44 protein-coding genes and 1 pseudogene are annotated in these 47248 nt (G+C 67.8%); 25 read left to right on the top strand and 20 right to left on the bottom strand.

What is annotated here, in order from left to right; all coding sequences use genetic code 11:
- The 10 genes from DIE03_RS36045 to DIE03_RS36000 all read right to left on the bottom strand — a co-directional run.
- On the bottom strand, positions 1–151 hold a 151-nt coding region (locus DIE03_RS36045), incomplete at its 3' end, for an ATP-binding cassette domain-containing protein (protein ID WP_148092912.1).
- A 40-nt stretch (positions 152–191) separates the two neighbouring features.
- Positions 192–848: an amino acid ABC transporter permease gene (locus DIE03_RS36040; RefSeq protein WP_124456856.1), complete on the bottom strand. Its 657-nt coding sequence runs from the start codon at positions 846–848 to the stop codon at positions 192–194.
- Positions 845–1609: an amino acid ABC transporter permease gene (locus DIE03_RS36035; protein WP_124456855.1), complete on the bottom strand. Its 765-nt coding sequence runs from the start codon at positions 1607–1609 to the stop codon at positions 845–847. Before DIE03_RS36035 ends, DIE03_RS36040 begins: the two co-directional genes overlap by 4 nt.
- Positions 1610–1652: 43 nt before the next feature.
- The gene (locus DIE03_RS36030) at positions 1653–2477 is read right to left on the bottom strand and encodes a transporter substrate-binding domain-containing protein (RefSeq protein ID WP_124456854.1); all 825 of its coding nucleotides are present in this window, start codon (positions 2475–2477) and stop codon (positions 1653–1655) included.
- Positions 2478–2518: 41 nt separating this feature from the next.
- The gene (locus tag DIE03_RS36025) at positions 2519–3583 is read right to left on the bottom strand and encodes an ABC transporter ATP-binding protein (RefSeq protein ID WP_124456853.1); all 1065 of its coding nucleotides are present in this window, start codon (positions 3581–3583) and stop codon (positions 2519–2521) included.
- Between the two features lie 38 nt (positions 3584–3621).
- Positions 3622–4464 (bottom strand): ABC transporter permease, encoded by an 843-nt coding sequence (locus DIE03_RS36020; RefSeq protein WP_124456852.1) that lies wholly within the window; start codon positions 4462–4464, stop codon positions 3622–3624.
- A complete protein-coding gene (locus DIE03_RS36015; RefSeq protein ID WP_124456851.1) occupies positions 4461–5375 on the bottom strand; it encodes an ABC transporter permease in 915 nt (304 codons plus the stop codon). Before DIE03_RS36015 ends, DIE03_RS36020 begins: the two co-directional genes overlap by 4 nt.
- A 4-nt stretch (positions 5376–5379) precedes the next feature.
- Positions 5380–6477: a PotD/PotF family extracellular solute-binding protein gene (locus DIE03_RS36010; RefSeq protein ID WP_124456850.1), complete on the bottom strand. Its 1098-nt coding sequence runs from the start codon at positions 6475–6477 to the stop codon at positions 5380–5382.
- 150 nt (positions 6478–6627) lie between these two features.
- The gene (locus tag DIE03_RS36005) at positions 6628–8100 is read right to left on the bottom strand and encodes an aldehyde dehydrogenase family protein (RefSeq protein WP_124456849.1); all 1473 of its coding nucleotides are present in this window, start codon (positions 8098–8100) and stop codon (positions 6628–6630) included.
- On the bottom strand, positions 8097–9791 hold the full coding sequence (locus DIE03_RS36000) for a 5-guanidino-2-oxopentanoate decarboxylase (protein WP_221623711.1): 1695 nt from the start codon (positions 9789–9791) through the stop codon (positions 8097–8099). The genes DIE03_RS36005 and DIE03_RS36000 overlap by 4 nt, the downstream gene beginning before the upstream one ends.
- A 470-nt stretch (positions 9792–10261) precedes the next feature.
- Between DIE03_RS36000 and DIE03_RS35995 the strand changes: the two genes are divergently transcribed.
- The 6 genes from DIE03_RS35995 to hutC all read left to right on the top strand — a co-directional run bounded on the left by DIE03_RS35995 (position 10262) and on the right by hutC (position 15822).
- On the top strand, positions 10262–11122 hold the full coding sequence (locus DIE03_RS35995; RefSeq protein WP_124456848.1) for a transporter substrate-binding domain-containing protein: 861 nt from the start codon (positions 10262–10264) through the stop codon (positions 11120–11122).
- A gap of 93 nt (positions 11123–11215) precedes the next feature.
- Entirely contained in the window at positions 11216–11938 is a 723-nt protein-coding gene (locus DIE03_RS35990) for an ABC transporter permease (RefSeq protein WP_124456847.1), read from the top strand.
- A 12-nt stretch (positions 11939–11950) separates the two neighbouring features.
- Entirely contained in the window at positions 11951–12697 is a 747-nt protein-coding gene (locus DIE03_RS35985; protein WP_124456846.1) for an ABC transporter permease, read from the top strand.
- Between the two features lie 27 nt (positions 12698–12724).
- Positions 12725–13516: an ABC transporter ATP-binding protein gene (locus tag DIE03_RS35980; protein WP_124456845.1), complete on the top strand. Its 792-nt coding sequence runs from the start codon at positions 12725–12727 to the stop codon at positions 13514–13516.
- A 7-nt stretch (positions 13517–13523) separates the two neighbouring features.
- Positions 13524–15017 (top strand): aromatic amino acid ammonia-lyase, encoded by a 1494-nt coding sequence (locus tag DIE03_RS35975; RefSeq protein ID WP_124456844.1) that lies wholly within the window; start codon positions 13524–13526, stop codon positions 15015–15017.
- A 49-nt stretch (positions 15018–15066) separates the two neighbouring features.
- Positions 15067–15822, top strand: a complete 756-nt coding sequence (hutC, locus tag DIE03_RS35970) for a histidine utilization repressor (protein WP_124456843.1) — start codon at positions 15067–15069, stop codon at positions 15820–15822.
- A gap of 83 nt (positions 15823–15905) precedes the next feature.
- Here hutC and ansP read toward each other — a convergent pair whose 3' ends face one another.
- A complete protein-coding gene (gene ansP / locus DIE03_RS35965; protein WP_124456842.1) occupies positions 15906–17396 on the bottom strand; it encodes an L-asparagine permease in 1491 nt (496 codons plus the stop codon).
- 491 nt (positions 17397–17887) lie between these two features.
- Here ansP and DIE03_RS35960 point away from each other — a divergent pair, with 491 nt between their 5' ends.
- From DIE03_RS35960 to DIE03_RS35945, 4 genes are all read left to right on the top strand, one after another.
- Positions 17888–18694: a transporter substrate-binding domain-containing protein gene (locus DIE03_RS35960; protein ID WP_124456841.1), complete on the top strand. Its 807-nt coding sequence runs from the start codon at positions 17888–17890 to the stop codon at positions 18692–18694.
- 89 nt (positions 18695–18783) lie between these two features.
- Entirely contained in the window at positions 18784–19470 is a 687-nt protein-coding gene (locus tag DIE03_RS35955; RefSeq protein WP_124456840.1) for an amino acid ABC transporter permease, read from the top strand.
- Positions 19467–20117 (top strand): amino acid ABC transporter permease, encoded by a 651-nt coding sequence (locus DIE03_RS35950; protein ID WP_124456839.1) that lies wholly within the window; start codon positions 19467–19469, stop codon positions 20115–20117. Before DIE03_RS35955 ends, DIE03_RS35950 begins: the two co-directional genes overlap by 4 nt.
- The gene (locus DIE03_RS35945) at positions 20104–20853 is read left to right on the top strand and encodes an amino acid ABC transporter ATP-binding protein (protein WP_124456838.1); all 750 of its coding nucleotides are present in this window, start codon (positions 20104–20106) and stop codon (positions 20851–20853) included. The genes DIE03_RS35950 and DIE03_RS35945 overlap by 14 nt, the downstream gene beginning before the upstream one ends.
- 69 nt (positions 20854–20922) lie before the next feature.
- Here the strand turns inward: DIE03_RS35945 and DIE03_RS35940 are convergent, their stop codons facing one another.
- The 5 genes from DIE03_RS35940 to DIE03_RS35920 form a co-directional block, all read right to left on the bottom strand.
- Positions 20923–22395 carry an NAD-dependent succinate-semialdehyde dehydrogenase gene (locus tag DIE03_RS35940; RefSeq protein WP_124456837.1) on the bottom strand — a complete coding sequence of 491 codons (1473 nt, stop codon included), beginning with the start codon at positions 22393–22395 and terminating at the stop codon, positions 20923–20925.
- A 104-nt stretch (positions 22396–22499) separates the two neighbouring features.
- A complete protein-coding gene (locus DIE03_RS35935; RefSeq protein WP_006749694.1) occupies positions 22500–22991 on the bottom strand; it encodes an Lrp/AsnC family transcriptional regulator in 492 nt (163 codons plus the stop codon).
- A gap of 85 nt (positions 22992–23076) precedes the next feature.
- Positions 23077–24477: an aspartate aminotransferase family protein gene (locus DIE03_RS35930; RefSeq protein WP_124456836.1), complete on the bottom strand. Its 1401-nt coding sequence runs from the start codon at positions 24475–24477 to the stop codon at positions 23077–23079.
- 160 nt (positions 24478–24637) lie between these two features.
- Positions 24638–25564, bottom strand: a complete 927-nt coding sequence (locus DIE03_RS35925; RefSeq protein ID WP_124456835.1) for a glyoxylate/hydroxypyruvate reductase A — start codon at positions 25562–25564, stop codon at positions 24638–24640.
- A gap of 12 nt (positions 25565–25576) precedes the next feature.
- Positions 25577–26437, bottom strand: a complete 861-nt coding sequence (locus DIE03_RS35920; protein ID WP_124456834.1) for a GNAT family N-acetyltransferase — start codon at positions 26435–26437, stop codon at positions 25577–25579.
- 421 nt (positions 26438–26858) lie between these two features.
- On the opposite strand from DIE03_RS35920, the gene DIE03_RS35910 reads away from it, so the two are divergent.
- The 13 genes from DIE03_RS35910 to DIE03_RS35850 all read left to right on the top strand — a co-directional run bounded on the left by DIE03_RS35910 (position 26859) and on the right by DIE03_RS35850 (position 42691).
- Complete coding sequence (locus DIE03_RS35910) at positions 26859–27527, top strand: haloacid dehalogenase type II (protein WP_124456833.1); 669 nt, start codon at positions 26859–26861, stop codon at positions 27525–27527.
- 454 nt (positions 27528–27981) lie between these two features.
- The gene (locus DIE03_RS35905) at positions 27982–29565 is read left to right on the top strand and encodes an ABC transporter substrate-binding protein (RefSeq protein ID WP_124456832.1); all 1584 of its coding nucleotides are present in this window, start codon (positions 27982–27984) and stop codon (positions 29563–29565) included.
- 79 nt (positions 29566–29644) lie between these two features.
- The gene (locus tag DIE03_RS35900; RefSeq protein ID WP_124456831.1) at positions 29645–30598 is read left to right on the top strand and encodes an ABC transporter permease; all 954 of its coding nucleotides are present in this window, start codon (positions 29645–29647) and stop codon (positions 30596–30598) included.
- A 30-nt stretch (positions 30599–30628) separates the two neighbouring features.
- The gene (locus DIE03_RS35895) at positions 30629–31585 is read left to right on the top strand and encodes an ABC transporter permease (RefSeq protein WP_124456830.1); all 957 of its coding nucleotides are present in this window, start codon (positions 30629–30631) and stop codon (positions 31583–31585) included.
- Positions 31585–33462 carry an ABC transporter ATP-binding protein gene (locus DIE03_RS35890; RefSeq protein ID WP_124456829.1) on the top strand — a complete coding sequence of 626 codons (1878 nt, stop codon included), beginning with the start codon at positions 31585–31587 and terminating at the stop codon, positions 33460–33462. The genes DIE03_RS35895 and DIE03_RS35890 overlap by 1 nt, the downstream gene beginning before the upstream one ends.
- A gap of 139 nt (positions 33463–33601) precedes the next feature.
- Positions 33602–34936, top strand: coding sequence for an FAD-binding oxidoreductase (locus tag DIE03_RS35885; protein WP_124456828.1), 1335 nt, complete (start codon positions 33602–33604; stop codon positions 34934–34936).
- A gap of 25 nt (positions 34937–34961) precedes the next feature.
- Positions 34962–35393, top strand: a complete 432-nt coding sequence (locus DIE03_RS35880) for a helix-turn-helix domain-containing protein (protein ID WP_124456827.1) — start codon at positions 34962–34964, stop codon at positions 35391–35393.
- A gap of 119 nt (positions 35394–35512) precedes the next feature.
- Positions 35513–36247: a cupin domain-containing protein gene (locus DIE03_RS35875; protein ID WP_124456826.1), complete on the top strand. Its 735-nt coding sequence runs from the start codon at positions 35513–35515 to the stop codon at positions 36245–36247.
- 2 nt (positions 36248–36249) lie between these two features.
- On the top strand, positions 36250–37575 hold the full coding sequence (locus DIE03_RS35870) for an FAD-binding oxidoreductase (protein WP_124456825.1): 1326 nt from the start codon (positions 36250–36252) through the stop codon (positions 37573–37575).
- Positions 37576–37712: 137 nt separating this feature from the next.
- Complete coding sequence (locus DIE03_RS35865) at positions 37713–38990, top strand: FAD-binding oxidoreductase (RefSeq protein ID WP_124456824.1); 1278 nt, start codon at positions 37713–37715, stop codon at positions 38988–38990.
- A complete protein-coding gene (locus DIE03_RS35860) occupies positions 38987–40444 on the top strand; it encodes an aldehyde dehydrogenase family protein (RefSeq protein ID WP_124456823.1) in 1458 nt (485 codons plus the stop codon). The genes DIE03_RS35865 and DIE03_RS35860 overlap by 4 nt, the downstream gene beginning before the upstream one ends.
- A gap of 69 nt (positions 40445–40513) precedes the next feature.
- A complete protein-coding gene (locus DIE03_RS35855; protein WP_124456822.1) occupies positions 40514–41701 on the top strand; it encodes a M20 aminoacylase family protein in 1188 nt (395 codons plus the stop codon).
- An 87-nt stretch (positions 41702–41788) separates the two neighbouring features.
- The gene (locus tag DIE03_RS35850; protein WP_124456821.1) at positions 41789–42691 is read left to right on the top strand and encodes a GNAT family N-acetyltransferase; all 903 of its coding nucleotides are present in this window, start codon (positions 41789–41791) and stop codon (positions 42689–42691) included.
- 27 nt (positions 42692–42718) lie between these two features.
- Here DIE03_RS35850 and DIE03_RS35845 read toward each other — a convergent pair whose 3' ends face one another.
- Positions 42719–43117, bottom strand: coding sequence for a cupin domain-containing protein (locus DIE03_RS35845; RefSeq protein ID WP_124456820.1), 399 nt, complete (start codon positions 43115–43117; stop codon positions 42719–42721).
- A 274-nt stretch (positions 43118–43391) separates the two neighbouring features.
- Positions 43392–44255, bottom strand: coding sequence for an SDR family oxidoreductase (locus tag DIE03_RS35840; protein WP_124456819.1), 864 nt, complete (start codon positions 44253–44255; stop codon positions 43392–43394).
- 110 nt (positions 44256–44365) lie between these two features.
- Here DIE03_RS35840 and DIE03_RS35835 point away from each other — a divergent pair, with 110 nt between their 5' ends.
- Positions 44366–45265 (top strand): LysR family transcriptional regulator, encoded by a 900-nt coding sequence (locus DIE03_RS35835; protein ID WP_124456818.1) that lies wholly within the window; start codon positions 44366–44368, stop codon positions 45263–45265.
- A gap of 249 nt (positions 45266–45514) precedes the next feature.
- On the opposite strand, the gene DIE03_RS35825 is transcribed toward DIE03_RS35835, so the two are convergent.
- Positions 45515–46030 carry a hypothetical protein gene (locus tag DIE03_RS35825; protein ID WP_124456817.1) on the bottom strand — a complete coding sequence of 172 codons (516 nt, stop codon included), beginning with the start codon at positions 46028–46030 and terminating at the stop codon, positions 45515–45517.
- A 62-nt stretch (positions 46031–46092) separates the two neighbouring features.
- Entirely contained in the window at positions 46093–46695 is a 603-nt protein-coding gene (locus tag DIE03_RS35820; RefSeq protein ID WP_124456816.1) for a TetR/AcrR family transcriptional regulator, read from the bottom strand.
- A gap of 476 nt (positions 46696–47171) precedes the next feature.
- Here DIE03_RS35820 and DIE03_RS35815 point away from each other — a divergent pair.
- Positions 47172–47248, top strand: a pseudogene (locus tag DIE03_RS35815) (sel1 repeat family protein); the annotation flags it as partial.

Raw genomic sequence — 47248 nt, 5'->3', positions numbered from 1 at the left:
CGAGGCCGTTGACGGTCTTGATCAGCGTCGACTTGCCCGAGCCCGACGGGCCGCACACGACGACCACTTCGCCTTTCCTGACCTCGGTCGTACAGTCGGTGAGGACCTGAAACTGGCCGTACCACTTCGAAACGTTGCTGATGGAAATCATGGAAGTACCTGGATCGTGGTGAGGCGCGCGCAGCGCCGGTTCAACGCGCCTTCGCGACGCGATAGCGGCGTTCGAGCACGCGGGCGTACTGCGTCAGCGGGAAGCACATCGCGAAGTAGAGCAGCGCGACCATCGCATAGATCGGAAACGGCTTGAATACCGCGTTGGTGATGATGTTGCCGGTCTTGGTCAGTTCGGTCAGCCCGATGATCGACGTGAGCGCGGTGCTCTTCACCGCCTGCACGAGGAAACCGACGGTCGGCGGCAGCGCGATCTTCCAGGCCTGCGGCCATACCACGTAGCGCAGCTGCTGAATCCACGTCATGCCGAGGCTTGCCGCCGCACTCCACTGGCCGCGCGGTACCGCGTCGACGCAGCCGCGCCAGATGTCGGCCAGATAGGCGCTGGCGTTCAGCGTCAGCACGACCGATGCGGCGACCCAGGGCGTCACGTCGATGCCGACAAGCGGCAACCCGAAAAAGCCGAGGAACAGTTGCATCAGCAACGGGGTGCCCTGGAACAGCTCGACGTACAGGACCACGAAGCGGCGCAGCGCCGGCACCGGCGAAATGCGCATCGCGAGCAGCGCGAAGCCGGCGATGCCGCCGCCGACGAACGTGATCAGCGACAGCAGCACGGTCCAGCGCGCGGCGAGCAGCAGGTTCCATGCAATATCCTGGAAGGTGAATTCGATCATCGTGCACGCTCAGTGGGAAGGCGGGTTTCAGGCGCGCGGGCGCGCCACGTGAAGCGGGCAACGCGCGCGCGCCGAGGCGCGGCCGCCGCGCCGTGCGGCGTGCGGCCCGAGAACAGCCGCCGGCCGACGCGATTGAGCAGCATGCGCAGCGCGATCGACAGCAGCAGGTAGATCGCGGTCACGACGATGTAGATCTCGAACGCACGGAAATTGCGCGACTGGATGAAGTTCGCCGCGTAGGTCAGGTCGGGCACCGAGATCTGCGAGACGACGGCCGAGCCGAGCATCACGATCAGCACCTGCCCGAGCAGCGCGGGGTACACGTTCGCGAGCGCCTGCGGCAGCACGACGTGACCGAACACCTGCCGGCCGTGCAGCCCGAGCGCCCGCGCGGCCTGCACTTGCCCGTGCGGCACCGATTCGATGCCGGCACGCAGGATCTCGACCGCATACGCGCCCAGGTTGACCGTCATGGCCAGTACGGCCGCCTGCGCTTCGTCGATGTGCACGCCGATCGCCGGTAGTCCGAAGAAGATGAAGAACAACTGGACCAGGAACGGCGTATTGCGGATCAGTTCGACGTAGGCCGCGACGAGCGCGCGCGCCCAGCGCGGGCCGGCCAGCGCGATCCAGGCGCCGGCGGTGCCGATCAGGCCGCCGAGCGCGGTGGCGGCCGCGGTGAGGCCGAGCGTCACGCCGATGCCGCGCGCAAGCATGCCGGCGTAGAGGCCGAAATCGCTGAAGTCGAACACGTAGGTCATCGCAATGCCTTTCGTCGTGAATACGGGGCTGGGGCGGCGTGCATCACAGGTCGGCCGGCAATGCCGCGTGCAGCCACTTCTGCGACAACGTGTTCAGTGTGCCGCTCTTCTTCGCGCCGGCGATCGCGTCGTTGACCTTCTGCATCAGGCGCGCTTCGTTCTTGTTCAGGCCGACGTGATCGGGCGAGCTGAACAGCGAGAATTTCTGTTCCGGATCGATCGACGGATGACGTGCGATGATCGTCGCGCCGACGTCGTTGCCGACCACCAGCAGTTGCGCCTGTCCCGACAGGAACGCGGCGATCGCGCCGTTCGGGTCGTCGAAGCGCTTGATCGTCGCGCTCGGCGGCGCGACCTTGCTGACGCTCAGGTCCTCGAGCGTGCCGCGCGCGACCGCGACCGATTTGCCGGCGAGATCGGCGGTGCCCTTCACGGCCAGCGACTTCGGGCCGAATACCGCAAGGTAGTACGGTGCATACGCGTTCGAGAAGTCGATCACCTTCGCGCGCTCCGGCGTCTGTCCGACCGACAGCAGCATGTCGGTCTTGTGGTCGGCGAGATACGCCATCCGGTTGTCGCCGGTGACCTGCACGAGTTCGACTTTCGCATTCAACGCGCGGCCGATCAGGTTGGCCATGTCGATGTCGTAGCCTTGCGGCTTCATGTCGGGGCCGATCGAGCCGAACGGCGGATAGTCCTCGAACACGCCGATGCGCACGACCCCCGATTTCGCGATCGTGTCGAGCGCGTCGGCGTGCGCGAGCGGCGCGAAGGCGGCGAGGCCGGCGGCGCCGGCGCAGGCGCAGAGAAGGGCAGAGCGGGCGAGCAGGCGCTGCGCGTGGCGAATGGCGTGGGTCGTTGCGTTCATGGCGAGATCCTCGTTGTTGCGCTGGAGAAAGGGAAAGGCGGTCAGGCGCCGCGTGCGGCGATGAGCTTGCATGCATGGGCCGGCAGCTCCGCGAGCACCGGCATGCCGACCTGGAGATCGGGCGTTTCGCGCGGTGTCGTCGCGGCCGTCAGCGTGAAGCCGCGGCAATCGATCGTTGCCTCGATCGATGCGCCGACATCACGGACGAACGTGATGGTGCCCGCGAGCGTGTTCGGTCCGGGCTGTTGTGCCGGAGCCGTGCGCACGCACACGTCCTCGGGACGGATCAGCAGGCGTACGGCGTCCGCGGTGCGCGGTGCCGGCCGGATCGCGAGCCGCTGCCCGCCCGGCAGCACGATCGCGTCGTCGCCGTCGCACGCGACCGGCAGGATGTTGCCGAGACCGATGAAATCGGCGACGAATTCATTGACCGGATCGCGGTAGATGTCGAGCGGCCGGCCCACCTGCTGGATCCGGCCTTTCTCCATCACGACGATCTCGTCGGCCATCGTCATCGCCTCGCGCTGGTCGTGCGTGACCATGATCGTCGTGATGCCGAGCCGTTGCTGGAGCAGCCGGATCTCGACCTGCATCGCTTCGCGCAGCTTCGCGTCGAGCGCCGACAACGGTTCGTCGAGCAACAGCAGGCGCGGCGACGACGCGATCGCGCGTGCAATCGCGACGCGCTGGCGTTGCCCGCCCGACAGCTGCGTGACGAGCCGGTCGGCCATGTGCGGAAGCTGGATCAGCTCCAGCAGCTCGGCGACGCGCCGCGCTTGCGCGGCCTTGGCCGTCTTGCGCAGCCGCAGCGGGTACGCGATGTTCTGCGCGACGGTCATGTGCGGAAACAGCGCGAGCGACTGGAACACCATGCCGAAGTCGCGCCGGTTGGCGGGCACGTGCGTGAGGTCGCGGCCGGCGAACGTCAGGGTGCCGGAGGTCGGCGTTTCGAGGCCGGCGATGATGCGCATCAGCGTGGTCTTGCCGCAGCCGGAGGGGCCGAGAAAGCAGACGAGCTTGCCGTCGGGCACCGACAGGTCGACGTGATCGACCGCATACGCCTGATGAAAGCGCTTCGTCACGTTCTGGAGGATGAGCTGGGTCATGAGGATTCCTTGCACGGGCGATGGCGAGGCGGCGCGCGTCAGAGCGCGACGCCCTTGTCGCCGACGAGTTTTTCGAGCATCCAGATCAGCGCGAAGTCGATCGCGACCGTGAACACGGCGAAGCAGAACACGGTCGGGTCGAGCGACGACACGGTGCGGCTGTAGAGCCAGACGGGCAGCGTCATCGTGTCGATGCTGTACAGGAAGAACGTCACCGTGAATTCGTTGAACGACACGATGAACGCGAACAGCATCCCGGCGAGGATGCCGGGCCGCATCAGCGGCAGCACGACGTCGACGAGCGCGCGGCGCGGGCTCGCGCCCATCAGGCACGCGGCTTCCTCGAAATCGGGGCCGATCGACGCGACCGAGGCGGCGCAGTTCTTCACGGTGAACGGCAGCGTCAGGATCACGTGCGCGACGACGAGCCGCACGATGCCGAGTTCGACCGGCAGCGCATTGAACACGATCAGCAGCGCGAGGCCGAGCATCACGAGCGGATAGACGATCGGCAGCGCGACGAGCTGCTCGACGAGCGTCTTGCCGCGGAAGCGGTAGCGCGACAGTGCGTAAGCCGCGGGGACCGACACGGCGGTCGCGATCAGCATCGTCGCGACCGCGACGACGAGGCTCGTCGTCAACGCGGCGCCCATCGACTGTGCGCTGCCCGCATCGGACGACACGAACGTCTGCCAGGCGGCGCGATACCAGTGCAGGCTGAATTCGCGCGGCGGGAATTCGAGCGTGCCCGACGCGCCGAACGACATCGTGATCATCGTCAGGATCGGCAGCGCGGCGAGGAACAGCACGAGCGTCGCGAGCGCGCCCGTCACGCGTCCGAGGCGCCCGGGCATGGGCGCGCGCAGGAGCAGGGCATTCATCGGTTCACCTCGAGGGTGCGCGCGAGGCGCTGGGAAACCGCCATCACGACGAGCGTCGCGCCCATCAGCACGACGCCCGATGCCGATGCGGCGGGCCAGTTGAGCAGCGGTGCGACTTCGTCGTGCACGAGCACCGCAAGCATCGGCACGCGCCGGCCGCCGAGCAGCAGCGGCACCGCGAATGCGCTGGCGTTGTACGCGAACACGAGCAGCGCGCCCGAGACGAGGCCGGGCATCGCGAGCGGCAGCGTCACGTGCCGCAGCGTCTGCCACCGGCTCGCGCCGAGCGTCGCGGCGGCTTCGTCGTACGCGCGGGACACGGCGCGCAGCGCGCTCGACAGCGGCAGCACGGCGAGCGGGAACGCGGTCTGGATCAGGCCGAGCAGTACGCCGTGCTCGCGGTACAGCAATTGCAGCGGCCGCCCGATCATGCCGGTGGCGAGCAGCGTGCGGTTGAGCAACCCGGCCGGGCCGAGCATCACGAGCCAGCCGTACCCTTGCAGCAGCAGGTTCACGAGCAGCGGCAGCAGGACGCCGGCGAGCAGCAGCCGGCGCGCGAGCCGCGATTCGGTGCGTGCCATCGCGAGTGCAACCGGGATCGCGAGCAGCACCGCGCACACCATGCTCTGGAACGCGAGGCGCAGCGTGAGCCACAGCGACGTCGTGAAGTACGGATCCGCGAGATCGGCGTAGTTCTGCAGCGTGAAGGTGCGCCATTCGTCGCCGGACACGCCGACGCTCATGCGCAATACCGTGAGCGTCGCGGCGGCAAGTACCGCGAGGAACGCGAGGATCGGTGCGAGCAGCAGCCACGGCGGCACGCCGGCCAGCGCGGGGGCGGCGTCGGGGCCGGCACCGGCCGTTACGGTGCCGGCCGACCCTGCATCGCGGGGGGAAGACAGGGAGGCCATGTCGTTACGCCGAGAAGAGGCCCGTGTAGCGCTTGATCCACGCGGGCTGGACGACTGCGAGCGCCTTGTCGTCGTGCAGCACGGCTTTCTCCGCGATCTGCTGCGGCGACGGCACGAACGCGCGGCTTTCCGCGGGAATCACGGCCTTCGCGTTCACGGGGCCGTTCAGCACGTCGGCCGCCATCCGGCCCTGCACGCCCGCGTCGAGCGAATGGTTGATGAATGCGTGAATCAGGTCGAGGTCGCCCGGGTGCGCCTTCGGGATCACGGTGAACATCAGTTGCGTCGCGAAGCCTTCCTTCATCCCGTACGTCACGCCCATCTTGTAGTCGGGCTTGCGGATCTGGTCCGGGAAGAACGCGGGCGAATAGATGCCGCCGATGTCGAGCGAGCCGGTGCGGAACAGGTCGGCCACCTGGTTCGGGTTTTCACCGAGCGTCATCACGCGATCCTTCAACTGCGCGAGCTTCCGGAATCCCGGATCGATGTTCTGCTGCGAACCGCCGGCCAGCTTCGCGGCGATGATCGCGAGGTCGACCGCTTCGGCCCACTCGGGCGGCGGCAGGAACAGGCGGCCCGCATACTTCGGATCCCACAGTGCCTCGTAGCTCGCCGGCGCGCTCTTCACGGTCGCCGTGTTGTAGATCAGCCCGTCCGACCACAGCAGGTAGCCGATGCCGAAGCCGTTCGCACCGGTGCGGTAGGGCGGCGCGACGTCCTTCAGGTTCGGCAGCCGGTTCAGGTCCGGCTTCGTGAGCAGGCCCGCATCGGCGAGACCCGCCGCACCCACGCCGGCGAGCGTGATGACATCGTAGGTCGGCCGCTCGCCCGCGGCCTTGACCTTCGCGACCATGCCCGACGTGCCGTCCGCGCGATCGGCGATCACGCGTGCGCCGGTCTGCTTGCTGAAGGTTTCCGCGATGTTGCGCAGGGCGGCCGCGCCGGTATCGTCGGACCAGGTGAGCAGGCGCAGCGTCTTGCCGGCGAAGCTGCTCGACTGTGCCTTCGCAGTACTGATGAATGGCATCGGAAGGGCGGATGCAGCGAGTGCCGTGCCGAGGGTTTTGATCACCTGCCTTCTGCCCGCCTTGAAGTGTTGCATGGCCGTCTCCTGATGAACGATGCCGTGTGGTTCGATGCCGGTCGCCGAACGGCGGCGCGGGGTGTGGATGAACTGTAGGGAGGTCAAATTTCCGCAACAAACGAAATATCCGCATGCGCGCCATGACATAAACGCATGGGCCGGGCGGTCTCAGCGGGCCGGCATCATGACCTGCTTGATCTCCTGGAACGCGGCCAGCCCGAACGGACCGAGCTCGCGTCCGATGCTGCTGCGCTTGTAGCCGCCCCATGAGGTTTGCGGATAGATCAGCTGCGGCGTGTTGATCCATACGACGCCTGCCTCGAGCGCGTCGGCGACTCGCTTGCCGCGGGCCGTGTCGCGCGTGACGACGGTGGCGACGAGCCCGTACTCGGTATCGTTGGCGGCCGCGATCGCGTCGTCTTCGGTGTCGAACGCGCGCACGCACAGCACCGGGCCGAAGATTTCCTCAGACCATAGCGGGCTGCCGGTCGGCACGTCGACGAACAGCGCGGGCCGGATGAAGTAGCCGGGGCCGTCGAGCACGTCGCCGCCCGCGACGAGCCGTGCACCGTCGGCCCGGCCTTGCGCGATGTGGCGCTTCACGCGTTCGTATTGCGCGCGGTTCGTCAGCGGGCCCATCTGTACGCCGGGCGCGAACGGCGGGCCGACGACGGTCGCGTCGATCCGCCGCGCGAGGCGCGTGACGAGTTCGTCGGCGAGCGGGGCGGCGACGAGCACGCGCGAGGTCGCCGAACACATCTGCCCGGCGTTGAAGAGGCCGCCGCCCGCGATCAGTTCGACCGCGTGATCGAGGTCGGCGTCGTCGAACACGACGATCGACGACTTGCCGCCGAGTTCGAGGCCGACGCCCTTGATCGTGTCCGCGGCCGTCTTCATGACCTGTGCGCCGACCGCCGTGCTGCCGGTAAACGACACCTTCGCGACGAGCGGATGCGCGCACAGCCGGGCGCCGACGTCGTGGCCGGTGCCCGTCACGACGTTCAGCACGCCGGGCGGCACGCCCGCCTCGGCGGCGATCGCGGCGAGTTCGAGCTCAGGCAGCGGCGTGATCTCGGACGGCTTCAGCACGACGGTGCAACCGGCCGCGAGCGCGGGCGCGAGCTTCCATGCGGTGGTCACCATCGGGAAATTCCACGGCACGATCAGCGCGGCGACGCCGGCCGGTTCGCGCCGGATCCACGCACGATGGTCGCTGCCGGGCAGCGATACCTCGGTTTCGCCGTCCGTGTCGAGACGGTCCGCGAGGCCTGCGTAGTAGTCGAGGGTGGCGATCACGTCCGCGACGTCGATCTCGGCTTCGGCGAACGGCTTGCCGTTGTTGAGCGACTGCAGCGTGGCGAGCCGCGTGCGGCGTGCGTCGACGCCGCGCGCGATCGCGCGGAGCAGGGCCGCGCGTTCGGCGCCGGTCGTGCGTTTCCAGCCGGGAAACGCGCGCGCCGCGGCTTGCACGGCGTGTTCGACGTCTGCCTTGCCGCCTGCGCTGACGTCGGCGAGGTGCGCTTCCGTCGACGGATCGACGACGGGCAGCGTCGCGCCGCCGACGCTCGCGCGCCACGTCCCGTCGATGAAGTGGCGCGTGTGCAGCGGCGGATCGAACGCGAAATCGGGCGTCGTGCTCATCGTTGCACCTGACCGAACCAGGTTGCCTCGTCGATTTCGATCACGGTCGGAATCGTGCGTGCTGTCGCTTCGCGCAGCGCTTCGGCCAGTGCATCGGGCGTCGCGGCTGCGTGCGCCGCGCAGCCGAACCCGCGTGCGAGTGCCTGGAAATCGGGCGTATAGGGCTCGACGCCGACCGGCGTGATGTCGCGCGCGACCATGTATTTGCGGATCTCGCCGTAGCCGCGGTTGTTCCAGACGATCACGATCACCGATAGCCGCGCCTCGACCGCGCTCGCGAGCTCCGGCAGCGTGAACTGCAGGCCGCCGTCGCCGATCAGGCAGACGACCGGCCGGGCAGGCGCGGCGAGCTTTGCGCCGATCGCGGCGGGCAGCCCGTAGCCGAGCGTGCCGTAACCGGTCGACGAGTTGAACCAGCTGCGTGGCGCCGGCGCATCGTGCGTGAAATTGCCGACGTAGACGGGGCTCGTCGAATCGCCGGCGATGATCGCGCCGGGCAGCGCCGCGACGATCGTGTCGATCAGCCGCGCCTGCGCGTGCGCGGGGCCGTCGTGGCCGGAAGTGATCGCGGCGCGAACGGCCGCCACCCGCAGCGCCCCCCAGCCGGTCTCGGGGGTGGGCGCGGGCCGCTCGTGCAGGCGGGTCGACAGTGCGCCGAGCGCCAGCCGGGAATCGCCGGCGATGGCGATTTCCGCGCGGGCGTTGCGCATCAGCTGTTGCGCGTCGATGTCGATGCGGATCAGCCGGCCGTCGATCGCGAAGCCGCCGTCGAACGTGACGTCGTAATCGGTTTCGCCAAGCTCGGTGCCGACGGCGAGCACCACGTCGGCATCGCGGATCGCCGCGCGGGTGGCCGGCAGCGACTGGGTGGAGCCGATCAGCAACGGGTGGCCGGGCGGCAGCAGGCCCTTGGCGTTGATCGTCAGCGCGACGGGCGCGTGCAGGCGTTCGGCGAGCTCGCGCAGTTCCGCCGCCGCGTGGATCGCACCGCCGCCGGCGAGGATCAGCGGCCGGCGCGCATGCGCGAGCAGGTCGGCGGCCGCCGCGAGGGCGTTCGCATCCGGCGCGGGGCGCGCGGGCAGCGCGAGCGGCGCGGCGGGCAGCGCGGGCGCCGGCATCACGATCACGTCGAGCGGAATCTCGATGTGCACGGGCCGCGGCCGCGCGCTCTCGAACACTGCGAAGGCGCGCGCGAGGACCTGTGGCAGGTCGGCCGCGTCGAGCAGCGTGTGGGAGAACGCGGTGAGTCCCGCGAACACGTCGCGCTGCGACGGCAGTTCGTGCAGGCGGCCGTCGCCGCTGCCGAGCTCGCGTCGTGCGTTGACGCTCGAGATCACCAGCATCGGGATCGAATCGGCGTAGGCCTGTGCCATCGCGGTCGCGATATTGGTCATGCCCGGCCCGGTGATGATGAAGCAGACCCCCGGCCGGCCCGTGACGCGTGCGTAGCCGTCGGCCATGAAGCCGGCGCCCTGCTCGTGGCGCGGCGTCACGTGACGGATCGACGATGCGGCGAGGCCGCGATAGAGCTCGACGGTATGCACGCCAGGAATGCCGAACACGCATTCGACGCCCTGGCGTTCGAGGAGGTCGACGAGTGCTTCGCCGCAGGTGCGGCGGCGGGCAGGGAACGGTGCCGCCGTGGCCGCGCGGGCCTCGGCGATGCAGGAGACGGCGAGGGGATGGTTCATGGATCGTGATGTGCCGATTGGGAGGGGGAGTGGCCCGTACCGCAAGCGAGGGGACATGAAGCGGATTGTCGGCGTCGATCCGGGGTGCCAACAATCGATAAGTTTTCATGCGCCGCATGAGCACCGTTCATGGCGCCATCGATTCGCGGCGCGCAGCGTGCCGGTCTTCATGCAGGCCGGTCCGGCATGCGGGGCTTCTCGCGCCGGCTCGCGCAGCGCTGGTGATCGAATCCGGAATTTGTCTAGTCATCCTTGCGATTGGATCGTCAGGACTGCACCAAGTGCGTGCCTGAATTCCCCATGACGACGCACGCCGGGAGCCTTTAATTAGGGGATTTCCCGCGTTTCACCGGTTTTTTTTGAACGCTGCTTGTCTCGCCGTTTTTCTTCTTGCATGCTTGTATAGACAAATTCCTGAGGCGGCTCGATGAACCGAAGGGATGGCGAACTTCAACGCAAGGAGAAATCTCGTGAACGGTAAGCGCATCAAGTGGGCAGTCAGGACGATCGGCGTCATCGCAACTGCAGCGGCAACGCTCGCGGCGCCCGTGCAGGCCAAGGAATGGAAGACGGTGACGGTCGCGCTGGAAGGCGGCTACGCGCCGTGGAACCTCACGCTGCCGGGCGGCAAGCTGGGCGGTTTCGAGCCGGAGCTGCTCGCGAATGTGTGCGAGCGGATCAAGGTGCAGTGCAACATGGTCGCGCAGGACTGGGACGGGATGATTCCGGGCCTGCAGGCCGGCAAGTTCGACATCCTGATGGATGCGATTTCCATCACGCCGGATCGCGAAAAGATCCTGCTGTTCTCGCGCCCCTATGCGGCAACGCCGGCGACGTTCGCCGTCACCGATACGAAGATCCTGCCGAAGGCCGCGCCCGGCGCACCGATCGTCAAGCTGACGGGTGACGCGAATGCAGACAAACCCACCGTCGACGCCCTGCGCAAGCAACTGAAGGGCAAGACGATCGGCATCCAGTCGGGCACCGTCTACACGAAATTCATCAACGACAGCTTCAAGGACATCGCGTCGATTCGCGTGTACAAGACGTCGCCCGAACGCGACCTCGACCTCGTCGCCGGGCGCATCGATGCATCGTTCGACGACGTGACGTACTACGCGGCGAACAACGCGAAGAAGGACACCGCATCGATCGTGCTCGCGGGGCCGAAGCTCGGCGGGCCGATCTGGGGGCCGGGCGAAGGGCTCGCGTTCCGCAAGCAGGATGCCGACCTGAAGACGAAGTTCGATACGGCGATCGGCGCGGCGCTCGCGGACGGCACCGTGAAGAAGCTTGCCGACAAGTGGTTCAAGACCGACGTCACGCCGTAAGCGCGCGTCCTGCCGCTGCCGCGCCAGGTCCTTCGAACGACGCGCGGCGGCACGCATCCTGCGGATTCACTCAACGCTTGCCGGGAGGCACGCATGGCGATTCTTGAAATGCTCGGCTTCGGAACCGAAGGCTGGGGCGGTGTGCTGCTGCTCGCCGCACTGATGACGGTCGCGTTGACGCTCGCGGCGCTCGCGGTCGGCGCCGTGATCGGCGCGGCGATCGCGGCCGCGAAGCTGTCGCGCCACCGCAGCGCGCGCCTGCTCGGCGACCTCTATACGACCGTGTTTCGCGGCGTGCCCGAACTGCTCGTCATCTACCTGTTCTATTTCGGCGGCTCGACGCTCGTCACGGCCGTCGGCCAGTGGTTCGGCGCGGAAGGTTTCATCGGCGTGCCGCCGTTCGTGATCGGTGCGCTCGCGGTCGGAATGATCTCGGGCGCCTACCAGGCGGAGGTGTATCGCGCGGCGGTGCTCGCGGTATCGAAGGGCGAGCTCGAGGCGGCGCGCTCGATCGGCATGCCGCGCAGCATGGTGCTGCGGCGCATCCTGGTGCCGCAGGTGCTGCGTTTCGCGCTGCCCGGTATCGGCAACGTGTGGCAACTGAGCCTCAAGGACTCGGCACTGATCTCGGTCACCGGGCTCGCCGAGCTGCTGCGCACGAGCCAGATCGCCGCGAACTCGACGCACCAGTATTTCGTGTTCTTCGTCGCAGGCGGGGCGCTGTACCTGCTGATGACGGGCTTGTCGAACCGCGTGTTCAACCGGGCGGAAGCGATCGTCGGCCGGTCGTTCCGCCGTAATTTCGCGCGCAACTGACGGAGAACGGGCATGTCCATCGATTTCGCTTTTCTCCTCGACACGCTGCGCCAGCTGCTCGCGGCGGTGCCGACCACGCTCGGCCTGTTCTTCGCGTCGCTCGTGCTCGGCGGCCTGCTGTCGCTCGTGATCGTCACGATGCGCGTGTCGCCGAACTGGCTGCCGAACCGCTTTGCGCGCGCCTACATCCTGGTATTTCGCGGCTCGCCGCTGCTGATCCAGATGTTCCTCGTGTATTACGGGCTCGGCCAGTTCGGCGTGATTCGCGAGAGCTTCATGTGGCCGCTGCTGCGCGAGCCGTACGTCTGCGCGGTGCTGTCACTCGCGCTGTGCACGGCCGGCTATACGGCCGAAATCCTGCGCGGCGGGCTGATGGCCGTGCCGGTCGGGCAGATCGAGGCCGGCTATTCGATCGGCTTGTCGGGTTTCGCGCTGCTGCGGCGCGTGATCGGCCCGATCGCATTGCGCCAGTGCCTGCCCGCGTATTCGACCGAAGCCGTGCTGCTGGTCAAGTCGACCGCGCTGGCGAGCCTCGTCACGGTATGGGAGGTCACGGGCGTCGCGCAGCAGATCATTCAGCAAACCTACCGGACGACCGAGGTGTTCGTCTGCGCGGCCGTCATCTACCTGGGCCTGAACTTCATCGTCGTGCGCCTGCTCGGCGCGCTCGAATGGCGGCTCTCGGGGCACCTGCGTGCGCCGAAGCCGTCCGGTGCGCCGGCCGCGGCGACCCGCAATGCCCGCCGCGTCGCTTCCTGAGCGCGCCAATCTTTCCTGGAGAAACCGATGAACACCGCTGCTCCCGTCGCACTGTCGGTCAAGAACATCCACAAGTCGTTCGGCGATCATCATGTGCTGAAGGGCATTTCGCTCGACGCGCACGAGGGCGACGTGATCTCGATCCTCGGCGCGAGCGGATCGGGCAAGAGCACGTTCCTGCGCTGCCTGAACCTGCTCGAGACGCCCGACGACGGTTCCGTCGCGCTCGCGGGCGAGGAACTGGCGATGAAGCGCGCGCGCGACGGCAAGCTGCACCCGAGCGACCGGCGCCAGGTCGACCGGATTCGCTCCCAGCTCGGGATGGTGTTCCAGAACTTCAACCTGTGGTCCCACATGACGGTGCTCGACAACCTCGTCGAAGGGCCGCTGCGGGTGCAGAAGCGCAGCCGGGCGGAAGCGGTGGAGGAAGCCGAGGCGCTGCTCGCGCGCGTCGGGCTTGCCGACAAGCGCGGCTACTATCCCGCGCACCTGTCGGGCGGCCAGCAGCAGCGCGTCGCGATTGCCCGCGCGCTCGCGATGCATCCGAAGGTGATGCTGTTCGACGAACCGACGTCGGCGCTCGACCCCGAGCTGGTCGGCGAAGTGCTGCGCGTGATGCGCTCGCTCGCGGAGGAGGGCCGCACGATGCTGGTCGTCACGCATGAAATGGGCTTCGCGCGCCATGTGTCGAATCGTGTGATGTTCCTGCATCAGGGCGAAGTCGATGCGGACGGCGCACCCGATGCGCTGTTCGGCGGCCAGTGCTCGGAACGCTTCCGGCAGTTCGTGTCGAGCCATCACGACCGCACCGCGAACTGAGGCTGCCATGACCGTGTTTCGTTCCACCACGCCGCTCGAATGGCGGCAGGTCGCGGCCGTGGCGGCCGGCGATCCGCTCGGCTTGACCGGCGACGCGCGCGAACGCGTCGTCGCGGCACGCGAGCTCGTCGACGCGCTCGTGGCGCGCGGCATTCGCGCATACGGCGTCAATACGGGCGTCGGTGCGCTGTGCAACGTGATCGTGTCGCCCGCTCAGCAGAGCGAACTCTCGCGCAACATCCTGATGAGCCACGCGGTGGGCGTCGGCGTGCCGCTCGGCGCGGCGGAAACGCGCGCGATCATGGCGGCGGCGATCAACAACTACGCGCATGGCTATTCGGGCGTGCGCGTCGACGTCGTCGAGCAGCTCGTCGCACTGCTCGAGCACGATTGCCTGCCCGAAGTGCCGGCGCACGGCTCGGTCGGCTACCTGACCCACATGGCGCACGTCGCGCTCGTCTGCATCGGCCACGGTCATGCGCGCTATCGCGGCGAGCGCATGCGCGGCGACGAGGCGCTGCGCCGTATCGGCCGCGAACCGCTCGTACTCGGCGCGAAGGAGGGGCTGAGCCTCGTCAACGGCACCCCATGCGTCACGGGGCTGGCCGCGCTCGCGCTTGCCCGTGCGGAACGTTTGCTCGACTGGGCCGACTGGATCGCGGCGATGAGCTTCGAGAACCTCGGCGGACAACTTGCCGCATTCGACCCGGCCTCGCTTGCGCTGCGGATTTCGCCCGGCATCGGGCAGGTCGGTGGCCGTTTGCGTGCGATGCTGGCGGACAGCGGCATGCTGGCTGCGGCGAGCGGCCGGCATACGCAGGATCCGCTCAGCCTGCGCACGATTCCGCACGTGCACGGCGCGGCGCGCGATGTGTTCGACGTCACGGCCGAGGTGGTCGATCGCGAACTCGCGTCCGTCACCGACAATCCGATCGTTGCCGGCACGCGCGAGGCGCCGGCCGTGCATTCGCAGGCGCATGCGGTCGGTGCGGGCATCGCGCTCGCGATGGACAGCCTCGCGGCCGCGATGGCGCAGGTCGCGGCGATCGCCGAGCGGCGTCTCGACCGGCTCGTGAATCCGCTCGTCAGCGGGCTGCCGGCGTTTCTCGCGACGCCGGGCGGAAGCTGCTCGGGTTTCATGATCGCGCAATACACGGCGGTCGCGCTGGTCGCGCAGAACCAGCGGCTCGCGGCGCCGGCGAGCCTCGACGGCGGCATCACGTCGGGGCTGCAGGAGGATCACCTGTGTCATGCGACACCGGCGGCGCTGAAGGCGCTCGACATCATCGAGAATACGACGCGCGTGCTCGCGATCGAGCTGTTGGCCGCTGCGCAGGCGTACGATCTGCAGCGGGACGAAACCGGGCGCGCCGCGTCTACCGATGCGTTGTGGCGCCACGTGCGCGAACGCGTGCCGGCGTATCGCGACGACCGGCCGCTGGCGGACGACATCGCGATCGCGGCCGCGATCGTCGCGGGTGTGCCGCCTTCGTTGCAGTGACGACGGGCGACGACGGAGAGTCATCCATTATTCATTCGGTCGAGGGCGCATGAACGAAACGGAACGCGAACCTTCCGCATGGGCGGCGCGGGCATCGGGCGACGCCGTGCCGGCGCGCGCACTGCCGGCCTATCAGCAGATCAAGCGCTACGTCGTCGAACGGATCGCGAAGGGCGACTGGAAGCCCGGCGGCGCGATTCCGACCGAGGCCGAACTGGTCAAGGAGTTCGGCGTGGCCAGGATGACGGTATCGCGCGCGCTGCGCGAACTGACGGCCGAACGCGTGCTGACCCGCATCCAGGGAGCCGGCACGTTCGTCGAGCGCCGGCATTACGAATCGACGGTGCTGGAGATCCGCAACATCGCGGACGAGATTGCCGAGCGCGGTCATCGGCACCGTGCGCGGGTCCTGCAGATCGAGCGCAGCGTCGATCCGGAAGCGATCGATGCGCTCGGACTGCGTTCCGGGCCCGTGTTTCATTCACGCATCGTGCACTATGAGGAAGACGAACCGATCCAGTTCGAGGATCGCTACGTCAATCCAGCGTTGTTTCCTGCGTATCTGGAGCAGGACTTCTCGATCGAGACGCCGAATCATTACATGGTGCGCCTGGCGCCGATTCAGCGTGCCGAGTTCAGGATCTACGCGGAGAAGCCCAATGCGCAGGTGCGCCGGCATCTCGTGATGGAAATCGGCGAGCCGTGCCTGCTGTTGAGGCGCCGCACCTGGGTCGGCGAGCAGGTTGCCACGTCGGTCACGCTGTGGCATCCGGCGTCGCGGTTTCATCTGGCGGGGAAAGTGTAGGGGCGTCGCCGGCCGGCCGCACGGAGCGCGCCACGCCCGATGCGGCGGTCCGGCAACGGTTGCCGGCCGCGTCGGGCGTCGCGTCAGTCGTCACCCTTCTCGAGCACGCTCTGCGTCAGCGCGACCGACGGAATCGTCGGCTTGAGCAACGCGCGGCGCGCACGGCTGCTCAGCCACTTCCAGCCGGCCACGAGCAGCAGGGCGACCAGCGGAATCGATGCGATCGTCCACGTTCCGTTCGGGTAGTCGAACGCCATCAGGACCAGCACGCCGAGCAGGAACATCAGCGTCAGCCACGACGTCACGGGCGCGCCGGGCATCCTGAACGACACGCCGTCCACCTCGCCGCGCCTGACCGCGGCGCGGAACTTCATCTGGCATACGACGATGAATCCCCACGTGCTGATGATGCCGAGCGACGCGATGTTCAGCACGATCTCGAACACGCTCGACGGCACGAGATAGTTGAGCAGCACGCCCACCACGTAGATCGCGACCGTCACGAGAATGCCGGCGTACGGCACGGATTGCGCGCTCATCCGGGCGAGGAACGCCGGCGCCGAGCCGCCCATCGACAGCGAACGCAACACGCGCCCGGTCGAATACAGGCCGGAGTTGAGGCTCGACAGCGCGGCCGTCAGCACGACCAGGTTCATCACCGAACCGATGCCGGGCACGCCGAGCGCCCCGAAGAACGTGACGAACGGGCTCTGGCCCGCCTTGTACGCGCTCCATGGCAGCAGGCAGACGAGCAGGACGACCGACGCGACGTAGAAGATCGCGATGCGCCAGATCACGTTGTTGATCGCACGCGGCAGCACCTTGCGCGCATCCTTGCATTCGCCGGCGGCCGTGCCGACCAGCTCGACGCCCGCGAACGCGAACACCACGCCTTGCACGAGCACCAGCGCCGGCATCAGCCCGTGCGGAAAGAAGCCGCCGTGGTCGGTGATCAGATGCAGCCCGGTGTCATGGCCGGCGACCGGCATGCCCGTGCCGAGGATCAGCGAACCGATCGCGAGGAACAGCACGATCGCGGCAACCTTGATCAGCGCGAACCAGAACTCCATTTCGGCGAACCACTTCACGCCGATCAGGTTCATCGTCGCGACGATGCAAAGCGCGACGAGCGCGAAGATCCATTGCGGCACGCCGGCGAACGGCGCCCAGTAATGCATGTAGAGCGCGACCGCGGTGATGTCGACGATGCCGGTCATCGCCCAGTTCAGGAAGTACATCCAGCCTGCGACGAACGACGCCTTCTCGCCGAGGAATTCGCGCGCGTACGACACGAAGCTGCCGCTGCTGGGGCGGTGCATCACGAGCTCGCCGAGTGCGCGCAGGATCAGGAACGAAAACGCACCGCACACCAGATAGACGATCGCGAGCGCCGGCCCGGCCGCCTGCAGCCGGGCGCCGGCGCCGAGAAACAGCCCCGTGCCGATGGCCCCGCCGATCGCGATCATCTGCACCTGTCGATTGCCGAGGGTCTTGTGATAACCGGCTTCGTGTGATTCGAGCCAGTTGCGTTTGTCGGTGTCGCCGGTTGTCGACGGTTCGGGAATCGATGCCATGGCTGCATCCTCGTGCACGAATGTGATTGGAGTCATTCCGGTCGCGAGACGACCGGAACCACCGGTACCGGAGAAACAGCGGCGCGGAACCCAGCCTGGCCAGCCTGATCGCGTGTCGCCGGGCGCGGCGCAGGTCCGGTACGTCGTGAACGTATTCAGCCGTTATTCCGATCACAAACGGCATGCAAATTTCGACTGGGCCTGTTCGAATCCGTGCATACGGGATCGGCCACGATCCCGCCCGGCGAGCCGGTCGCAGGCCGGCGCGTGAACAGAATGGTTAATTTGGTGCGCCGGGGCGCGCTGCAAATGGGCAGCCGCCGCGGCCGGTGCCGGCCCATGCACCGAAATGAGGAATGCGGCACGCGAGGCATGCCGTCCGGTGCCGGCGCGGCAAGCTTCGCACGGCGATGGTCCGGTTCTTGCTGAAGTGGTTCGGGCCGCGCAACGGTTGCGCTGCCCGACGACATACCAGACAAGGAAGATTCACCGTGAGCCCGACGACTCGACCGTTTCCCCGCCGCACCTGGCTGGCTGCGCTGATCGCAGCATCCGCGATGGCGCTTCTCGCCGCCGCACCGGCGCATGCCGATGCGCTCGACACCATCGCGAAGAACGGCGCGTTGCGCGTCGCGGTGCCGGAGGACTATCCGCCGTTCGGCTCGGTCGGCACGGACATGCAGCCGCAGGGCTACGACATCGACATGGCCGAACTGCTCGCCAAGTCGCTCGGCGTGAAGCTGAAGCTGGTGCCCGTGAACAGCGCGAACCGGATTCCGTACCTGACGACCAACAAGGTCGACATGGTGATCTCGTCGCTCGGCAAGACGCCGGAGCGCGAGAAGGTCATCGACTTTTCGACCGCGTACGCGCCGTATTTCCAGGGCGTGTTCGGGCCGGCCGACATGAAAGTGAGCGCGCCCGCCGACCTGACCGGCAAGACGGTCGGCGCCACGCGCGGCGCGCTCGAGGAGATCGCGCTGTCGCAGCTCGCGCCGAACGCGACGATCAAGCGCTTCGAGGACAACAACGCGACGATCCAGGCGTTCCTGTCGGGGCAAGTGCAGTTGATCGCCGCCGGCAACATCGTCGCGGCGGCCATTCTGGCGAAGAATCCGCCGCGCCGGCCCGAGGTCAAGTTCGTGATCAAGAATTCGCCGTGCTTCGTCGGCGTCAACAAGAACGAACCGCGCCTGCTCGCGAAGATCGACGACACGATCGCGCACGCGAAGCAGGACGGCACGCTGGGCACGATGTCGAAGAAGTGGCTCGGCCAGCCGTTGCCGGCCGGACTGTGAGCGTGCGTAGCCGTGCCTGATGCGCCGCCGCGGCCGGCATGCCCGGCGCGGCGGATGTCGTTGTCCGACCCCGAATCCATCCCTTAGTCATGAGTTATCAGCTTCAATTCGGCGAACTGAGCGAGTATGCCGGCGTGTTCGCGAGCGGTGCGGCGATCACGCTGGCACTGACCGCGGTCGCGACCGTGCTCGGCGTGGCGATCGGCGTGCTCGGCGCGGCCGCGTACAGCGCCGATGCGCGCACGGCCGTGCGGTTGCGCCCGTTGATCGGCGGGTACGTCGAGGCGATCCGCAACACGCCGTTCGTCGTCCAGCTGTTCTTCATCTTTTTCGGCTTGCCCGCGCTCGGCGTGCACATCGGCGAATACACGGCCGCGCTCCTCGCGATGACGCTCAATCTCGGCGCGTACGCGGTCGAGATCGTGCGCGCGGGCGTCGCCGCCGTGCCGAAAGGGCATCTCGAAGCGGCCTCCGCGCTGGCGATGTCGCGCGCGCAGATGCTGCGCCACGTCGTCCTGCCGCAGGCGCTCGCCAAGGTGTTTCCGGCGCTCTCGAGCCAGATCGTGATCACGATGCTCGGGTCGGCCGTCGTGTCGCAGATCTCGGTGGCCGACCTGACCTATGCGGCGGGCTACATTCAGTCGCGCAACTTTCGCGCATTCGAGACGTATTTCGTGATCACGCTCTCGTATCTGGCGATGGCGCTGCTGCTGCGTGCCACGCTCGGCGCGATGGGCCGCCGCCTGTTCTCCCGTCGCTTGCGAGGTGCGCGATGACCGATTTCACGTTCGGGCAGATTCTCGCGAACCTGCTGCTGGCCGCGCGCTGGACGATCGTGCTGTCGATCGTGTCGTTCGTGTCAGGCGGCCTCGTCGCCCTCGGGCTGCTCGTGATGCGCGTGTCGAACTCGACGGTGCTGCGCGGCGCCGCGAAGCTCTACATCGAGGTGTTTCAGGGCACCCCGTTGCTGATGCAGCTGTTCATCGTGTTCTTCGGCTTGCCGCTCGTCGGGCTCGACGTTCCGCCGTGGGTCGCGGCCACCGCAGGGCTCACGTTCTTCACCAGCGCGTATCTCGCCGAAATCTGGCGCGGCTGCGTCGAGGCGGTGCCGAAAGGGCAGTGGGAGGCGTCGGCGAGCCTGGCGATGAGCTATGTCGAGCAACTGCGTCACGTGATCCTGCCGCAGGCCGCGCGCATCGCGATCGCGCCGACCGTCGGCTTCGGCGTGCAGGCCGTGAAGGATACGGCGCTGGTGTCGATCATTGGTTTTACCGAACTGACGAAGGCCGGTATCGCGATCTCGAACGCGACGTTCCGGCCGTTCGTCGTATACGGGCTCGTCGCGCTGATCTATTTCGCGCTCTGTTATCCGCTCACCCGATATGCGCGCACGTTGCAAAGGAGATGGCATGCCGCTCGTTGAAACCCGGGGGATCGAAAAGAACTTCGGCTCCCATCATGTGCTCAAGGGCATCGATTTCTCCGTCGAGCGCGGGCAGGTCGTCTCGATCATCGGCCGCAGCGGCTCGGGCAAGAGCACGCTGCTGCGCACGCTCAACGGGCTCGAGAGTATCGACGCGGGGACGATCTCGATCGACGGCGAACGCGTCGACGCGCGGCACGCGGACCTGCGTGCGCTGCGGCTGAAGGTCGGGATGGTGTTCCAGCAATACAACCTGTTTCCGCATCTGAGCGCCGGGCAGAACGTGATGCTCGCGCAGTCGGTCGTGAAGAAGACTCACGGTCAGCAGGCGCGCGCGATCGCGGAGCTGATGCTCGAGCGCGTCGGGCTCGGCGACAAGTTCGACGCGTTTCCGGAGCAGCTGTCGGGCGGCCAGCAGCAGCGCGTCGCGATCGCGCGTGCGCTCGCGATGAAGCCGAGCGTGCTGCTGTGCGACGAAATCACGTCGGCGCTCGATCCCGAGCTGGTCGGCGAGGTGCTGGGCGTCGTCGAGCAACTCGCGCGCGAGGACATGACGCTGATCATGGTCACGCACGAGATGAACTTCGCGCGGGCGGTGAGCGACAGGATCGTGTTCATGCACCAGGGCCGGGTGTGGGAAACCGGAACGGCCGAGGAGATCTTCGAGCGGCCGCAGACCGTGGAGCTGACGCGGTTTCTGGGCAGCGTCCGGCACACCGAAGCCGCCGCGCGCTGATGCGTCGGGCGACAGGTGACTGCCGCCCGGCCGGTGCGGGGCCGCGGTCTCGCGCCCGGCGGCCCGGCTTCAGTCGAGCCCGCCCTGGCACAGGTACTTGATCGACAGGTAGTCGTCGAGGCCGTAGCGCGAGCCTTCACGGCCGTAGCCCGATTCCTTCACGCCGCCGAACGGCGCGGCTTCGCTCGCGAGCGCGCCTTCGTTGATGCCGACGATGCCGGTTTCGAGCCGCGCCGACACGCGCGCGATGCGCCGCACGTCCTGCGTATAGAAATACGCGGCAAGCCCGAACGGCGTGTCGTTCGCGGCGCCGACGGCCTCGTCCTCGGACTCGAAGCGGAACAACGCTGCGACCGGGCCGAAGGTTTCCTCGCAGGTCAGCTGCATGTCGGCGGTGGCGTCGGCGAGCACCGTCGGTGCGTAGTAGTTCGGTCCGAGTTCGGCCAGGCGCTTGCCGCCGGCGAGCACGCGCGCACCGCGCTCGATGGCGTCGCCGACGTGGCGCGCGATCTTGTCCACCGCACGCGCGTTGATCATCGGGCCGATCTGCGCGGCCGGGTCGGTGGCCGGCGCGACCTTCAGCGCGGCGACGCGCGCGGCGAGCTTCGCGGCAAAGGCGTCGTAGACGCCGGCCTGCACGTACACGCGATTCGGTGACACGCAGGTCTGGCCGCCGTTGCGGAATTTCGCGGCCATCAGCCCGTCGACCGCGGCGTCGAGCTCGGCGTCGTCGAACACGATGAACGGCGCGTTGCCGCCGAGCTCCAGCGACAGCTTCTTCAGCGTCGCCGCCGACTCGCGAGCGAGCAGCTTGCCGACGGGCGTCGATCCGGTGAACGTGATCTTGCGCACGCGGCCGTCGGCGAGCCAGTCGCCCACCGCCTCGATGCCGCGCTCGCGCGACGCGGCGATCAGGTTCAGCACGCCGGGCGGCACGCCGGCTTCCTGCGCGAGGAAGGCGAGCGCGAGCGCGGTCAGCGGCGTGTCCTCCGCCGGCTTCGCGACGACCGTGCAGCCGGCCGCGAGCGCGGGCGCGATCTTGCGCGCGATCATCGCGAGCGGGAAATTCCACGGCGTGACCGCGGCGACGATGCCGATCGGCTCCTTCACCGCACTGAGCCGCTTGCCGCGCTGCTGCTGCGGAATCAGGTCGCCGTACGTGCGCGTCGCTTCCTCGGCGAACCACAGCACGTACGACGCGCCGTACGCGACTTCGCCGCGCGCTTCGGCGAGCGGCTTGCCCTGTTCGCGCGACATCAGTTTCGCGAGATCGTCGGTGTGCGCGACGATCGCCGCATGCCATGCACGCAGGATCGCGGCGCGTTCGCGGGCCGGCGTCGCGCGCCATGCAGGCAGCGCGCGTGCGGCCGCATCGGTCGCGGCACGCGCGTCGGCGGCACTGCTGTCGGGTGCGGAGGCAACGGTCTCGAGCGTCGCCGGATCGGCGACGTCGAAGCGGCGGCCGTCGAGCGCGTCGCGCCACGTGCCGTCGATCAGGTTGGCGGTGCGAACGAGTTCGGTTCGGGACAGCGTAAGCGGCATGGCAGTTCCTTGGATGGAGCGGTTCGGCGACAGCGGCTGCGCGGGCGCGTGACGATCCTGCGCGGACAGCGGGCTGCCGCGTTCAGGGCGATCGCACGCTGCGGTCAGTGCCGTTCGCCGAACAGCGATTCGAGCGGGTAGTGCCGTTTGACGAACGGCGATTTGATGATCACGTAACTGAAATACTTCTCGATGCCGATGTTCTGCTCGAGCAGCCCTTCGACGATCGTCTGGTAGTGGCTCACGCTGCGCGTGATGAACTTCAGCAGATAGTCGTAGCCGCCACTCGCGAGGTGGCACTCGACGATCTCGTCGACGTTGCGGATGGCCGCGACGAAGCGGTCGAAGTCCTCGCGGCGGTGGTCGGCCAGCGTGACCTCGGTGAACACGACCTGCACGTCGCCGAGTTTCTCGAGCTGGATGTGCGCGCCGTAGCCGCCGATGTAGCCGGCCTTCTCGAGCCGCTTCACGCGGATCAGGCATGGACTGGGCGACAGCCCGACCGCGTCGGCCAGTTCGACGTTGGTCATGCGGCCGCGCTTCTGCAACTGGGAGAGGATGCGCAGGTCGATGCGATCCAGCTTGCTGTCCGTCATGTTCACGTGAGTCGGAAAAAATGGAATGTCCGGTTACTTTAGAGTCGAACGATGGCCGCCACAAGCCCGGCTTTCCCTTGGCCCGTCAGGCCGGCTGCGCGTGCGCGGCGTCCAGCGCGCGCTGCACGCCCGGGTCGGCCAGCACGTCGTCGAGCGTCTTGCGCAGGCGTTCGAACAGCAGGTCGAACTCGCCTGCGGAGAAGCTCAGCGCCGGCGCGAAGCCGAGTATGCCGTCGCCGAATGCGCGAAACACCACGCCGTTCGCGTACGCGGCCGCCGCGATCTTGTCCGGCACGTTCAGCGCCGCGTCGAAGCGCGTCTTGCGCGCCTTGTCGGCGACCAGTTCGAGCGCGCCGAGCAGGCCGACCGAGCGCGCGTCGCCGACGAGCGGATGCGCGCGCAGCGCGTCGAGCCCCGCCGCGAAGCGCGGCGCCAGCGCCTGGCCGTTCGCGAGCAGCCCGCCTTCGTGATAGAGCTTCAGCACCTCGAGGCCGATCGCCGCGCTGACCGGGTGCGCGGAATACGTATGGCCGTGGCCGACCGCGGCCGATTCCGTGCGGCTGCCCGCGATGCCTTCGTAGATTTCGTCGGACATCAGCACGGCGCCCATCGGCGCATAGCCGGCGGTCAGTCCCTTCGCGACGGTCATCAGGTCCGGATCGAGCTGCTCCCGCTCGCACGCGAACAGCGGGCCCGTGCGGCCGAAGCCGGTGATCACCTCGTCGGCGACGAACAGGATGCCGAGGCGCCGGCACGCTTCGCGCATCGCCTTCAGCCAGCCGGCCGGCGGCACGATCACGCCGCCCGAACCCTGCACGGGCTCGCAGAAGAAGGCCGCGACGTTGTCCGCGCCGAGTTCCGCGACTTTCGCCTCGAGCGCGGCGACCGACGCGGCGATCAGCGCGGGCGGATCGTCGCCGAGCGGATTGCGGTACGGGTAGGGCGACGGGATGTGGTGCTGGTCCGCGCGCGGCAGGTCGAAGTGGCGGTGGAACGCCGGCAGCGCAGTCAGGCCGGCGCCGATCGACGACGAGCCGTGATAGCCGCGTTCGAGCGCAATCATGTGCTTCTTCGACGGGCGGCCGGTCGCGTTGAAATAGTGCGTGATGAAGCGCACCGCGGAGTCGACCGCATCCGATCCGCCGAGCGTGAAGTACACGCGGTTCAGCGACGGCGGCGCGAGTGCCGCGAGCCGTTCGGCCAGCTCGATCGCGGGCTGCGAGCCGAAATGGAAATAGCCGGTCGCGTAGGGCAGTTTCGCCATCTGGTCGGCGGCGGCTTTCACGACGCTGTCGCGGCCGTAGCCGACGTTCACGCACCACAGGCCCGAGAACGCGTCGAGCAGCGTATGGCCCGCGGCGTCGCGCAGGAACACGCCGTCGGCGGATTCCAGCACGGTGACGCCGCGCGCTTCGTGCGCACGGTAATTGACGACGGGGTGGATCAGGTGTTGACGATCGGCTTCGATCAGCGCGGCTTGGTTCATGGGAAGGCGGGACTCTCGTCGGGTGTCAGCGGTGAGTTCATGCTAACGGGCGAGAAATCCGCATGCGTCTTCAATTTGCGGCTCGAAACGTACGCGCGCGGCGTTTGCACGGGGCGCTTCGGCATTTTCTGCTGCGCGCCCGGCTGGCCGGGCGCGCTCGTCAGTAGCCGCGCGCGCGATCGACGACGCCGACCATCGGCTGGCCCGCGCGATGGCGCGCGAGGTTCGCGAGGATGGCGTCGACGGCGGTGTCGGGCCGCGTCGCACTGGCAATGTGCGGCGTGATCCGGATGCGCGGGTGCGTCCAGAACGGGTGGCCGGCCGGCAATGGTTCGGGGTCCGTCACGTCGAGGATCGCGCTGTCGAGGCGGCCGCCGTCGAGCGCGGCGAGCAGCGCGGCTGCATCGAGCTGCGGGCCGCGCCCGACCTGCACGAGCGATGCACCGGCCGGCAGCGCGTCGAACACGCGCGTGCCGAGCAGGCCGCGCGTGCCGTCGGTGAGCGGCAGCAGGCAGATCAGGATGTCGCTGCGGGCCAGGAACGGTTCGAGCGCCGCGTCGCCCGCGTAGCAGTCGACGCCGTCGAGCGTGCGCGGCGTGCGGCTCCAGCCGGCGCACGGGAAGCCGAAGCGCCGCAGCGTGTCGAGCACGGCCTGGCCGAGCGTGCCGAGCCCGAGCACGCCGACGCGCCGCGACGCGGCTGCGCGCACGGGATGCTCGCGCCATACCTGCTCGCGTTGCTGCGCCGCATAGTCGAACAGGTCGCGGTGGATCGTCAGCACGGCCTGCGTCACGTACTCGACCATCCCTTCGACGATGCCCGGCTCGATCATCCGCACGACGGGAATGTGCGAAGGCACGCGCGACAGGTCGAACTGGTCGATGCCGGCACCGACCGAGAACACGACCTCGAGATTCGGCAGGAGTGCGACCGGGTCGTCCGGCGGCTGCCATGCGGCGAGATAGCGGACGGCTTTGGCGTCGCCGAGGTCAGGCCAGATCCGGAACGGCAGATCGGGCGCCAGTTGCGCGAAGCGCGCCGCCCACTGCGCGCCGCGCACCGGGTCGGCCTTGTAGAGAAAGCTCATCGTGCGTCCTGCTCAACCGAGTGCCTGGTTCACGATCGCGTACGCGCGCAGCGCCGGGTCGCGTTCGGGCGCCGCGCCGCGCGCCATCGCGACGACGGTGTCGACGCGCGGCAGCCCGAGCCCCTGCAGCCAGTCGGACAGCCCGCTGTCGCCCGGCACGTCGAGCCGCACGAACATGCCCTCGTGCAGCGCGAGCCAGTGGCTGATCAGCGCCTGCGCGCGCAGCGCATCCGGTGCGATCACCGGGCCGATCACGTGGCCGCGGCCGAAACGGCGGAACAGCGCGAAGCCGAGCAGCTCGCCGTCGCGGTCGAGCGCGATCCCGTTCGCGACGTCGAGCAGCGCATCGATCACGGCGCCGCGTTCGTAACCGGCCGCGCGCGACGCGAGCGCGGCGAGGCGCGGCCCGTCGTTGGTGCCGAGCGGGCGCAGGCGCTCGCCCGGCGGCAGCGAGATCAGCGGCGGCTGGAAGGCCGCGCCCTGGTGCTGATCGATCGTATCGATCGCTTCGAAGCCGAATTTCGCGTACAGCGGCTCGCCCGCCGGCGTCGCATGCAGAAAAATGGTGCGCGTGCCGAGGCTGTCGACCACGCGGGTCATCAGCTCGCGCCCGATGCCATGGCCCTGGCGCTCGGGCGACACGATGACCATGCCGAGCGATGCGTGCGATTCGCCGAAGGGCCAGCCAAACGCGGTGCCGACGATGCCGGTTTCGTCTTCGGCGACGAAGCCGTTGCCGAGCGCGAACACGAAGCGCCAGTCGTCGAGCCGGTGCGGCCACTTGACCGCCTCCGACAGCCGATGCGCGGCGGGCAGGTCTGCTTCGGCGAGCGGGCGATACGTGAGCGTGCGGGAAGGATTGTGGTCGGACACGCCGGACTCCGGATGGGGTGGAAATGACGCGATTACTCTGCCAGCGCGGCGGCGCAACGGATAGGACGATTCGCCTGTTTTCCGGCGGCGGGCCCTCGCGTGCGCGATCGATGCGAATCCGCCCGACCGGCGTGGACGATTGCGCATGTCGTGCCGGCGCGGCCGGTCAATTCGACCGTTCCTGCTGTGAGGGCGGTACTACGATGAAAGCGCGGCGTCATGCCCGAATGCCTGCGGACCGCAGCGGCCGGCGGTGCGGGGCGCGCCGCATATCGTGCTGCTCGCGCCGCGCAACACGCGGCGATTCTGCGTTTCGGACGGCGCCAAACGACGCGCGCGGCACTTTTTGCCTTGATTCAATTTCATCAAACCCAGCCCGTCCCCGGCCCGGCCCGGGGCTTCACACCGACAGGACGTCACCATGATCCAGTTTGAACCGAAGTACATCACCTTCGACTGCTACGGCACGCTGACCCATTTTCGGATGGCCGAGACGGCGCGCGAAATCTATGCGGACCGGCTGTCGCCGGTCGCAATGGAGGCGTTCGTGCGCGCGTTCGCCGCGTATCGGCTCGACGAGGTGCTCGGCGCCTGGAAGCCGTACCGCGACGTCGTCGTCAACGCGATCCGCCGCACTTGCGCGCGGGTCGGCGTGAAGTTCGACGAAGCCGAGGCCGAACGCTTCTACCTGGCGGTGCCGACGTGGGGCCCCCATCCGGACGTGCCGGCCGGGCTGTCGCGGCTGGCTTCGAAGTACAAGCTGGTGATCCTGTCGAACGCAATGGACGAGCAGATCATGAGCAACGTCAACAAGCTCGGCGCGCCGTTCCATGCCGTCTTCACCGCGCAGCAGGCCCAATCGTACAAGCCGCGCATGCAGGGCTTCGAATACATGTTCGACAAGCTCGGCTGCAAGCCCGAGGACGTGTTGCACGTGTCGTCGAGCCTGCGCTACGACCTGATGACGGCCGAGGATCTCGGGATCAAGCACAAGGCGTTCGTGAATCGCGGCCACGAGCCGGGCACGCCGTTCTACAACTATTACGAAGTGTCGGACATCGGCCATCTCGCGACGCAGCTCGGGCTGTAAGCGACGCGTTTCCCCGGTGCGATGTCGCGTGCGTCTGCCGCGGCCTGTCGCGATACCCGGGGAAAACCCGCGCACCGGGCAGGCCGGCGGCGTCGCCACGCCGCGCAGGTGTCCGCGTTGCATCGCGCCTTCGGGATGAACGCCTGGCGGCCGCCAGCAATCCTCTGAGCTTTCACACGCGCGTCGCCAGCGGCACCGGACGACGCGCAGCGGTACGCAGCGGGCGCCCGCCTGCGGTCCCTGCAAGCACGCAGCAAATCATGCTGCGCGGGCTACCCAAAACGGTCGATTCGTATCGTGAGGGCGCCCCGAATCGGGACAACCGGCATTTTGTCGATGCTTAAATGAATTGCATGTGTACGACGTTGCGCCCGCCACCAGCAAGCGGGCGCGGCGGGATTGAACAACCACGCTGGACCCTTGGACCCACTTTCCACAGTCAGGAGCAGTTCGGATGAGCGACGATATCGACAACGGCGGCAAGGGCGGCTTCACGCGCCGCGACATGATGAAGGTCATGGCGGCGAGCGGCATGATGGCCGCCGGCGCCGGCGGACTGCTGACGACCCCCGGCTCTGCATTCGCCGCGCCCGCGCCGAAGCGCGGCGGCAAGATCCGGGTCGCGAACGAAGCCGGCTCGACGGCCGACACGCTCGACCCGGCCAAGGGCTCGACGGGCGCGGACTATACGCGCTTCTTCATGTTCTACAGCGGCCTCACGCAGCTGGATGCGAGCCTGACGCCGCAGATGAACCTCGCCGAGTCGCTACAGACGACCGATGCGAAGACGTGGATCATCAAGCTGCGCAAGGGCGTCACGTTCCACGACGGCAAGCCCGTCGGCCCGGCCGACGTGGTGTTTTCGCTGATGCGCCACAAGAACGCGGCCACCGCGTCGAAGGTCAAGACGCTTGCCGAACAGTTCGCGGATGCGAAGGCGAGCGGGCCCGACGAAGTCACGTTGACGCTCGCGAGCGCGAACGCGGACCTGCCGGTCATTCTCGCGACGCCGCAGCTCGTGATCGTCAAGGACGGCACGACCGACTTCTCGACCGGCATCGGCTGCGGCCCGTACAAGCTGAAATCGTTCAAGCCGGGTGTATCGACCGTCGGCGTGCGCAACGACAGCTACTTCAAGCCGGGCAAGCCGTATCTCGACGAGATCGAGCTGATCGGCATCAGCGACAGCGCCGCGCGCCTGAACGCACTGCTGTCGGGCGACGTGCACCTGATCAATGCGATCGATCCGCGCTCGACGCAGCGGGTCTCGTCGACGCCGGGCTACGCGCTGAAGGAAACCAAGTCGGGCCTCTATACCGACCTGATCATGCGCAGCGACAACCCGATCGTCTCGAGTCCCGATTTCGTCGAAGGGATGAAGTACCTGTTCGATCGCGAGCAGCTCCGCACGGCGGTGTTCCGCGGCTACTCGGTGATCGGCAACGACCAGCCGATTCCGCCGGGGCATCGCTACTACAACGCGTCGCTGCCGCAGCGGGCGCACGATCCGGACAAGGCGAAGTTCCTGTTCCAGAAGGCGGGCGCGCTGGGCGCCACGCTGCCGCCGATCTATGCGACGTCCGACGCGAACGGTTCGATCGAAATGGCCGTGCTGCTGCAGCAGGCCGGCCAGAAGATCGGGCTGAACCTGCAGGTCAACCGCGCGTCGCCCGACGGCTACTGGTCGAACCACTGGATGAAGCACCCGCTCACCTTCGGCAACATCAACCCGCGCTCGAGCGCCGACGTGCTGTTCACGCAGTTCTTCAAGTCGGATGCGCCGTGGAACGAGTCGGGCTGGAAGAACGCGAAGTTCGACCAGCTGCTGCTCGCCGCGCGTTCGGAAACCGACGATGCGAAGCGCAAGCAGATGTACGGCGACATGCAGGTGATCGTGTCGCAGCAGGGCCGCGTCGGCATTCCGGCGTTCATCAGCTTCCTCGACGGATACGACAAGCGGCTCGCGGGCCTCGGCTCGATCCCGACCGGCCCGATGATGGGCTTCACGTTCGCCGAGAACGTGTGGTGGAACGCATGACGTTGTTGCTGGCCGCCGTCGCGCGGCCGGTGCGGAGCACCGCGCCGGCCACGCGCGGTATTTTCGGGAGTGCCGCTCAATGAACCGAATTCTCATCGGCCTGATCGGCCGGCGCATCGCGGTCACCGCGCTGACGCTGCTGATCGTGTCCGCGATCATCTTCACGATCACGAACCTGTTGCCGGGCGACGCCGCGCAGGCCGCGCTCGGCCAGTCGGCGACGCCGGAGACGGTCGCCGCGCTGCGCCAGCAGTTCGGCCTCGACATGCCGGCGCACGTGCGTTACGTGCACTGGCTCGGCGGGCTGCTGCACGGCGATTTCGGCCGGTCGCTGTCCGGCGACATGCCGGTGTCGGAGCTGATCGGCGGCCGCCTGCCGAAGTCGCTCACGCTGGCGGCGATCACGACCGCCGTGTCGGTGCCGATCGCGCTGCTGCTCGGGATCCTCGCGGCGGTCAAGCGCGAGTCGGTGATCGACCGCGTGATCAGCCTCGGCACGCTGTCGCTCGTCGCAACGCCGGAATTCCTGATCGCGACGGTTGCCGTGCTCGTGTTCGCGGTGAAGCTGCACTGGCTGTCCGCGCTGTCGTATAGCGGCCCGATCGAAAGCCCGCACGATTTCCTGCGTGCGTATGCGATGCCGGTGCTGACGCTGTGCGCGGTCGTGATCGCGCAGATGGCGCGGATGACGCGCGCCGCGGTGATCGAGCAACTGAGCGCGTCGTATGTCGAGATGGCCGTGCTGAAGGGTGCGAGCCCCGCGCGCGTCGTGCTGCGCCATGCGCTGCCGAACGCGATCGGGCCGATCGCCAATGCGATCGCGTTGAGCCTGTCGTATCTGCTCGGCGGCGTGATCGTCGTCGAGACGATCTTCAACTATCCGGGCCTCGCGAGCCTGATGGTCGACGCCGTCAGCAACCGTGATTTCCCGCTGGTCCAGGCCTGCACGCTGATTTTCTGCGTCGCTTACCTGACGCTCGTGCTGTTCGCCGATCTGTGTTCGATCGTGTCGAACCCGCGACTGCGCACCTGAGTGTTTCGTTTTCCTGCCGAGATGCCGCCCATGCAACCGATCGAACCCGTACAACGCAGCAGCGCGCTGCCGCCATCCGGCGACCCGCCCCTGGGGCGGGGCAGCATGCCGCCTGCCGCACCTGCTCCCGACCAGCCGCGCAAGCGCCGCGCCGCGCGCATCGCATTGACGACCGGCGGCCGCGTCGGACTGTCGATGGTCGGCCTGATGCTGTTCGTCGCCGTGTTCGCGCCGCTGATTGCGCCGCATGACGTCGGCACGATCGTCACGACCGACGTGTTCGCGTCGTTCAGCGCGAAGCTGCCGTTCGGCTCCGACTTCCTCGGCCGCGACATGCTGAGCCGGATCCTGTACGGCACGCGGCTGACCGTGCTGCTCGCGCTGGCCGCGGTGCTGCTTGCCGCGGTGACCGGCACGACGCTCGGGCTGCTCGCGACCGTGTCGGGCCGCGCGGTCGACGAGACGATGAGCCGGCTGCTCGACGCGCTCACGTCGATTCCGTCGAAGATGTTCGCGCTGATGTTCGTTGCCGCGTTCGGCTCGTCGCTGCCGCTGCTGGTTCTCACCGCCGCGGTCAGCTACATGCCCGGCTCGTACCGGATCGCGCGCGCGCTGGCGATCAACATCAGCACGCTCGAATTCGTGCAGGTGGCGCGGGCGCGCGGCGAAAGCGCGCTGTACATCGCGTGCGTCGAGATGCTGCCGAACATGATCCATCCGATGCTGGCGGACACCGGGCTGCGCTTCACGTTCGTCGTGCTGCTGCTGAGCGGCCTGAGCTTTCTCGGGCTCGGCGTGCAGCCGCCGTATGCGGACCTCGGCTCGCTCGTACGCGAGAACATCGCGAGCCTCGGCGACGGCTCGGCCGTCGCGATCATGCCCGCGGTCGCGATCGCGATCCTGACGGTGGGCGTCAACCTGATGATCGACGGCCTGCCGCATCGCGGCCGCCGCAAGGGCGCGGCTGCCGCCGCCGGAGAACACTGATGCGAGATCAATCGACTCCGCTCGTCGAGGTGCGCGGGCTGCGCGTGGTCGGCGGCCGGCCGGGCGGCGAGGAAACGACGATCGTCCATGGCGTCGACTTCGATATCGGGCGCGGCGAGGTGCTCGCGCTGATCGGCGAATCGGGCTCCGGCAAGACGACGATCGCGCTGTCGCTGATGGGCCACGCGCGCACCGGCTGCCGGATCGCCGGCGGCTCGGTGAAGCTCGCCGGCACGGACGTCTGCACGCTGCCCGCGCAAGCGCTGACCGCGCTGCGCGGCCGCAAGGTCGCGTATATCGCGCAGAGCGCCGCCGCCGCGTTCAACCCGTCGCGCACGATTCTCGACCAGGTGATCGAGAGCGCGCTGATCCACAAGACGATGTCGAAGCGCGACGCGCAGGCGAAGGCGATCGAGCTGTTTCGTGCACTCGCGCTGCCGGAGCCGGAGACGATCGGCAAGCGCTATCCGCACCAGGTATCGGGCGGGCAGCTGCAGCGGCTGATGGCCGCGATGGCGCTGATCACCGATCCGGAGCTGGTGATCCTCGACGAGCCGACCACCGCGCTCGACGTGACCACGCAGATCGACGTGCTGCAGGCATTCAAGAGCGTGATCCGGCGCTACGGAATGAGTGCGGTGTACGTGTCGCACGACCTCGCCGTGGTCGCGCAGATGGCCGACCGGATCGTCGTGCTCAGCGACGGCGTGATCCGCGAGGCCGGCGCGACCGAACAGATCCTGCATGCGCCGACGCACCCGTATACGCAGAGCCTGATCGCGGCGGTCACGCCGAACGATGCCGAACGCGATGCCGCATGTGACGCGATAGCGGCGAGCGCCGCACCGGTGCCGCTGCTCGACGTGCGCGGCGCGATCGCCGGCTACGGCGGCCGCACCGCGAAGGGCTGGCCCGCGAAGGTGATCCTGCACGAGGTCGACCTGCGCATCGGGCGCGGGCAGACCGTCGGCGTGATCGGCGAATCGGGCTCCGGCAAGACGACGCTCGCGAAGGTGATCGCGGGCCTCGTGCCGGCGACCGGCGGCGCGATCCTGCTCGATGGCGAGCCGCTTGCGCGCGATATCGGCAAACGAACGAAGGAGCAGCATCGCCGCGTGCAGATCGTGTTCCAGAACGCCGATACCGCGCTCAACCCGGTGCATACCGTCGAGCGCACGCTCGCGCGACCGCTGGCGTTCTATCACGGGATCAAGGGCGCGCGTGCACGCCAGCGCGTCGCGGAACTGCTCGAGCTCGTGCGGCTGCCGCCGGCCGTGGCCGCGCGGCGTACCGGCGAATTGTCCGGCGGTCAGAAGCAGCGCGTAAACCTCGCGCGCGCGCTGGCGGCCGAGCCCGACCTGATCTTGTGCGACGAGGTCACGTCGGCGCTCGACACCGTCGTCGGCGCCGCGATCATCGAGCTGCTGCGCGACCTGCAGGCGAAGCTCGGCGTGTCGTACGTGTTCATCACGCACGACATCGCGAAGGTGCGCGCGATCAGCGACGACATCGTCGTGCTGTACGCGGGCCGCCGCGTGGAGACGGGCAGCCGCGACGCGTTGTGCGCGCCGCCTTATCACCCGTATTCGCACTTGCTGGTGTCGTCCGCGCCGGAACTGCGTGCGGGCTGGCTCGACGATGCGACCGAGCGTTGCCACCGGCCGCTGGAGCCGATCGGCGAGCGCGAGAACGAGGCCGAGCTGTGTCCGTTCCTGTCGCGCTGCGCGATGCGCGTGGACGGCGTGTGCAACCGGACGGCCCCGTCGCTGCGCACGCTCGGGAACGGCGCGCAGGTGCTGTGTCATCGCAGCGAGGAAGATCTCGCGCGCTTCCAGGCGGAGCCGGCGCCGGCCGGCGTCGCACCGGTGCAGCTGTAGTCCGTGGCGCACGAGGCGTTCATCGCGCGGCGCGGTGGACGGCCCGCCGCATAGTCTGCCGCGGCGGTCGTGCAAAACGGCAATTTGTATGCGTGCCGCGCGCGAATACGCGGCAACTGCGGTTTTTGACGGTGATTAAATGATTCTCATTGAACGGCCGCCGATCGTCGTTGCCGGCATGCACAAGAAGGATCCAATGAAACTGGAATCGTACTGGCTGGATACTCGCCCCGCGTTTCGCGCCGGCAGCGTTGGGCCCGTCGAAGGGCGCGCCGACGTCGTCGTGATCGGCGGCGGTTTCACCGGCTTGTCGGCGGCGCTCGCGCTCGCGCAGCGCGGCGTATCGGTGGTCGTGCTCGAAGCCGCGCAGGTCGCGGGCGAAGCGTCCGGCCGCAACGGCGGCCAGTGCAATACGGGCGTCGCGCAGGACTACGCATCGCTGGCCGCGCGCATCGGCGCCGCGCAGGCGAAGCAGTTTTATCTCGCATACGAAAGCGCGGTGAAGAGCGTCGAGACGATCGTGACGGAACAGGCGATCGACTGCGATTTCCGGCGCGCGGGCAAGCTGAAGCTCGCCGCGAAACCGCAGCACTTCGCGGGGCTCGAAAAGACCTTCGACGCGTTGCGGCGCGATGTCGATCCGGACATCGAACTGATCGAGCCGTCGCGGATCCGCGATGAAATCGCGTCCGACGGCTTTTACGGTGGACTCCTGCAGCGCAACGGCGCGCAGATGCACATGGGCAAGTTCGGCGTCGGCCTCGCGCAAGCGGCCGTGCGCGCCGGCGCGCGCGTGTACGAGCACGCGGCCGTCACGCAGCTCGACAGGCTCGATGGCGAGCGCCACCGGATCACCTGCGCCCGCGGCACGATCGTCGCCGACCGCGTGCTGGTTGCGACCGGCGCATCGCAGCACGGGCCCTTTGCGTGGTTCCGGCGGCGCATCGCGCCGGTCGGCAGCTTCATCGTCGTGACCGAGCCGCTGCCCGATGCGCAGTTGAACCGGCTGTTTCCGCATCGCCGTGCGTACGTGACGTCGCGCCAGATCGGCAACTACTTCCGCGTGACGCCCGACAACCGGCTGCTGTTCGGCGGCCGCGCGCGCTTCGCGATGTCGAGCCCGCGCTCCGATGCGAAGAGCGGCGACATCCTGCGCGCCGGCATGGCCGGCTATTTCCCCGAGCTGGCGAACGTGCGGCTCGACTACTGCTGGGGCGGGCTGGTCGACATCACCGCCGACCGGCTGCCGCGCGCGGGCCAGCACGACGGGCTCTATTACTCGATGGGCTACAGCGGCCACGGTGTGCAGATGTCGGTGCACATGGGCCGCGTGATGGCCGACGTGCTGTATGGGGCGGCTGCGTCGAACCCGTGGCGCGAACTCGACTGGCCGGCGATGCCGGGCCATTTCGGGCACGCGTGGTTCCTGCCGCTCGTCGGCGCGTATTACCGGATGCAGGATTTCCTGCATTGAAGCGAGCGCCCCCGGAGAATTCGAAATGACAGTGCAATTCGTTGGCTCGCCTCGCGTCGCCCAGCCCGTCTCGCCGGCGATCGACGACGTGCTGCGCACGATCGACGCGTCGTTCGCGCAGCCGCTGAACCTGGACACGCTCGCGGCGGTGGCCGGGTTGAGCGTGTCGCGTTTCACCGCGCGCTTTCGCAGCGAAACCGGACTGTCGCCGCACCGGTATCTGTGTCTCGTGCGAATACGGCGAGCGCAGGACCTGTTGCGCGCCGGTCTTGCGCCGTCGGTCGTCGCGACCGACGTCGGCTTCTTCGACCAGAGCCATCTGTGCCGGCATTTCCGGCGCGTGCTCGGGATCACGCCGCGCGATTACGTGGTTGCGCGGACTGGCGGCGCGCCGCTGCGAACGCCATCGGCGCGCCTGCGCGACGAACGCCGCGAGGCGTCGTGTCACGCAGCATAAGCGCACGCATGGATGACATGCCCCGCTGAGGATGTCCGGCAGACGAGCCGGAGAACGACGATTTCCGATATCGCGCGACGGCTTTGAACCAGTCCGCCGCGCACTGCACAGGAGCAGAAATGACCGCAGTTTTCGTGTTGCACCGGGCCGACGGCGCACCGTCTTCCACCGTATTCAGCAAGCAGGCGTTCGGCGCGAGCGATCCGTTCGCGTCGCATCGCGAGATTGCGTGGGAAGGCCCCGACGCGATGGCCGCGGGGCGGATCGTTTTCGTCGGCGAACTGGACGTGTCGAGCTTTCCGCACATCGAAACCGTCGTCGTCGTCCAAGGCGAGCTGACGCTCGAAGCGGACGGCGCCGCACCGCTGGTGCTCGGCCCGGGGCAAGGCGCCGTCATCGGCTGCGGCACCGCGCTGCGCATCGCCGCGCAATCGCCCGTGCTGCTGACGTTCTGCGCGGCAGCGTGCGCGCAACCGACGAAACGCGGCCTCTTCGAGCTGCGCGCCGACGCGGACTTCAAACCGTCCGCCACGCTGCCGGCCGAAGTACTGCTGGGCCCCGCGCCGCAATGCCGCAGCGACAACGTGTTCACCGACGACGGCGCCGGATACTGCGCGGGCACCTGGGATTCGACGCCGTATCACCGGATCGTCCGGCCGCATCGTGCCAACGAATTCATGTTCCTGCTGGACGGTGGCGTCCGGTTCGCGGCGCCCGACGGCAGCGTGCAGTCGCTCGGTACCGGCGATGCGCTGTTCGTGCCGCGCGGCGCGTCGATCGGGTGGGAAAGCAGCGAACGCGTCGCGAAGTTCTACGTGATGCAGAACGTCAAACCCTCCACCGAACGAGACTGAGCATGTCCCCTCCGCTGCGCCATATCGAAACCTTGTCCACGCCGCCGGCCGCGGCCGACGTCGTCGTGATCGGCGGCGGCATCATCGGCGTCTTCACCGCCTACTATCTGGCACGACGCGGTTTGTCGGTCGCGCTCGTCGAGAAGGGGCGCATCGGCGCCGAACAGTCGAGCCGCAACTGGGGCTGGTGCCGGCAGCAGAACCGCGACGCGCGCGAGTTGCCGATGGCGAGCAAGAGCATCGATCTGTGGGAACGATTCGCCGCCGAATCGGGAGAAGACACGGGCTTTAGTCGCTGCGGGCTGCTGTATCTCAGCAACGACGAGGCCGAGCTGTCCCGCTGGGCCAGCTGGGGCGAATTCGCGAAGACCGCGGGCGTGACCACGTACATGCTCGACAGCAAGCAGGCCGCCGAGCGCGGACGGGCGACCGGGCGGCAGTGGAAAGGCGGCGTGTTCTCGCCGACCGACGGCACGGCCGATCCAGGGAAGGCCGCGCCGGCCGTGGCCGCCGCGCTGATCAAGCTGGGCGGCAGCGTTCACCAGCACTGCGCGGCGCGCGGCATCGAGCTCGAGGGCGGTCGCGTCGCCGGCGTCGTCACCGAGGCCGGCGTCATCAAGACCCGGACGGCCGTGATGGCCGGCGGTGCATGGGCATCGTCGTTCTGCCGCCAGCTCGGCATCCGCTTTCCGCAGGCGTCGATCCGTCAGTCGATCCTGAGCGTGTCGCCCGTCGAAACGCCGCTGCCGGATGCGATGTACACGTCCGGCGTGTCCATGACGCGCCGCAGCGACGGACGCTACGCATTGGCGATCAGCGGCCGCGCGCGCGTGGACCTCACGCCGCAGTTCCTGCGCTTCGCCCCGCAATTCGTGCCGATGTTCGCGAAGCGCTGGCGCAATCTGCTGCCGGGCGGCCTCGAAGGCGTGCGCGGCGGGCATGAAACGCTGAAGCGCTGGCGCCTCGATGCGCCGACGCCGATGGAAGCGGTGCGCATTCTCGATCCGAAGCCCGACATGCCGACGGTCGCCGAAACGTACCGCCGCGCGGTCGAACTGTTGCCCGAATTGCGCGAAGCGAAGATCACGCACGCATGGGCCGGCTTCGTCGACAGCACGCCTGACGGCGTGCCGGGCATCGGCGAAGTGCCGGGCGTGCCGGGGCTGATCCTCGCGGCGGGCTTTTCGGGGCACGGCTTCGGGATCGGGCCGGGCGCCGGGCACCTGATCGCGGATCTCGCGTCCGGTGCGGAGCCGTTCGTGGACCCGACGCCGTACCGGCCGGGCCGTTTCAGCGAATCCGCATGGGGCAAGGTCGCGGATTTCTAGTGCAAGGCCGTCGCGCTGACGCGGAGCAGCCTCCGGACGAGGTGCTGCGATCCGGATCGCGGGCGAGCGGCCGGATCGGGGCGGCGAACGTTCGTCGGCCTGGCAGCGCGGTGCGGTGGACAGCTTGGGAGTGCCTGATGCGTTTCAGTTCCTACTGGCTCGATACGTCGGAGCCATTCGCGAGCAACTCGCCGGCGTTGCATGACGGAAGTTGCGACGTCGTGGTGGTGGGCGGCGGCATTACCGGTTCGGCGGCTGCACTCGCGCTGGCCAAGAAAGGCGCGCGCGTGATCGTCTGCGAGGCGGGCACTGTCGGGCAGGCGGCATCGGGACGCAACGGCGGCATGTGCAACAACGGCTTCGCGCAGGATTACGCATCGCTGTCGCAGCGCATCGGCACGGAGCTGGCCAATCGGCTCTATCTCGCGTTCGACGCGGGCGTCGACACGGTCGAGCGGCTGGTCAGGGAGGAGTCGATCGATTGCGATTTCGTGCGCCGCGGCAAGCTGAAGCTCGCGGCGAAGCCCGAGCACTACGACAAGCTCGCGCGCAGCCAGGCACTGCTCGCGGCGAGCGTGGACCCCGACACGCGCATGGTGACGAAGGCCGAACTGCGCGACGAGATCGGCTCGGACCGTTATCACGGCGGCCTGCTGTTCGGCAAAAGCGCGGGGATGCACGTTGGCCGTTATGTGCGCGGCCTGGCGCGCGCCGCGCAAACCCGTGGCGCGCATATTCTCGAGCATGCGCCGGTGCTCGGCCTGAAGCGACAAGCGGGCGGCGCGTACGCGGTGCAAACACCGCGCGGCGAGATCCGCGCGCGCCAGGTGCTGCTCGCGAGCGGTATTTCACAGGTCGGGCCGTTCGGCTGGGTGCGCCGCAGGATCGTGCCGGTCGGCGCGTTCATCATCGTCACCGAGCCGTTGCCACGCGAATTGCTCGACCGCTTGCTGCCGACGCGCCGGATGGTCACCGACACGAAGAACTTCGTCAATTTCTTTCGCGTCACGCCCGACAACCGGATGCTGTTCGGCGGGCGCGCGCGGTTTGCGACGTCGAATCCACGTTCGGACGAGAAGAGCGGCGCGATCCTGCGGCAGCAGATGGCCGCCGTGTTTCCCGAGCTGGCCGCCGTACGCATCGACTACTGCTGGGGCGGAATGGTCGACATGACGGCCAACCGACTGCCGCGCGCGGGCGAGCGCGACGGCGTCTATTACTCGATGGGCTATAGCGGCCACGGCACGCACATGGCCACACTGATGGGCACGTTGATGGCCGAGATCATGGACGGACGCGCCGATCTCAACCCGTGGAAAGGTTTCGACTGGCCCGCGATTCCGGGTCACTTCGGCAAACCCTGGTTCCTGCCGTTCGTCGGCGCCTGGTATCGACTCAAGGACACGCTTCAATGAATTCCCCCGTTGTTCACCTAACGCAAGCCGGCCGGCTCGATCGCTTTTTCATCGACGGCGACTGGGTGCTGCCCGACGGCGGCGACCGGTTCGCGGTCGTCAGCCCGTCCACCGAAGACGCTCTGTGCGAGATCCCGCTCGGCAGCGCGCGCGACGCCGATCGCGCGGTGCAGGCCGCGCGCAATGCGTTCGAACGCTGGTCCGCGACTTCGCCGCAGGAACGTGCCGCGCTGCTCGACCGTGTGCATGCGCTGATGCTTGAGCGCGCCGAGTTGTTCGCCACCGCGCTCACGCTGGAGATGGGTGCGCCGATCGGCTATGCCCGCGGTGCGCACGTGCCGCTCGCGGCCGAGCATATTCGCGTTGCACGCGACAACCTCGCGCGTTACCCGTTCGTCGAGCGGCGCGGGACGACGGCGGTCGCGCGCGAGCCGATCGGCGTGTGCGCGCTGATCACGCCGTGGAACTGGCCGATCTACCAGATCACCGCGAAGGTCGGGCCGGCGCTCGCGGCGGGCTGCACGGTGGTGCTGAAGCCGAGCGAATTGTCGCCGCTCAGCGCGCTGCTGTTCGCGGAAGTGATCGCCGACGCGGGCGTGCCTGCCGGCGTCTTCAATCTCGTGAGCGGCAGCGGCGAAACGGTGGGCGCGGCGCTTTCGTCGCACCCGGAGGTCGACATGGTGTCGATCACCGGATCGACGCGCGCCGGCGTGCTCGTTGCGCAGGCGGCGGCCGCGACCGTCAAGCGCGTCGCGCAGGAGCTGGGCGGCAAGTCGCCGAACATCGTGTTGCCGGATGCGGACCTGTCGCGTGCGATCCCGCCGGGCGTCGCCGCCGCTTTTCGCAACATGGGGCAATCGTGCAGCGCGCCGACCCGCATGATCGTGCCGCGCGCCGTGCTCGGCGAGGTCGAGGCGCTGGCCATCGCGACAGCGCAAACGCTCGTGGTCGGCGATCCGTTCGACGAAGCCACCACGCACGGGCCGCTCGCCAATCGCGCGCAGTTCGGCCGGGTCGCGCAGATGATCGACGTCGGGATCGACGAACGCGCGAAGCTGATCGCGGGCGGCCGCGGTCGGCCGGCGGGTTTCGATAAAGGCTTCTATACGCGGCCGACGATTTTCTCCGACGTGCGCACCGACATGGCGATCGCGCAGCAGGAGATCTTCGGTCCGGTGCTCACGATCCTGCCTTACGACACTGTCGACGAAGCGGTCGCCATCGCGAACGACACGGTCTACGGGCTCGGCGCGCATGTGCAGGGCACTGATATGGAGCGCGTGCGCGCGGTGGCCGCACGCATCCGCTCGGGGCAGGTGCATCTGAACTACCCCGCATGGGATCCCCAGGCACCGTTCGGCGGATACAAGCAGTCGGGCAACGGCCGCGAGTATGGAATCGAAGGGATGGAGGAGTATATGGAGATCAAGTCTATCGTCGGCTATTACGACTGACCCAGCCGATGCGCGAGATACGCGCCGGCGATACAGTTGGAAGCCCGCTACATTCTGAAGGTGCCGAAATTGGACAACCCCGTCATCCCCGACTCGTCGCTGCATGCGCATCACGCGCACTGGGCGAAACTGCGCCGCGACCTGCATGCGCATCCCGAATTGCGATTCGAAGAACACCGGACGGCCGACGTCGTCGCGCGCGAGCTCGAAGCGCTCGGCTATGCGGTGTCGCGCGGGCTGGGCGGCACGGGCGTGGTCGCGAGCCTGCCCGGCGCGGATCCGGGCCGCGGCATCGTGCTGCGCGCGGATCTCGACGCATTGCCGATCCACGAAGCCAACGACTTTTCGCATGCATCGTGCACGCACGGGATCATGCACGCGTGCGGCCATGACGGCCACACCGTGATGCTGCTCGGCGCCGCGCGCGTGCTGAAGGAGATGCCGCAGTTGGCCGGCACCGTCCATTTCGTGTTTCAGCCGGGCGAAGAGGGCGGCGCGGGCGCGCGCAGGATGATCGACGACGGGTTGTTCGAGCAATATCCGACGGAAGCGGTGTTCGGCATGCACAACTGGCCCGGGTTGCCGGCCGGGCATTTCGGACTGCGCACCGGCGCGATCATGGCCGCGGGCTCGCGTTTCAGGATCACGGTGACGGGCAAGGGCGCGCATGCGGCGCAGCCGCATCTGGGCATCGATCCGGTGCCGCTCGCGTGCTCGATGGTGCTGCAGTGCCAGACCATCGCCGCGCGACACAAGGATCCGGTGGATCCCGCGGTCATTTCCGTCTGCATGTTCCATGCGGGCACGACGGACAACGTGATTCCCGACACCGCCGAGTTGCGCGGCACGATCCGCACGCTGTCGTCGTCACTGCAGCAGAAGCTGCAGCGCGACGTCCGGCTCGCGTGCGAGGGATTGGCGAGCGCCTATGGCGCGCAGGTCGACGTGGAATTCTTTCAGTACTACCCGGCGACGGTCAACACGCCGGCAGAGACGGCCTTCTGCGAGACGGTGATTCGCGACACGTTCGGCGACGAACGCCTGTTTCGCGACGTGCCGCCGAACATGACGTCCGAAGACTTCGGCTTCATGCTGGAGGAGCGGCCGGGCGCTTACGTGCTGATCGGCAATGCGCAGGACGGCGCGACGGCACCGGCGCTGCATCACCCGAAATACGACTTCAACGACGACATCATTCCGGCCGGCGTCCGGTACTGGGTCGCGCTGGCGCAGCATTATTTCTCGCGATCGCCGTGATGCGTCGGGGCGGCGCTTCGATGTGATCGCCGCGGATTTTTCTGGCGTGCCATGTTGCACGACGACACCAATTGGAAGGACTGCTTGATGAACCAGGAACATGAAGTAACGGAGCGCGGCGCAACGTCGGCGCTTCGCTACCGGAGATTCACCGCGGCGGACGTCCCCGCGGCTCATGCCCTTTCCACGGCGCTTCGCTGGCCGTTCAGGGCCGAAGACTGGCAGTTTTCCGCCGACACGTCGATCGCGTTCGCGGCCGAGGAAAACGGCGTGGTCATCGGCACGGCGATGTGCTGGAAGTACGGCGCGGATCGCGCGGCGATCGGGCACGTGATCGTCTCCGACGCGCATCAGGGCCGGGGCATCGGCCGCAAATTGATGGAGACGCTCCTCGACGAACTGGGTCCGCGCATCACGTTTCTGCACGCAACGCCGGCCGGTCGGCCGCTCTACGAGAAACTGGGGTTCAACGTGTGCGGATCGCTGGGCCAGTATCAGGGCAACGTGGAGCGCCCCGCCGCGGTGGCCGTGCCCGATGGCGCGCGGCTGCGTGCCGGTTCGCCGGCCGACTGGCCGCGCCTCGTCGAACTCGACGCGCGTGCGTCCGGCCTCGAACGCGAGGCGCTGTTGTCCGCGTTGCAGATGCGGGGCGAATGCGTCGTGCTCGAACGCGACGGCGAGGTCGTCGGGTTTTCGGTGCTGCGGCGCTTCGGTCGCGGTTACGTGATCGGCCCGGTAGTCGCGCCGCGTTCGAGCGACGATGCGTGCGCGAAGGCGCTGATCGCCTATTGGCTGACGAAACGGGACGGCGAATTCGTGCGTATCGATGTGCCTGACGGGACCTGTCTACCGGAGTGGCTGGGCGAACAGGGACTGAAACAGGTGGATACGTGTTCGAAGATGGTTCGCAACGCGCCGGCCGCGGCGCACGAGGGCGCGGCCGACCCGATAGTCGGACTGTACGGGCTGGTCAGCCAGGCCATGTTGTAAACCGCGGCCCCGCCGCGGCGGACGAATTCAGCGCGCCCGACCCAGTTGCTCGTCGATCGTGCGGGTCAGCGGCGACTGGACATCGCCGGTGTGCCGGGTCTGCACGGGCTCGATCAGCACGATCCAGCATTCGTCGTCGGCGACCGGATTATGCTGCGTGCCGCGCGGCACGACGTGCATCGAGCCGGCGGGCACGTCGGCGACGCGGCCGCCTTCATACTCGATCCTGAGGTGGCCGCGCACGACGAAGAACAGCTCGTCTTCGTGCGCGTGGTCGTGCCACACGAGCTGGCCGCGTACTTTCGCGACCTTCACATACTGATCGTTGACCTGCGCGACCACCTTGGGCGACCAGTATTCGGATACGTCGGCGAATGCGGCCTCGAGGTCGAACGATTCGGCAAACGGAAGGGCAGGCGCGGTCATCTCGTCTCCAGTGGGCGGTTGTACGCAGCCGCGATCGACACCGGCAGATGGCCGATCGCCGACAGGCAGGAACAGCCGATTATATTGACGTCGTCATTTCGCTGCCCGAGGTCCGGATGCTGCGCAATCCGGTACATCGGCCGGGCCGCTGTCGCGCGGCCGTCGTCACCGGCGACAGCATGGCGGCCGCGGCGAACCGGCCACGCAGCGGCGACCGGTTCCCCCCGGCAACTGCCCGCACAGCCGCGCGGCGCATGGAGGCGCGGTATCGCGCTCAACGCACGAGCGCGGCCACGAAGTCGCGATACTTCCGCAGCGGACGGCCGAGGATCGCGGTCAACCGCTCGACGTCGCCGGCCTCCGGCATCATGCCGTCGCTGACGTAGCGTTCGGCCATCAGCCGCATTTCGTATGCCATCCATTTCGGCATGAATTTCGCGAAATTGTCTTCGAACGGCGTGGGATCGTCGCCGCCATAGGCAACCGGGCGGCCGAGCGTGTCCGACCAGATCGACGCCAGCTGCGGGCCGGTCAGCGTGTCGGGGCCGACCAGGTTGAGGGTGTCGACCGGCAGCTTGCCGGGCGCGTCGTTGCGGCGGATCAACTCGATCGCCGCGACTTCCGCGAGGTCGCGCACGTCGATCATCGCGACGCCCTTGTTGCCGATCGGGATCGGGTAGACGCCGTGCCCGACGATCATGTCCTTGACCATCGCTTCGTTGTCCATGAAATACGCGGCCCGCAGGATCGTCGCGCTGAAGCCCATCTGCTCGATCATCCGCTCGGCGCCGGATTTCACCGCGAAGTGCGGCACGTTCACGAAGCGGTCGGCGTGGAGGACCGACAGGTAGACGACACGCTCGATACCCGCTTCGCGGGCGAGATTCAGCGCGATCAGCGCCTGCGTGAATTCGTCGCCCGCCACGCCGTTGAGCAGGAACAGCGTGCGGACGCCGGAGAACGCGGTGCGAAGGGCGTCGACGTCGAGCATGTCGCCTTGCGCGACGGACACTGTCGCCGGAAAGTCGGCCTTGGACGGATCGCGCACCAGTACGCGCACGTCGGCGCCGCGATCGACGAGTTGACGGACGAGCTGGCGGCCGACACGGCCGGTGGCGCCGGTAACGAGAATGGTCATGATGTTCACTCCTGAGGTAACGATGGGATTGACTGCCCACGTAAGTTAGGTGATCCACATGCGATCCGGAAGATGTGATAAATAGACGTGCCGTCTCATTGGTGGAACACATGGACCTGCTCGCTCTCGCCGATTTCAATCTCGTCGCCCGCCATGGCAGCTTCGGGGAAGCCGCACGCGCGGCCGATCGCCCGAAGGCGACGCTGTCGCGCCGCGTTGCGGAACTGGAGAACAGCCTGTCGCTGCGCCTGTTCGAGCGCGGCTCGCGCGGCGTGACGCTCACGCAGGAAGGGCGCGCGCTCTACGAGCGCACGGGCGTGCTGCTCGCGGAGCTCGCCGACAGCGCGTCGGCGATCGCATCGGGGAGCGAGCGGCCGCGCGGCCGGCTGCGCATCAGCGCGCCGATGCTCTTTTCGCAGTTCGCGATGGGCAAGCTGGTGGCGACGTTCGCGCTGAAATACCCGGACGTCCGGCTGGAGGTAACGACGGAAGATCGGCCCGTCGACATGATCGACGAAGGTGTCGACCTCGTGATCCGCGTGAACCCGGACCCTGACGAAAGCCTGATCGGGCGCGTGTTCCTGCGCGACCGGCTGGTCGTCGTCGCGAAGCCCGGGCTGGCGCGGCCGAGCGGCGACGCGCCCGTACCGGCCGTCGTGCGCGGCGCGAACGACGGCCGTGCTGCATGGGAGGTCTCGCACGCGGCAGGAACGTCGCGCATCCCGATCGAACCGGTGGCACGGCTGTCGTCGCTGATCATGGTGCGCGATACGGTCCGCCTCGGCCTGGGCGCCGCATGCCTGCCGGTATCGCTCGTGAGCCGCGATCTGGCCGCCGGCACGCTCGTCAGCTGGGGCGACGTGCCGGGGCCTGACATCGCGGTGTGGGCGCTGTATCCGTCCAGGCGGCTGTTGAGCGCGCGCGTTTCCGCGTTTCTCGATCACCTGAAGGACGCGTTTCCGTCCGGACAGCCGGAAGAACTCGCGGCATATATCGAACCGGGGCAGTGAAACGGCGCCGGGCGCGGCTGTGAATACGTGCCTGTCCCGGCAGGATCGTCATCGGCGGCGCCGGTGATCGGGCCGCGGGCAAGGCGCCCGACCTACGTTGCCGTGTGCGGGCGATGGTCCGTTAGCTCGGGCTGCAGAAAATCGTTGTCGTTCATGACATGGGCCTCCAGGGAGTGCGACACGCGCGCCTGCTCGGGTAGAGTTTTTCCCGCGCACGGAGATGCGTCATGCGCATCGGCCATGCGGGCGTCACGGCCCGTCTGGTCTGGCCGCGTCGCCGGCATCGACCTTGATCGTGTGTTCCTTCGACACCAGCCGGGCCCCGGCCATGCTGCCGCCGCCGAATCGCAACTTCAGGAGCGCGGGTTCGTTTGCATCGAGCCCCGACATGTAATCCAGGCCATGAAGTGCCGCGCGATCGTGGAACGGAATGAACCACGCGGAACAGAAGTCCGACGTGGGAATCGGGCATCGGGCGTGAATGTCGAGCCGCCTCGCGGCGAATGGATAGTCCTCGACATTGGTTGCGCCCGCATCGAATTGCCGCCGAACGGTGACCGGCGTGACTGCGTACTGGAGGTAGACGTGGTCGGCCCACAGCGTTTGGTCGAACGACGCCGGATCTTGCGTGGTAAATGCAATGATCGTGAGCCCGTTCGAGTCCCGCTTCTGGATTTCATATCGGCTGACATCCAGTGACGTGCAGCTTGCAAAGGCGATTGCCACGCCCATCGTGAAGCCGATCAAGTGCATCCGGTCATGCATTTCATTCTCCCCGGCACCGTTCGCCCCCGGTTTGCTTGCGATACGCCGACCCGCGACGCCCGTTACATCGTGGTGCCCGCCCCCTCGGCGGGCGAGGCCGCCGTGTGCATGGCCTGATCGAGCAGCGCGTGCGCGGCTTGCCACGCGCGCCCGGCGGCGGCGGAATCGTTGAACGCCCGGGCTTCCACCGTTGCACCATCGAGCAGCATCATGAAGACGGTCGCCAGCCGGTTTGCCGTGTCGGGCGGCACAAGCGCCTCGATCAGTTCGGTGATCCACTCGACCATCTTGCGGCGATAACGGATGGCGACGTCCGAGATCGGCGCATAGGCGGTGCCGAATTCGGCCAGTGCGCGCTCGAACAGGCATCCGGCAAATTCAGGCGTCCTGAACCAGGCCCCGTACCAGTCGAAGATGGTCTTGACGCGTTCGACCGGATCGGCAATGTGCCGAAGCTGCGCATCGATGCTGCCGACGATCAGGTCGTAACGCTGGACGAGGACTTCGCGGATGAGTTCGTCCTTGCTTGCAAAATGTCGATACAGCGTCATCCGGGCGACGCCGGAATCGTCGATGATCCAGTCGACACCCACCGGGTGGAATCCGTGCCTGGAAAACAGTTCGGTCGCCTTGTCAACCACCAGTTGGCGTTTGTTGGCTCGCACGAGCAGCTCCTCCTCGATATTTCAAGCCATAGACCGATTATTCTAGCATCTTGCCGCTCGATGAAATTCCGCGTTCCGGCCTTTACGCGGCAGGCTTCTTTCCTCGAGAAAACTCGGCCGTCGGGCCGGTTTTCAAGTCACCTTGACTATTAGATAGACCGATATGTATCATTTGAACCCAGTAAGCGGCAATCGACGTTTTCCGGGATTGATACGGAAATAAGGGGCGGGGTGCTTCTGTCGGGTGGTGCTGCAACGGCACGGTAACGGCATCGAGAAAGGGCGGTTGCGGCGCCTCGTGCGCGTCCGCGTCTTCGTCAGTGCGGCGTTGCCGTGATGTTTCAAGCCGAAAAGAGAACCTGAGAGAACCCTGGATGCGGGCCGGCGGACGATATCCGCCGCCGCTGCGGGGGCGGGCTCGCGGGTGAGTGCGCGCGACGCAGTGCGGCGCAAATAAGAACGTGAGGAAAGTACCCATGTACCGCCGTTTACTCGCACCGGGGCTGCTGTTGCTATTGGCCGCGTGCGCGCAGGATCCGTCCGCCACCAGCAA

Source organism: Burkholderia sp. Bp8992 (assembly GCF_003853705.1).
Classification (GTDB): domain Bacteria; phylum Pseudomonadota; class Gammaproteobacteria; order Burkholderiales; family Burkholderiaceae; genus Burkholderia.
This window is presented reverse-complemented; position numbering and strand designations above follow the sequence as displayed.

Excerpts from the sequence above, each read along its gene's own strand:
- DIE03_RS36040 (WP_124456856.1), bottom strand. The coding sequence starts at position 848 with ATGATCGAATTCACCTTCCAGGATATTGCATGGAACCTGCTGCTCGCC.
- DIE03_RS36035 (WP_124456855.1), bottom strand. The coding sequence starts at position 1,609 with ATGACCTACGTGTTCGACTTCAGCGATTTCGGCCTCTACGCCGGCATG.
- DIE03_RS36030 (WP_124456854.1), bottom strand. The coding sequence starts at position 2,477 with ATGAACGCAACGACCCACGCCATTCGCCACGCGCAGCGCCTGCTCGCC.
- DIE03_RS36025 (WP_124456853.1), bottom strand. The coding sequence starts at position 3,583 with ATGACCCAGCTCATCCTCCAGAACGTGACGAAGCGCTTTCATCAGGCG.
- DIE03_RS36020 (WP_124456852.1), bottom strand. The coding sequence starts at position 4,464 with ATGAATGCCCTGCTCCTGCGCGCGCCCATGCCCGGGCGCCTCGGACGC.
- DIE03_RS36015 (WP_124456851.1), bottom strand. The coding sequence starts at position 5,375 with ATGGCCTCCCTGTCTTCCCCCCGCGATGCAGGGTCGGCCGGCACCGTA.
- DIE03_RS36010 (WP_124456850.1), bottom strand. The coding sequence starts at position 6,477 with ATGCAACACTTCAAGGCGGGCAGAAGGCAGGTGATCAAAACCCTCGGC.
- DIE03_RS36005 (WP_124456849.1), bottom strand. The coding sequence starts at position 8,100 with ATGAGCACGACGCCCGATTTCGCGTTCGATCCGCCGCTGCACACGCGC.
- DIE03_RS36000 (WP_221623711.1), bottom strand. The coding sequence starts at position 9,791 with ATGAACCATCCCCTCGCCGTCTCCTGCATCGCCGAGGCCCGCGCGGCC.
- DIE03_RS35990 (WP_124456847.1), top strand. The coding sequence starts at position 11,216 with ATGGCGATTCTTGAAATGCTCGGCTTCGGAACCGAAGGCTGGGGCGGT.
- DIE03_RS35985 (WP_124456846.1), top strand. The coding sequence starts at position 11,951 with ATGTCCATCGATTTCGCTTTTCTCCTCGACACGCTGCGCCAGCTGCTC.
- DIE03_RS35980 (WP_124456845.1), top strand. The coding sequence starts at position 12,725 with ATGAACACCGCTGCTCCCGTCGCACTGTCGGTCAAGAACATCCACAAG.
- DIE03_RS35975 (WP_124456844.1), top strand. The coding sequence starts at position 13,524 with ATGACCGTGTTTCGTTCCACCACGCCGCTCGAATGGCGGCAGGTCGCG.
- hutC (WP_124456843.1), top strand. The coding sequence starts at position 15,067 with ATGAACGAAACGGAACGCGAACCTTCCGCATGGGCGGCGCGGGCATCG.
- ansP (WP_124456842.1), bottom strand. The coding sequence starts at position 17,396 with ATGGCATCGATTCCCGAACCGTCGACAACCGGCGACACCGACAAACGC.
- DIE03_RS35955 (WP_124456840.1), top strand. The coding sequence starts at position 18,784 with ATGAGTTATCAGCTTCAATTCGGCGAACTGAGCGAGTATGCCGGCGTG.
- DIE03_RS35950 (WP_124456839.1), top strand. The coding sequence starts at position 19,467 with ATGACCGATTTCACGTTCGGGCAGATTCTCGCGAACCTGCTGCTGGCC.
- DIE03_RS35945 (WP_124456838.1), top strand. The coding sequence starts at position 20,104 with ATGCCGCTCGTTGAAACCCGGGGGATCGAAAAGAACTTCGGCTCCCAT.
- DIE03_RS35940 (WP_124456837.1), bottom strand. The coding sequence starts at position 22,395 with ATGCCGCTTACGCTGTCCCGAACCGAACTCGTTCGCACCGCCAACCTG.
- DIE03_RS35935 (WP_006749694.1), bottom strand. The coding sequence starts at position 22,991 with ATGACGGACAGCAAGCTGGATCGCATCGACCTGCGCATCCTCTCCCAG.
- DIE03_RS35930 (WP_124456836.1), bottom strand. The coding sequence starts at position 24,477 with ATGAACCAAGCCGCGCTGATCGAAGCCGATCGTCAACACCTGATCCAC.
- DIE03_RS35925 (WP_124456835.1), bottom strand. The coding sequence starts at position 25,564 with ATGAGCTTTCTCTACAAGGCCGACCCGGTGCGCGGCGCGCAGTGGGCG.
- DIE03_RS35910 (WP_124456833.1), top strand. The coding sequence starts at position 26,859 with ATGATCCAGTTTGAACCGAAGTACATCACCTTCGACTGCTACGGCACG.
- DIE03_RS35905 (WP_124456832.1), top strand. The coding sequence starts at position 27,982 with ATGAGCGACGATATCGACAACGGCGGCAAGGGCGGCTTCACGCGCCGC.
- DIE03_RS35900 (WP_124456831.1), top strand. The coding sequence starts at position 29,645 with ATGAACCGAATTCTCATCGGCCTGATCGGCCGGCGCATCGCGGTCACC.
- DIE03_RS35895 (WP_124456830.1), top strand. The coding sequence starts at position 30,629 with ATGCAACCGATCGAACCCGTACAACGCAGCAGCGCGCTGCCGCCATCC.
- DIE03_RS35890 (WP_124456829.1), top strand. The coding sequence starts at position 31,585 with ATGCGAGATCAATCGACTCCGCTCGTCGAGGTGCGCGGGCTGCGCGTG.
- DIE03_RS35885 (WP_124456828.1), top strand. The coding sequence starts at position 33,602 with ATGATTCTCATTGAACGGCCGCCGATCGTCGTTGCCGGCATGCACAAG.
- DIE03_RS35880 (WP_124456827.1), top strand. The coding sequence starts at position 34,962 with ATGACAGTGCAATTCGTTGGCTCGCCTCGCGTCGCCCAGCCCGTCTCG.
- DIE03_RS35875 (WP_124456826.1), top strand. The coding sequence starts at position 35,513 with ATGACCGCAGTTTTCGTGTTGCACCGGGCCGACGGCGCACCGTCTTCC.
- DIE03_RS35870 (WP_124456825.1), top strand. The coding sequence starts at position 36,250 with ATGTCCCCTCCGCTGCGCCATATCGAAACCTTGTCCACGCCGCCGGCC.
- DIE03_RS35865 (WP_124456824.1), top strand. The coding sequence starts at position 37,713 with ATGCGTTTCAGTTCCTACTGGCTCGATACGTCGGAGCCATTCGCGAGC.
- DIE03_RS35860 (WP_124456823.1), top strand. The coding sequence starts at position 38,987 with ATGAATTCCCCCGTTGTTCACCTAACGCAAGCCGGCCGGCTCGATCGC.
- DIE03_RS35850 (WP_124456821.1), top strand. The coding sequence starts at position 41,789 with ATGAACCAGGAACATGAAGTAACGGAGCGCGGCGCAACGTCGGCGCTT.
- DIE03_RS35845 (WP_124456820.1), bottom strand. The coding sequence starts at position 43,117 with ATGACCGCGCCTGCCCTTCCGTTTGCCGAATCGTTCGACCTCGAGGCC.
- DIE03_RS35840 (WP_124456819.1), bottom strand. The coding sequence starts at position 44,255 with ATGACCATTCTCGTTACCGGCGCCACCGGCCGTGTCGGCCGCCAGCTC.
- DIE03_RS35835 (WP_124456818.1), top strand. The coding sequence starts at position 44,366 with ATGGACCTGCTCGCTCTCGCCGATTTCAATCTCGTCGCCCGCCATGGC.
- DIE03_RS35825 (WP_124456817.1), bottom strand. The coding sequence starts at position 46,030 with ATGCATGACCGGATGCACTTGATCGGCTTCACGATGGGCGTGGCAATC.